Origin of the sequence: Photobacterium sp. GB-56, assembly GCF_003026105.1 — a bacterium.
Classification (GTDB): Bacteria; Pseudomonadota; Gammaproteobacteria; order Enterobacterales; family Vibrionaceae; genus Photobacterium.
Window position 1 is genome coordinate 288,357 of record NZ_PYNW01000002.1, and the last position, 57,671, is coordinate 346,027.

General features: G+C 38.4%; 50 protein-coding genes and 8 tRNA genes (2 of these 58 cut by a window edge). 31 read left to right on the forward strand and 27 right to left on the reverse strand.

What is annotated here, in order from left to right; all coding sequences use genetic code 11:
* The 3 genes from uvrC to C9J42_RS04015 form a co-directional block, all read left to right on the forward strand.
* A protein-coding gene (gene uvrC / locus C9J42_RS04005) for an excinuclease ABC subunit UvrC (RefSeq protein WP_107206335.1) crosses the window boundary here: on the forward strand, nucleotides 1-1,568 show its 3' portion. 283 nt of this gene lie to the left of the window's left edge; only the last 1,568 of its 1,851 coding nucleotides appear in the window; its start codon lies off the left edge, out of view; the stop codon is at nucleotides 1,566-1,568.
* 109 nt (nucleotides 1,569-1,677) lie between these two features.
* Nucleotides 1,678-2,235, forward strand: a complete 558-nt coding sequence (gene pgsA, locus C9J42_RS04010) for a CDP-diacylglycerol--glycerol-3-phosphate 3-phosphatidyltransferase (protein ID WP_005368388.1) — start codon at nucleotides 1,678-1,680, stop codon at nucleotides 2,233-2,235.
* A gap of 125 nt (nucleotides 2,236-2,360) precedes the next feature.
* The gene (locus tag C9J42_RS04015) at nucleotides 2,361-2,834 is read left to right on the forward strand and encodes a hypothetical protein (protein ID WP_107287093.1); all 474 of its coding nucleotides are present in this window, start codon (nucleotides 2,361-2,363) and stop codon (nucleotides 2,832-2,834) included.
* Between the two features lie 78 nt (nucleotides 2,835-2,912).
* Here C9J42_RS04015 and C9J42_RS04020 read toward each other — a convergent pair whose 3' ends face one another.
* Nucleotides 2,913-3,158: a hypothetical protein gene (locus tag C9J42_RS04020; protein WP_107206338.1), complete on the reverse strand. Its 246-nt coding sequence runs from the start codon at nucleotides 3,156-3,158 to the stop codon at nucleotides 2,913-2,915.
* A gap of 96 nt (nucleotides 3,159-3,254) precedes the next feature.
* Nucleotides 3,255-4,010 (reverse strand): siderophore-interacting protein, encoded by a 756-nt coding sequence (locus C9J42_RS04025; protein WP_107301671.1) that lies wholly within the window; start codon nucleotides 4,008-4,010, stop codon nucleotides 3,255-3,257.
* Nucleotides 4,011-4,188: 178 nt separating this feature from the next.
* Between C9J42_RS04025 and C9J42_RS04030 the strand changes: the two genes are divergently transcribed.
* The 4 genes from C9J42_RS04030 to C9J42_RS04045 all read left to right on the forward strand — a co-directional run bounded on the left by C9J42_RS04030 (nucleotide 4,189) and on the right by C9J42_RS04045 (nucleotide 6,297).
* Nucleotides 4,189-4,980, forward strand: coding sequence for an SDR family NAD(P)-dependent oxidoreductase (locus C9J42_RS04030; protein ID WP_107246060.1), 792 nt, complete (start codon nucleotides 4,189-4,191; stop codon nucleotides 4,978-4,980).
* 126 nt (nucleotides 4,981-5,106) lie between these two features.
* Nucleotides 5,107-5,577 carry an NUDIX pyrophosphatase gene (locus tag C9J42_RS04035; protein WP_107301672.1) on the forward strand — a complete coding sequence of 157 codons (471 nt, stop codon included), beginning with the start codon at nucleotides 5,107-5,109 and terminating at the stop codon, nucleotides 5,575-5,577.
* Between the two features lie 13 nt (nucleotides 5,578-5,590).
* A complete protein-coding gene (locus tag C9J42_RS04040; protein ID WP_107294278.1) occupies nucleotides 5,591-5,878 on the forward strand; it encodes a putative quinol monooxygenase in 288 nt (95 codons plus the stop codon).
* A 14-nt stretch (nucleotides 5,879-5,892) separates the two neighbouring features.
* The gene (locus C9J42_RS04045) at nucleotides 5,893-6,297 is read left to right on the forward strand and encodes an MAPEG family protein (RefSeq protein ID WP_107246036.1); all 405 of its coding nucleotides are present in this window, start codon (nucleotides 5,893-5,895) and stop codon (nucleotides 6,295-6,297) included.
* Between the two features lie 89 nt (nucleotides 6,298-6,386).
* On the opposite strand, the gene cobA is transcribed toward C9J42_RS04045, so the two are convergent.
* The 4 genes from cobA to nirB all read right to left on the reverse strand — a co-directional run bounded on the left by cobA (nucleotide 6,387) and on the right by nirB (nucleotide 11,082).
* A complete protein-coding gene (gene cobA / locus C9J42_RS04050) occupies nucleotides 6,387-7,241 on the reverse strand; it encodes a uroporphyrinogen-III C-methyltransferase (protein WP_107301673.1) in 855 nt (284 codons plus the stop codon).
* A 39-nt stretch (nucleotides 7,242-7,280) separates the two neighbouring features.
* On the reverse strand, nucleotides 7,281-8,096 hold the full coding sequence (gene nirC / locus C9J42_RS04055) for a nitrite transporter NirC (protein WP_107301674.1): 816 nt from the start codon (nucleotides 8,094-8,096) through the stop codon (nucleotides 7,281-7,283).
* 113 nt (nucleotides 8,097-8,209) lie between these two features.
* Nucleotides 8,210-8,536 (reverse strand): nitrite reductase small subunit NirD, encoded by a 327-nt coding sequence (nirD, locus tag C9J42_RS04060; protein ID WP_107206345.1) that lies wholly within the window; start codon nucleotides 8,534-8,536, stop codon nucleotides 8,210-8,212.
* A complete protein-coding gene (gene nirB, locus C9J42_RS04065; protein ID WP_107301675.1) occupies nucleotides 8,533-11,082 on the reverse strand; it encodes a nitrite reductase large subunit NirB in 2,550 nt (849 codons plus the stop codon). The genes nirD and nirB overlap by 4 nt, the downstream gene beginning before the upstream one ends.
* 779 nt (nucleotides 11,083-11,861) lie before the next feature.
* Here nirB and C9J42_RS04070 point away from each other — a divergent pair.
* From C9J42_RS04070 to C9J42_RS04120, 11 genes are all read left to right on the forward strand, one after another.
* Nucleotides 11,862-14,771, forward strand: a complete 2,910-nt coding sequence (locus C9J42_RS04070) for a pyridoxal phosphate-dependent class III aminotransferase (RefSeq protein WP_107301676.1) — start codon at nucleotides 11,862-11,864, stop codon at nucleotides 14,769-14,771.
* Between the two features lie 40 nt (nucleotides 14,772-14,811).
* The gene (locus tag C9J42_RS04075) at nucleotides 14,812-16,056 is read left to right on the forward strand and encodes a carboxynorspermidine synthase (RefSeq protein WP_107287087.1); all 1,245 of its coding nucleotides are present in this window, start codon (nucleotides 14,812-14,814) and stop codon (nucleotides 16,054-16,056) included.
* Nucleotides 16,057-16,129: 73 nt separating this feature from the next.
* Nucleotides 16,130-17,248: a carboxynorspermidine decarboxylase gene (gene nspC, locus C9J42_RS04080; RefSeq protein ID WP_255419052.1), complete on the forward strand. Its 1,119-nt coding sequence runs from the start codon at nucleotides 16,130-16,132 to the stop codon at nucleotides 17,246-17,248.
* A gap of 213 nt (nucleotides 17,249-17,461) precedes the next feature.
* Nucleotides 17,462-17,535, forward strand: a tRNA-Cys gene (locus tag C9J42_RS04085).
* A 19-nt stretch (nucleotides 17,536-17,554) separates the two neighbouring features.
* Nucleotides 17,555-17,630: transfer RNA gene (locus C9J42_RS04090), tRNA-Gly, on the forward strand.
* Nucleotides 17,631-17,693: 63 nt separating this feature from the next.
* Nucleotides 17,694-17,780 (forward strand) — tRNA-Leu (locus C9J42_RS04095).
* A 19-nt stretch (nucleotides 17,781-17,799) separates the two neighbouring features.
* Nucleotides 17,800-17,873 (forward strand) — tRNA-Cys (locus C9J42_RS04100).
* A gap of 19 nt (nucleotides 17,874-17,892) precedes the next feature.
* Nucleotides 17,893-17,968, forward strand: a tRNA-Gly gene (locus C9J42_RS04105).
* A 63-nt stretch (nucleotides 17,969-18,031) separates the two neighbouring features.
* Nucleotides 18,032-18,118: transfer RNA gene (locus C9J42_RS04110), tRNA-Leu, on the forward strand.
* A 20-nt stretch (nucleotides 18,119-18,138) separates the two neighbouring features.
* Nucleotides 18,139-18,212 (forward strand) — tRNA-Cys (locus C9J42_RS04115).
* A gap of 15 nt (nucleotides 18,213-18,227) precedes the next feature.
* Nucleotides 18,228-18,312: transfer RNA gene (locus C9J42_RS04120), tRNA-Leu, on the forward strand.
* Between the two features lie 205 nt (nucleotides 18,313-18,517).
* Here the strand turns inward: C9J42_RS04120 and C9J42_RS04125 are convergent.
* Together C9J42_RS04125 and C9J42_RS04135 are read right to left on the reverse strand one after the other, a co-directional pair.
* Nucleotides 18,518-19,738: a metallophosphoesterase gene (locus C9J42_RS04125; RefSeq protein WP_107301678.1), complete on the reverse strand. Its 1,221-nt coding sequence runs from the start codon at nucleotides 19,736-19,738 to the stop codon at nucleotides 18,518-18,520.
* A 267-nt stretch (nucleotides 19,739-20,005) separates the two neighbouring features.
* A complete protein-coding gene (locus C9J42_RS04135) occupies nucleotides 20,006-22,849 on the reverse strand; it encodes a right-handed parallel beta-helix repeat-containing protein (protein WP_107301680.1) in 2,844 nt (947 codons plus the stop codon).
* A 357-nt stretch (nucleotides 22,850-23,206) separates the two neighbouring features.
* On the opposite strand from C9J42_RS04135, the gene C9J42_RS04140 reads away from it, so the two are divergent.
* The 8 genes from C9J42_RS04140 (at nucleotide 23,207) to C9J42_RS04175 (ending at nucleotide 30,694) form a co-directional block, all read left to right on the forward strand.
* The gene (locus C9J42_RS04140; protein ID WP_107206352.1) at nucleotides 23,207-24,064 is read left to right on the forward strand and encodes a PA4780 family RIO1-like protein kinase; all 858 of its coding nucleotides are present in this window, start codon (nucleotides 23,207-23,209) and stop codon (nucleotides 24,062-24,064) included.
* Nucleotides 24,065-24,180: 116 nt separating this feature from the next.
* Entirely contained in the window at nucleotides 24,181-24,693 is a 513-nt protein-coding gene (locus C9J42_RS04145; RefSeq protein WP_107206353.1) for an RNA methyltransferase, read from the forward strand.
* 163 nt (nucleotides 24,694-24,856) lie between these two features.
* Nucleotides 24,857-25,177: a hypothetical protein gene (locus C9J42_RS04150; RefSeq protein WP_107246900.1), complete on the forward strand. Its 321-nt coding sequence runs from the start codon at nucleotides 24,857-24,859 to the stop codon at nucleotides 25,175-25,177.
* Nucleotides 25,178-25,187: 10 nt separating this feature from the next.
* A complete protein-coding gene (locus tag C9J42_RS04155) occupies nucleotides 25,188-25,517 on the forward strand; it encodes a hypothetical protein (RefSeq protein WP_107206355.1) in 330 nt (109 codons plus the stop codon).
* A gap of 135 nt (nucleotides 25,518-25,652) precedes the next feature.
* Nucleotides 25,653-26,261 (forward strand): 2OG-Fe(II) oxygenase, encoded by a 609-nt coding sequence (locus C9J42_RS04160; RefSeq protein ID WP_107206356.1) that lies wholly within the window; start codon nucleotides 25,653-25,655, stop codon nucleotides 26,259-26,261.
* A gap of 396 nt (nucleotides 26,262-26,657) precedes the next feature.
* A complete protein-coding gene (locus C9J42_RS04165; protein WP_107301681.1) occupies nucleotides 26,658-29,618 on the forward strand; it encodes an EAL domain-containing protein in 2,961 nt (986 codons plus the stop codon).
* A gap of 69 nt (nucleotides 29,619-29,687) precedes the next feature.
* A complete protein-coding gene (locus C9J42_RS04170; protein ID WP_107246903.1) occupies nucleotides 29,688-30,341 on the forward strand; it encodes an HAD family phosphatase in 654 nt (217 codons plus the stop codon).
* Nucleotides 30,342-30,427: 86 nt separating this feature from the next.
* Nucleotides 30,428-30,694: a hypothetical protein gene (locus C9J42_RS04175; protein ID WP_107206359.1), complete on the forward strand. Its 267-nt coding sequence runs from the start codon at nucleotides 30,428-30,430 to the stop codon at nucleotides 30,692-30,694.
* A 96-nt stretch (nucleotides 30,695-30,790) separates the two neighbouring features.
* On the opposite strand, the gene C9J42_RS04180 is transcribed toward C9J42_RS04175, so the two are convergent.
* From C9J42_RS04180 to C9J42_RS04205, 6 genes are all read right to left on the reverse strand, one after another.
* Nucleotides 30,791-31,357 carry an isochorismatase family cysteine hydrolase gene (locus C9J42_RS04180; RefSeq protein ID WP_107246904.1) on the reverse strand — a complete coding sequence of 189 codons (567 nt, stop codon included), beginning with the start codon at nucleotides 31,355-31,357 and terminating at the stop codon, nucleotides 30,791-30,793.
* A gap of 165 nt (nucleotides 31,358-31,522) precedes the next feature.
* Nucleotides 31,523-32,158 carry a murein L,D-transpeptidase catalytic domain family protein gene (locus C9J42_RS04185; protein ID WP_199187088.1) on the reverse strand — a complete coding sequence of 212 codons (636 nt, stop codon included), beginning with the start codon at nucleotides 32,156-32,158 and terminating at the stop codon, nucleotides 31,523-31,525.
* 459 nt (nucleotides 32,159-32,617) lie between these two features.
* Nucleotides 32,618-35,818: a glycosyl hydrolase family 18 protein gene (locus tag C9J42_RS04190; protein WP_107206362.1), complete on the reverse strand. Its 3,201-nt coding sequence runs from the start codon at nucleotides 35,816-35,818 to the stop codon at nucleotides 32,618-32,620.
* Between the two features lie 342 nt (nucleotides 35,819-36,160).
* Nucleotides 36,161-36,784 (reverse strand): DUF2057 domain-containing protein, encoded by a 624-nt coding sequence (locus C9J42_RS04195; protein ID WP_107206363.1) that lies wholly within the window; start codon nucleotides 36,782-36,784, stop codon nucleotides 36,161-36,163.
* Nucleotides 36,785-36,975: 191 nt separating this feature from the next.
* The gene (locus tag C9J42_RS04200) at nucleotides 36,976-38,166 is read right to left on the reverse strand and encodes a class I SAM-dependent methyltransferase (protein ID WP_107206476.1); all 1,191 of its coding nucleotides are present in this window, start codon (nucleotides 38,164-38,166) and stop codon (nucleotides 36,976-36,978) included.
* 135 nt (nucleotides 38,167-38,301) lie between these two features.
* Nucleotides 38,302-39,708 carry a methyl-accepting chemotaxis protein gene (locus C9J42_RS04205; protein ID WP_107206364.1) on the reverse strand — a complete coding sequence of 469 codons (1,407 nt, stop codon included), beginning with the start codon at nucleotides 39,706-39,708 and terminating at the stop codon, nucleotides 38,302-38,304.
* A 98-nt stretch (nucleotides 39,709-39,806) separates the two neighbouring features.
* On the opposite strand from C9J42_RS04205, the gene yccX reads away from it, so the two are divergent.
* Complete coding sequence (yccX, locus tag C9J42_RS04210) at nucleotides 39,807-40,079, forward strand: acylphosphatase (RefSeq protein ID WP_107206365.1); 273 nt, start codon at nucleotides 39,807-39,809, stop codon at nucleotides 40,077-40,079.
* Between the two features lie 83 nt (nucleotides 40,080-40,162).
* Here yccX and tusE read toward each other — a convergent pair whose 3' ends face one another.
* The 11 genes from tusE to C9J42_RS04265 all read right to left on the reverse strand — a co-directional run bounded on the left by tusE (nucleotide 40,163) and on the right by C9J42_RS04265 (nucleotide 53,986).
* Entirely contained in the window at nucleotides 40,163-40,492 is a 330-nt protein-coding gene (gene tusE / locus C9J42_RS04215; RefSeq protein ID WP_005368340.1) for a sulfurtransferase TusE, read from the reverse strand.
* A 153-nt stretch (nucleotides 40,493-40,645) separates the two neighbouring features.
* Complete coding sequence (locus tag C9J42_RS04220) at nucleotides 40,646-41,314, reverse strand: Bax inhibitor-1/YccA family protein (protein WP_005368338.1); 669 nt, start codon at nucleotides 41,312-41,314, stop codon at nucleotides 40,646-40,648.
* A gap of 248 nt (nucleotides 41,315-41,562) precedes the next feature.
* On the reverse strand, nucleotides 41,563-42,339 hold the full coding sequence (locus tag C9J42_RS04225; protein ID WP_369917481.1) for an amino acid ABC transporter ATP-binding protein: 777 nt from the start codon (nucleotides 42,337-42,339) through the stop codon (nucleotides 41,563-41,565).
* 13 nt (nucleotides 42,340-42,352) lie between these two features.
* Nucleotides 42,353-43,450 (reverse strand): amino acid ABC transporter permease, encoded by a 1,098-nt coding sequence (locus tag C9J42_RS04230; protein WP_107301682.1) that lies wholly within the window; start codon nucleotides 43,448-43,450, stop codon nucleotides 42,353-42,355.
* Between the two features lie 5 nt (nucleotides 43,451-43,455).
* Complete coding sequence (locus tag C9J42_RS04235) at nucleotides 43,456-44,655, reverse strand: amino acid ABC transporter permease (RefSeq protein WP_107206367.1); 1,200 nt, start codon at nucleotides 44,653-44,655, stop codon at nucleotides 43,456-43,458.
* Between the two features lie 108 nt (nucleotides 44,656-44,763).
* Nucleotides 44,764-45,792, reverse strand: coding sequence for an amino acid ABC transporter substrate-binding protein (locus C9J42_RS04240; protein WP_107206368.1), 1,029 nt, complete (start codon nucleotides 45,790-45,792; stop codon nucleotides 44,764-44,766).
* 583 nt (nucleotides 45,793-46,375) lie between these two features.
* Nucleotides 46,376-47,605, reverse strand: a complete 1,230-nt coding sequence (locus tag C9J42_RS04245; protein WP_107206369.1) for an OFA family MFS transporter — start codon at nucleotides 47,603-47,605, stop codon at nucleotides 46,376-46,378.
* Between the two features lie 313 nt (nucleotides 47,606-47,918).
* A complete protein-coding gene (gene gltS / locus C9J42_RS04250) occupies nucleotides 47,919-49,145 on the reverse strand; it encodes a sodium/glutamate symporter (RefSeq protein ID WP_107246909.1) in 1,227 nt (408 codons plus the stop codon).
* 650 nt (nucleotides 49,146-49,795) lie between these two features.
* Nucleotides 49,796-50,137, reverse strand: a complete 342-nt coding sequence (locus C9J42_RS04255) for a hypothetical protein (RefSeq protein WP_107206371.1) — start codon at nucleotides 50,135-50,137, stop codon at nucleotides 49,796-49,798.
* Between the two features lie 70 nt (nucleotides 50,138-50,207).
* A complete protein-coding gene (locus C9J42_RS04260; protein ID WP_107246911.1) occupies nucleotides 50,208-53,276 on the reverse strand; it encodes an EAL domain-containing protein in 3,069 nt (1,022 codons plus the stop codon).
* A gap of 185 nt (nucleotides 53,277-53,461) precedes the next feature.
* Nucleotides 53,462-53,986: a hypothetical protein gene (locus C9J42_RS04265; protein ID WP_107206373.1), complete on the reverse strand. Its 525-nt coding sequence runs from the start codon at nucleotides 53,984-53,986 to the stop codon at nucleotides 53,462-53,464.
* 315 nt (nucleotides 53,987-54,301) lie between these two features.
* Between C9J42_RS04265 and C9J42_RS04270 the strand changes: the two genes are divergently transcribed.
* The 4 genes from C9J42_RS04270 to C9J42_RS04285 all read left to right on the forward strand — a co-directional run bounded on the left by C9J42_RS04270 (nucleotide 54,302) and on the right by C9J42_RS04285 (nucleotide 56,449).
* A complete protein-coding gene (locus C9J42_RS04270) occupies nucleotides 54,302-54,658 on the forward strand; it encodes a DsrE/DsrF/TusD sulfur relay family protein (protein ID WP_107206374.1) in 357 nt (118 codons plus the stop codon).
* A 179-nt stretch (nucleotides 54,659-54,837) separates the two neighbouring features.
* Complete coding sequence (locus C9J42_RS04275) at nucleotides 54,838-55,179, forward strand: 5-carboxymethyl-2-hydroxymuconate Delta-isomerase (protein WP_006645414.1); 342 nt, start codon at nucleotides 54,838-54,840, stop codon at nucleotides 55,177-55,179.
* A 126-nt stretch (nucleotides 55,180-55,305) separates the two neighbouring features.
* A complete protein-coding gene (locus tag C9J42_RS04280; RefSeq protein ID WP_107246912.1) occupies nucleotides 55,306-55,698 on the forward strand; it encodes a cystatin domain-containing protein in 393 nt (130 codons plus the stop codon).
* Between the two features lie 100 nt (nucleotides 55,699-55,798).
* Nucleotides 55,799-56,449: a Qnr family pentapeptide repeat protein gene (locus C9J42_RS04285; RefSeq protein ID WP_107301683.1), complete on the forward strand. Its 651-nt coding sequence runs from the start codon at nucleotides 55,799-55,801 to the stop codon at nucleotides 56,447-56,449.
* A gap of 60 nt (nucleotides 56,450-56,509) precedes the next feature.
* On the opposite strand, the gene C9J42_RS04290 is transcribed toward C9J42_RS04285, so the two are convergent.
* Together C9J42_RS04290 and C9J42_RS04295 are read right to left on the reverse strand one after the other, a co-directional pair.
* A complete protein-coding gene (locus C9J42_RS04290) occupies nucleotides 56,510-56,950 on the reverse strand; it encodes a VOC family protein (protein ID WP_107287638.1) in 441 nt (146 codons plus the stop codon).
* Between the two features lie 106 nt (nucleotides 56,951-57,056).
* A protein-coding gene (locus C9J42_RS04295) for a Na+/H+ antiporter NhaC family protein (RefSeq protein WP_107246915.1) crosses the window boundary here: on the reverse strand, nucleotides 57,057-57,671 show its end. Its footprint extends 966 nt past the window's final position; 615 of the gene's 1,581 nt are visible here — the last part of the coding sequence; its start codon lies beyond the right edge, outside the window; the stop codon is at nucleotides 57,057-57,059.

The following is a 57,671-nucleotide window of genomic DNA, read 5'->3' on the forward strand; positions in this document are numbered from 1 at the left end:
CTAAATATAATGTATTACTGCGTGATGATAAGTCTTATCCTTATATTCTTCTAAGTGCAAGCAAGCATCCGCGCTTGTCGATTCACCGTGGTGTTAAGCGTCGCAAAGGTGAATACTTTGGCCCATATCCTGATGCAGGTGCAGTACGCGAAAGCTTGCATCTTATGCAAAGAATCTTTCCGGTTCGTCAGTGTGAAGACTCAGTATATGCTAATCGAAGTCGTCCATGTTTGATGTATCAAATTGGGCGTTGCTCTGGGCCATGTGTCGAAGGGTTGATCAGCGATGATGACTATCAACAGCAAGTGCAATTGGTACGATTATTTTTACAGGGTAAAGATCGCCAAGTGATTAGCATTATGGTTGAGAAAATGGAGCAAGCAAGCCAAGCGTTAGAGTTTGAGCAAGCGGCACGATATCGCGATCAAATCCAAGCACTAAGGCGTATTCAAGAGCAGCAGTTTGTAAGCCAAGACAATGAAGATGATATTGATGTCATTGGTATTGCGCACAGTAATGGGCTTGCATGTATCCATGGTTTATATATTCGTCAAGGTAAGATCTTAGGTAGTCGCAGTTATTTTCCTAAAGTGCCAATTGATGCAACGTTAACAGAAATTCTCTCAGGGTTTGTTACTCAATACTATTTCAACCAAGTTGAAGGTCGAGTGATCCCGAGTGTCATTTTATTAAGTGAAACACTGGGAGAAGAAGGTGAAACTATTGCTAAAGCGTTAACGGAAATGGCTGGGCGTACTATCATTTTTAAATACAATCCACGAGGAACTCGTGCTCAGTATTTAAAATTGGCAAAGACGAATGCAGAAACCGCACTGACAAGCAAAATTAATCACCGTTTAACGATACAAGAGCGTTTCTTTGCTCTGCAACAAGCTTTAAACTTAAAGCCGATTTCACGTATGGAATGTTTTGATATTAGCCATACTATGGGTGAAAAAACGGTTGCCTCATGTGTTGTATTCAATCAGGAAGGGCCATTAAAGCAAGAGTATCGTCGTTATAATATAACGGGTATTACGGGTGGTGATGATTACGCAGCAATGGCACAAGTTTTGGAGCGTCGTTACAGCAAAAATATGGAATTAGATAAAATTCCAGACATAATTTTCATAGATGGCGGTAGAGGTCAGTTATCAACAGCGTATGATGTAGTGAAGCCGTATATTGCTGATTGGCCAAAACGACCTTTGTTTGTCGGTGTGGCAAAAGGTACGACACGTAAGCCTGGTTTAGAAACGCTCATCTTTGTTACAGGCGAAGAGTTTTCTATGCCAAGTGATTCACCAGCGTTGCATTTGATCCAGCATATTCGTGATGAAAGCCATAACCATGCTATTAGTGGTCACCGCGCCCAACGTGCAAAAGTTCGTAAGCGTAGTAGCCTTGAAGATGTAGAAGGTATTGGGCCTAAACGACGTCAAGCGTTGCTCAAATATATGGGTGGTATGCAAGAACTGAAGAAAGCAAGTAAAGAAGAAATTGCTAAAGTACCTGGTATTAGTCCAGCTTTAGCAGAAAAAATAGTCGATGCATTGCAACATAATTAGTTCGCTGCACTTTTTTGGTTTAATTTACTGATAAATTCGCACCTAAGCAGACTTTGGAGTAGGCTAGGGAAGTAGATTGAACTCTGATTTTGAACATAAGAATAATATTATGCGTTTATCAATACCTAACATCTTAAGTTTCGTTCGGCTCATGCTTATCCCATTTTTTGTTATTGCCTTTTATGTGCCGTACGAGTGGTCTGCTTTTGCAACAGCGTTAATTTTTTGGGTTGCGGGTGTCACCGATTGGTTCGATGGCTACCTTGCTCGTAAATTAAATCAAACAACTCGGTTTGGTGCTTTTATTGATCCTGTTGCTGATAAACTCATGGTAGCAACGGCCTTAGTACTCGTGGTTGAGCATTATCATTCAGTATGGGTTACGATCCCTGCTGTCACTATGATTGGTCGTGAGATTATTATTTCAGCATTACGCGAATGGATGGCAGAAATTGGTAAACGTGCAAGTGTTGCCGTTTCTTGGGTAGGGAAAGTGAAGACTGCCTCTCAGATGTTTGCTCTATTATTGTTGTTATGGCATCCGCATGAATACGTTGTATGGTTAGGTTATGTATCTTTGTATGTTGCAATGGTATTAACGTACTGGTCAATGGTGCAATATTTAAAAGCAGCCAAAGGTGATTTGCTTAACGCAGAAAATCACTAGTAAGTCCTATTTTTGAAAAAGGCCTGATTAATCAGGCCTTTTTTATATCTCGAGTATTTGTTAATACACCCTCTCTTAGTTATATTGAGTGAAAATCAAACGATTAAGGATGAGGGAGCAGCGCAGTGGAATATGCTCAAGAATACTCAAAGAAAGAAAAAGCGGTTCGGATTTTGGCTGGAGTATTCGTTGGGAGCGTCATTTACTTTCTTCATACAATCTGGCTGATACCTATTATTAACGATGTTCTATCTCGTCCACATTGCTTTGAATGGTTGGGGTTTAATCTCGCTGATTATTTTTGGTATTTAGTGATGGTTGGTGTGCCACTATTTGCTTTTACGATGAGTTGGATATTGATACCGCGAGCTATCGCTGGAATTCGTGAAGGGCGCTTTCCACCTAAAGCCGTAAAAGTCTATCGACCAACGAAAGTAAAAACAGGATTTTTGGCTGGGTTAGTATCAGCTATGCACTTATCAATTCCCTTCGTACTTTTATTACTTGCTGCTTGGGGGTATCTACAAGCTCCTCATTTTCCTACTTTTGATAAGCAAGCGTTAGATCCTAACCTGTGTATAAAAGATAATGCTCATTAATGTTCAACATGCAGATTTATCACTCTTTCTTGTTGAAATTATATAATCTGCATGTTGATTTCTTGTCTTAATGGCAAGCTAATCTTCATCGTTACTATTAATAATGGTGACAGGACCATAATAATGATGGTGGTGGTGAGTGGTATAATGGTGGTGATGTGTACCTTTATGTGCAGCTCCTGTTCCACCGTGAATATGATGTCCATGAGAGGGTTCATGGCCGCGATATTCTTCATGATCTTTATTATGTTTATGCTCTACATCATCATCGTAACGGTGTTCCATTTTTTCATGCGTTGAACTTTTAGTTTTTTGAGTAGCCATAAATGCCTCTGTTATCAGTAGATTTCGTTTATTAGTCTAGTTCATAACTTTAAAAACGTCGGTACATTTGCTGCTTATATAAGTGTTAAATATTTTTCATATGCTCATAGCATCTCGGCGTTTAATGTCTTTGTGACCATCTTCTGACACACCGTTTTTCCAATAACTGCTAATGTAAATGAACTCTCTTTCAACGTTTTTTTCATTGCGAAAATATTGTCGTAGTTCACGCATGGTATCGAATTCACAGGCTGACCAAACAGAAACCTTGCCATCTTTCCAAGGTAATGATGTGGCAGTATCTGCTAGCGATTCAGAGGCTGTTATCCAGATCACTTTAATATATTCAGGCTTAGATAATTCCTGTATATCCTCTTTATCAATAACTTGAATAACGGCGTATCCCTTCGCATCTATTGGCAGCCTTTGTATTTTTGTCGTTAATGATGGTAGCGCGGTCATATCGGCAACCATAAAAAACCAATCTGCATCATGATTGAGGTCTTTAATTTCCCCCGGGCCTAATAGACTAATTTTATCGCCTAATGATGCTTGCTTCGCCCATTTAGCGGCATAGCTGTGATCGCCTTGATCTGTATTATGACGAACAAAATCGACTTCAATACTATTTTCTTCTGGAATATATTTTCTAATCGTATAGGTACGCATCACTGGTCGTTGCCCTTTCGGCACAAGACTAATATCAGTACTGCCATTTTCAGCAAAAAGTAATTTTATATAGTTTCCTGCACTATTCTTAGAAAATGCAGATAAGCACTCTCCTTGTAAAGTGATTCGTTGCATATTGGTTGTGATGGTTTCGCTGTTTATTACTGTTACTTCGTTATTCATGAGCCACCAATTGAGAATGGTTTTTATTTATATTAACAAGGCGCTGTGCAATAAGATATCTTATTTACTATTTTTTTACGCATATGGTTAACAGTAATTATTTGGACGAATATCTATATTTATTCCCTGTAAGTGACAGATATAATGGATAAAAACGTTGTTCGATATCGGGTGGTTTATGTTTAAAAATAAAACAGTGTTAGTACTAGCAGGCGCACAAGGAATTGGTAAGGCATGTAGTAAGTTATTGGCCTCTCAAGGCGCCAATGTCTATGTTGCTGATTGGAATATTGATGAGGCAACAGCGACGGCTAATGAAATTACCAAAAATAACGGTAAAGCAACGGGGATGTTTTTTAATGCGTTCGATAATGATTCTTACGCGCCGTTGATTGATTCTATTCTTGAAAAAGAAGGAAAGATTGATGTGCTGGTTAACAACTTTGGCGGTGTAGATTTACGTAAAGATCGTGACTTAGCCCATACTGAAGTGGTTGATTGGGAACAGAATATGCTTGCTAATATAAATAGCGTATTTATTCCATCAAAAGCAGTTATTCCAACGATGGTTAAACATGGTGGTGGGAGCATTGTAAACATCTCATCACTGTCTTCTTTAAGTGCTGAAATGTCGAGCATCTCTTACGGCACGGCAAAAAATGCCATTAACCATATGACACGTCAAATCGCGATTCAATACGCGAGTTTTGGTATTCGTTGTAATGCAGTACTACCAGGAATGATTGCGACAGATGCTGTGAAAAATAATTTAAACCAAGAGTTTATTGATAATTTCTTAGCGACGCAGCCAATTAAACGTATGGGGGAGCCTGAAGATATTGCTAATGCGGTGAGTTTCTTAGCAAGTGATCTGGCAGGTTTTATTACAGGTGTTTGTTTGCCGGTTACAGGTGGTATGAATATCGCGCCAGCACGCTATTACTTTGATGCAGATAAAGTGAGCTTCTGAGTTTTACTTATTAGTTCATCACGTTAATTTTCTATACTGATCAAACGGCTCAATGTGCAGCCGTTTTTTTATAACTATTCGTGTATAACTAGAAAAGGGTAGTGATCAACAAATTAAGGAGTGATGATGATCCCGATTGATTCTTCGATTGTAGCGGGCGTTGCCTTATCAGGAATTGATGGCGTGATGAAGATGCTACTCATGAAGCGTGTTAAAGGTGGATATTGGTGTCATGTTGGCGGTTCTATCGAAGGTGATGAAACGGGTTGGCAAGCCATTGTCCGTGAGTTTAAAGAGGAGACCCAAATTGAAGTGGTAGATCTTTATAACGCCCAATATCTGCAACAGTTTTTTGAAGCCAACGTTAATGTGCTGCAAATTATTCCTGTTTTTGTGGTGATGTGCCCTCCAAATCAAGCCGTAACACTTAATCACGAACATACAGATTATCAATGGTGCACACTAGAAGAAGCAAAAGCACTAACGCCATTTCCCAATCAGCACCGTGTTTTTGATCATGTATGGGCCTATTTTGTTGATAAGCCGATTGAATCTCTTTTTAAAGTAGATATTAAGCAGTACATTCCAGATTATTGAGGAAATTGAAAATATGGGAAAAGTGATATTAAAAGGATTTATTGTCGTTCCTGAAGAAGAACTTAATCTTGTTAGCAAAGCACTTGAGAAGCACGTCGAATTAACAAAGCAAGAGCCCGGCTGTCTAGTGTTTAATGTTTATCAACGTTCACATTCTCCTTGTTATTTTGATGTTTATGAAGAGTTTTCTAGTAATACTGCGTTCGAACATCACCAAAGGCGAGTCAAAGTATCTGAATGGGGGAGAGTCACTTCAAATGTTGAACGCCATTATGAGGTGTGGCAAACCGAGAACGAATAGAAAAGGATAATTCAATGGAGTTTTTGCTTCCCTATAAAATGACAATTTGGGTTATTGGCTCTTTGGGATTGTTGTTACTATTGCAATTAATCGTATTAGATATTGCTATTCTTAGTCAAAAGCATATCCCTGGTTTTACTATTGAAGCTAACCATGAACACTTTTTATTTCGTGCTAATAGAGCATTAGCTAATAGTAATGAAAGCCTTGGGATCTTTATTGTATTCGTTCTGTTTGCATTATTTTCTCAGCCCATTGCTCACTGGATTAATGGCTTCGCTGTGGTTTATTTATTCGGACGAATAGGGCATATGTTGTGTTATTACTTTAATTTAAAAGTATTACGCAGTATCTTTTTCGCGGTGAGTTTACTGGGGCTTATTGGACTATTTGTTACTGCAGTTATGGCTTGGCTGTAAATTGAGTTATTTTGCTTGTAAAAATGATCGTCACAAACGTATTAAAAAAGGCACTAGTAATAAACTTTAGTGCCTTTTATTTGATTGCGTTAGCTTACCTTACGGTTTACTTGATATTGATAAACTTTTGGATAGCTTTGTGTTTCTATCTCTTGTTTTGCTTTAAACCAATTTAAGCGATGAGTGAGGGTCGTAACACTACCTATCACAATAAGAGCTGGGCTTTCAGCCTCTTTGGCTAATATCTCTAAGTGTGCTAAATCACCAGTATGTACTTGTTGTTGTGAACTGGTACCACGTTCAATAATAGCAATAGGTGTTGCCAGCGACATGCCATACGCACTGAGTTTATGGCGAATAACATGGCTCTGGTTTAACCCCATATAAAAGACTAAAGTGTGGTTAGCGCGAGCCAGTGATGACCAGTCAATTTGATCTTTCCCTTCTTTTAAATGGCCGGTGATAAATTGAACGCTTTGTGCATGATCGCGATGGGTTAATGGAATACCAGAATAAGCGGCGCAACCTGATGCGGCCGTAATACCAGGTACCACTTCAAAGGGAATATTAAATGGCAATAAGGCTTCTAGTTCTTCGCCACCTCGGCCAAAAATAAACGGGTCACCGCCTTTAAGTCTAACCACTAATTTTCCGCTGAGTGCCTGCGTTACCAGAATTTGGTTTATGTCACCTTGTGGTACACAGTGATTACCCGCTTCTTTTCCCACAAAAAGGCGTTCGCAATGTTGAGGGAATAGTTCAACAATGTCGTTAGACACAAGACGATCATAGACAATGACATCAGCCTGTTGAATACAACGTAATGCTTTTACTGTTAACAAATCAGGATCACCAGGACCTGCACCTACAAGTATTACTTTACCGATAGCAGCAGGTTCTTCTTCTGAGGTTGGCAGTGAAAACACAGTTTCATTCGTTGTCATTCTATTAGCTCCAGGCTGATTTTTATTTTAGGTTGTCAATTAAGCGGCTTGCTGTTGCGGTTCTGTTTTCTGCGTAGAGCCTAAATATGGGCGTTGGTTACGCGGTGTGGCGAACCAGTAGCCTAAGCCCATAAATACAACACCTGAAATTGTATTACCTAACGTTACCCAGAATAAGTTATGGCCAATTCCAGCTAGGGTGAATGCTTCTTTGTGTTGACCAAACCATGAAAGAGCAAAGATAGTCATGTTAGCAATAGAGTGCTCATAACCTGATGCTATGAAGGCAAGTAAGCACCACCAAATAGCAATAAATTTAGCCGAGCCTTCAACACGTTGGCACATCCAAATCGCTAAACAAACGAGCCAGTTACATAAAATACCTTTAAATAAAAGCACCGATGCTGAAGCGTCTGTTTTTGCAAGTGCGACGTTATTTAATAAGCTATTTGTATCAGGTAATAGTTTTCCGCCACCTGCGTAGAAAAACAGTAATGCGACGCCAACAGAGCCCAGTAAGTTTCCCATCCATGTTTGTGGTAAAACGCGAAGTGTATCAGCGACAGTGATTTGGCCTGTTTTAACACCAAAAGTTAAAAACATAGTGTGTCCGGTAAATAACTCAGAGCCCGCAATAATTACGAGGGTAAGAGCAATACCAAAGGTCGCTCCCATAACAAGTGGGCGAATAGAGGGATCAACCATATTGCCTAAAGTGAAAATAAGAATAATGCCAAGACCAACATAAGCACCAGCCATAGCTGAGCTTAACCAAAAACCAAATTTTTCTTTATTTGCAAATTCAACAATACGTGCGGCATTGGCTGAGCATTTTTTAATTGTGTCTGCGTACATAGTTTTGTCCCTGTATAAAATTAAACTCTTTGGCATAAATAAGTTCGGTACTGGGCTTGTTACTTATGCCAAAAAGTGGGAAGTAGCACTGAGGCTAGTTCCCATTCTTATCGTTACAGTTGGACTAACACATTGCCGTCTTTGACTGTGACTTTGTAGCTTTCAATGTTCATTGCAGAATTTTCTAAGCAACGACCGTCAAGCAGTGAAAAGCGTTGTTTTTTTAATGGGCTAGCGACCCATAATTCATCTTGGTGCTGGCAAATAAGCCCGCGAGATAACACATTGGACTTTGAAAACGGATCCATATTATTTATCGCAAACAGTTGTTCGCTATGATCGGGACGAAAGATGGCAACTTGCTTGTCTTCAATAAGGGCGCACACGCCAGTACCAGGGATTAAATCGTCTAATTGGCATGCAGTGATCCAAGAACTCATACATTCTCCTCCAATGAAATGGTGTAAGTGTTGGCTTTTTCTTCGTTAGATGCAGGACGATGTTGGTCACGGCTAGGTACAAACACGACATTATCATCACGCTTATCGCTGTTAATAAAGTGACTAAAGCGTTTTAGTTGCTGTTCGTTATCTAACGTATTTGACCATTCACAATGGTAAGAGCTAATCAGCTTTTCAATATCAGCTTCAAGTTGATCGTTAATACCCAGTTTGTCGTTAATGATCACTTCACGAAGGTATTCAACACCACCATCAAGGTTTTCTAACCATGTTGATGTTCGCTGAAGTTTGTCAGCTGTACGTACGTAGAACATGAGGTAGCGGTCAACATATTTGATTAAGGTGTCGTGGTCGAGATCGGCTGCCAGCAAATCACCATGGCGTGGTTTCATACCACCGTTACCACCAACATACATATTCCAACCAGCATCAGTTGCAATAAGACCTAAGTCTTTGCCCTGTGCTTCTGCACATTCACGAGTACAACCTGATACACCAAACTTCATTTTGTGAGGGGTACGAATACCTTTGTAGCGGTTTTCTAATTCAACACCTAAGCCGACACTGTCTTGCACACCAAAACGGCACCATGTGCTTCCGACACAGGTTTTGGCCATACGTAGCGCTTTGGCATAGGCTTGGCCTGTTTCAAATCCTGCTTCAATTAAACGTTGCCAAATGGCAGGTAAATCATCTTTCTGTGCGCCAAATAAACCGATACGTTGTGCGCCTGTGATTTTGGTATATAAATTATAATCATTAGCGACTTGTGCGACGGCGAGCAATCCTGCTGGTGTTACTTCACCGCCAGCCATACGAGGGATCACTGAATAAGTGCCATCTTTTTGCATGTTGCCAAGGAAAATGTCGTTGGTATCTTGCAATGGGGTATTTTGAGGCGTTAGTACATAATCATTCCAGCAAGAAGCCAAAATAGAGCCAACGGTTGGCTTACAGATTTCACAGCCGTAACCTTTACCGTATTTCGCTAATAGTTCATCAAATGACTTGATCTCTTCAATACGGATCAAGTGGAATAACTCTTGGCGAGAATAAGCGAGGTGTTCACAGAGGTGGTTATTTACTGCAATACCGGCTTTTGCGAGTTCGCTGTTTAGCACTTGCGTGATAAGAGGTAAACAACCGCCACAGCCTGTACCCGCTTTGGTAACGGCTTTGATTTCGCCTAATGTCGTATGTCCTTCAGCAACCGCTGCTGCAATCTTACCTTTAGTCACATCAAAACATGAACACATCACGGCGCTTTCTGGTAGGGATTCCACGCCCATGGCTGGTTTTGCTGCACCCGCATGAGCAGGTAAGATTAAACTGTCAGGGTTTTCTGGTAGCTCAATATTATTTAGCGATAACTGCAAAAGGTTACCGTAATCTGATGTATCACCAACAAGTACGGCTCCTAGAAGATATTTCCCATCTTCAGAAACAATAATGCGCTTATACACTTCTTCTTGTTCGTTTAAATAAACATAGCTTTTACAGTTTTTAGTACGGCCATTAGCATCACCAATACTGCCAACTTTTACTCCGAGTAGCTTCAATTTGGCGCTCATGTCAGCACCTTCAAATTGCTGCTTTTCTCCTAATAAGTGACCAACCGCGATTTGTGCCATTTTGTAACCTGGCGCCACTAAACCAAAGAACATGTTATTCCAAGAAGCACATTCACCGATGGCGTAAACATCGGCATCTGATGTTTGGCAAACGTTATTAATGGCAATACCACCACGTTGACCTGTTGTTAGTCCACATTGTGTAGCTAATTTATCTTGTGGGCGAATGCCGGTAGAGAACACGATGAAATCAACTTCAAGAGAAGTGCCATCTGCAAATTGCAGGGTATTACGTGCATTTTCACCGGAAGGGATGATCTCTTGGGTATTTTTACCGGTGTGAACATTTACGCCGAGTTGTTCTATTTTGTTTCGTAGTTGTTGACCACCTTGAGGATCAAGTTGCTCAGCCATAAGGACATTAGCAAACTCAATAACATGAGTTTCAACGCCCAGTGCTTTTAGTGCGCCAGCGGCTTCTAAGCCAAGTAGACCGCCACCGATGACAACGCCACTTTTACTGCGTTTAGCGGTTAATTCAATCGCTTTAAGATCTTCGATCGTGCGGTATACAAAACAGTCTTTGTTTTCGCTACCTTTAATGGGTGGAACCCAAGGGTAAGATCCGGTTGCCATGATGAGTTTATCGTAGCGAAGTTCACGACCCGAATTAGAGAGAATAAGCTTTTGTTCACGGTTAATGTTAATGGCGCGTTCGCCGAGCAAAACATTGATTCCATGTTTTTCGTAAAGTCCTTGCTTAACAAGAGAAAGCTCATCAGCTGTATGGTGAGAGAAATAAGAAGATAAATGTACTCTGTCGTATGCGACACGGGGTTCTTCACAAAACACGGTTACTTCGTAGTTTTCGATATTCGATCTATCTATTAATTCTTCGATGTAACGGTGGCCGACCATACCGTTGCCGATAATTGCCAATTTAATTTTGCTCATAAAACCTACTTCACCATACCTTAAATTGGTTGTAGTGTATTAAGACAAAATGTGAAGAAATATGATTTAAATCAAGTAGCATTCTAAATACTACTTTAGTGGTATTTCAGAAAATCAATACGTTAGATTTACGATTTTATAACAAAGCGTCTTCGATTCTATTAGTTTGTATGTTGTTAATTATTTTACCTTATTGAATTATAATGATATTTATATTTATTGGGCTTTTTGTGGGGTAATGTTAAAGGTTGTTTTAGCTCTAGTAACAGTCGAATTATGGCTAAATTTTCGAACATAATTAATTGTAAAAGTTTGTATCTTTTTATTTTTCAATATTGTTTTTTATTAATGGGTTGTGGTATTTTTGCCCAGTCTTAGCTTGAGTAAGATAATAACGTAGTTCATCTAGCAATTACGCAGTAGGTATTTATGCTTATCAGCATAAATAGAAGGGAATTTATACGATGTTCAGTTTTGTAATAGCTGACACATATTTAAGGGACCCAACAGTGGATCTATTATCACTTTCATTTCATTTTGGTTTTCATTTACCGAAATACCGTATTATTACGGAGCCTTGATCGTTCCTGATCAAAAATCACACTAAACATAGAGTTGCATATTACTGCAGGTGCTTATTGCTTCTGCATATTTGTATTTTGAGTGTGGTTTCATCTTTAAAAAATCTTAACTCGGTATTTATATCGTTATTAATATGGTTTTTGCTTATCTTTTGTTACGTTTTTTGTGCAAAAGCTAAGTGATGACAGGAACGAAATATGTCTACACTTTTTAATTTTGGCGACACTGATCTATCAACAACAGTGCCTGTTGTTAATGGTTTATATGACTTAACGCTTGATGAATTGCTATTAAGCCAAGAGCATTATGAATCGGATGTACGTTCATACCCAAGACGTTTACCTTTAGCAATAGCGAAAGCGGCAGGAGTATTAGTTGAAGATACCCGTGGGCAATTATTTATTGATTGCTTAGCTGGGGCAGGAACACTAGCACTTGGCTATAATCACCCAGAAATTAATAAGTCAATTGTTGACCAATTAGAATCAGGTCTACCATATCAAACTCTCGATATCACAACGGTTGCTAAAGATAAATTCATTAAGCAATTGTTGAACTTCCTCCCCGAATCGTTTGCGAATAATGCCTGTGTGCAATTTTGTGGTCCAACAGGGGCTGATGCGGTAGAAGCTGCGATTAAACTTGCCAAACAAACAACAGGTAGAAATACCATGGCAGCTTTTCATGGTGCTTATCATGGAATGACAAATGGCACGATGGCTATGATGGGAAATTTAAACACGAAATCTCGCCGTCAAGGGTTAATGGCTGATGTACATTTCCTGCCATTCCCCTATTCATTACGCTGTCCGTATGGTTTGTCTGGCGATGAAGGCGCAAAACAAAGCTTACGTTATATCGAACGTATGCTGAGTGACGATGAAAGCGGCATCCAAAAACCTGCAGCCATCATTGTAGAGCCTGTTCAAGGTGAGGGCGGGGTTATTCCCGCGCCTGCTTTTTGGCTGCGAGAATTACGTCGAATAACGCAAGAGCATGGCATTCTACTTATCTTTGATGAGATCCAATGCGGTATTGGTAAAACTGGTCACAATTTTGCGTTTGAAGAATCAGGTATCACGCCAGATATTCTTTGTTTATCAAAAGCGGTGGGCGGTGGTTTGCCAATGTCAGTCCTTGTTTTTAATAAAGAGATTGATAGTTGGAACCCTGGAGAGCATACCGGCACATTTCGTGGCAACCAGTTAGCGATGGCAACAGGCGCTAAAACGTTAGAAATTATCGAACGAGACGGTTTAGTTGAGCATGCCCAAAAAGCAGGTATGTATCTGCGTCGCGGTTTAGAAAAAGTGGCAGCACAAACAAGCTGTATTGCTGAAGTGCGCGGTAAAGGCTTGATGTTGGGCATCGAAATTGTCCAATCTGATGGTAGTAAAAATAAGTTTGGTGAGCCGATCGCCGATCCTGAGTTAACCGCTGCAATTCAACGCTCTGCATTAGAGCGCGGTTTGATTATTGAAAAAGGTGGGCGTCAAGGCTCGGTATTACGCTTTTTACCGCCTCTTATCATTAGCTTTGAACAACTTGATTTTGTGATTAATACGGTTAAAGAGGCTATTGAGGTCCATGTTGAACCGATTGAACAAGGATTGGTGTTAGAGTCGGATAATAAAGCTAATTGGAAAGAGTACTTTATTCAAACGGGTAAAGGCGGATCTGAGAGCTTTGAAACGGCACTGAATCAAACGACTCAAGTGCTGAAAAAAGTCTTTGAACAAACCAATCAGCCTTATTCGGGGATGGATCCTCAATTATTAAAAACGCTAATTAATGGCATTGATTTAAATCAGCCACAATCCTCACTTGATGCCGTGATTGATCAAACAGGCGATCTTATCGCGAAGCACTCAATTATGGTGCAACATCCACACTGTATAGCGCATTTGCATACCCCGCCACTTATCCCTGCTATTGCAGCAGAAGCTTTTATTGCCGCATTGAATCAGTCAATGGATTCATGGGATCAGGCCAGTGCAGCAACGTTTGTTGAACAGAAAATTGTTGACTGGTTGTGCGATGTTTATCAATTAGGCCAACAAGCAGATGGTGTATTCACCAGTGGGGGAACGCAAAGCAACCTGATGGGATTATTGTTAGCACGTGATTGGGCGGCCGACACAATCTCTGGTCATAATATTCAGCAACAAGGTTTGCCATCATACGCGGATAAACTACGTATATTATGCTCGAAAAAATCCCATTTCACGGTGCAAAAATCAGCGTCGTTGATGGGGCTTGGTGAACAATCTGTAGTCTGTGTTGATACCAATCCTGATGGCACTATTCAATTAGCATCATTGATTACCACGATTGAAGCATTAAAAGCCGATGATCTTATTCCATTTGCCGTCGTTGGCACTGCTGGGACAACAGATCACGGTGCAATTGATGATCTTACCGGATTGGCTGATATTTCCGCTCGTCACAATCTTTGGTTCCATGTTGATGGCGCATACGGTGGCGCACTGATTTTAAGTCGTCATCAAAGTCGATTACATGGCATTGAAAAAGCGGATTCTTTAAGCGTTGATTTTCATAAGCTTTTCTTTCAACCGATTAGCTGTGGTGCAGTGTTAGTGAAAGATAAAGCGCACTTTAAATACCTGCTCCACCATGCTGATTATCTTAATCGTGAAGATGATTTACTGCCAAATTTAGTGGATAAATCAATAGCAACAACTAAGCGTTTTGATGCTTTAAAAGTGTTAATGACTATGCAAAGCGTTGGCGCTGATGCATTAGGTGAAATGTACGACCATCTTATTAATCAAACGCAGCATGTCGCCGATTTAGTTAATCAACAACCGCAATTTGAGTTATTGGCCGATCCTGCTTTATCTACCGTGCTTTTACGTTTTGTAGGTGAAGGAGCAAACGTAAGTGAGCAGCAGCTTAACCAATTGAATAAACAATTGCGTATAGATGCATTAGTACAAGGACAAGCTGTACTGGGTGAAACTGTTGTTGACGATAAAGTGGCATTGAAGTTCACAATTTTAAACCCGTGTTTAACTATTAACGATTTTAAAACCTTATTGAATAAAGTCTCTCAATTAGGTCAATCGCTATTGTCTTCAACTCAGTAAGACAACCACACAGATAAATGAATTTAAAAGGAAAGAAATAATGGCTATTTTACAAATTGGTGCTGGTGGTGTGGGCTGGGTTGTCGCACATAAAGCGGCGCAGAATAATGATGTATTGGGTGATATTACATTAGCTTCCCGTACAATCAGCAAATGTGAAAAGATCATTAGCTCGATTGATAAGAAAAATAATTTAAAAGACCCGACAAAAACAATTCAAGCACGTGCCGTCAATGCAGACGATGTTGATGCATTAGTTGCTTTAATTGAAGACGTGAAACCTGATTTGGTTATTAATGCAGGGCCTCCGTGGGTCAATATGTCAATCATGGAAGCGTGCTATCAAGCGAAAGTTTCTTACCTCGATACATCTGTTGCTGTTGATTTATGCTCTGAAGGTCAGCAAGTGCCTCAAGCTTATGATTGGCAATGGGGTTACCGTGAGAAGTTCAAGCAAGCGGGGATCACTGGCATTTTAGGGGCAGGTTTTGATCCGGGTGTTGTTAGTGTGTTTGCAGCCTATGCCGTAAAGCATTTGTTTGATGAAATCGACACCATTGATGTCATGGATGTGAATGCAGGGGATCACGGTAAGAAATTTGCGACTAACTTTGATCCAGAAACCAATATGTTAGAAATTCAAGGTGACTCATTCTATTGGGAAAACGGTGAATGGAAACAAGTTGGTTGTCATAGCCGTATGCTTGAATTTGATTTCCCGTTAGTCGGTAAGCATAAAGTTTATTCCATGGCACATGATGAAGTGCGTTCAATGCAGGAATTTATTCCAGCGAAACGTATTGAATTTTGGATGGGCTTTGGTGATAAATATCTCAATTATTTCAATTGTATGCGTGATATTGGCTTATTAAGCCCAGATCCACTCACGCTGCATGATGGTACTGTTGTACAACCACTGCACGTTCTTAAAGCGTTATTACCGGATCCAACATCGCTTGCTCCTGGCTATACAGGAAAAACCTGTATCGGTACTTGGGTACAAGGAAAAAAAGAGGGCAAAGAGCGCAGTGTGTTTATCTACAACAACGCTGATCATGAAGTGGCGTATGAAGATGTAGAGCATCAAGCAATTTCATACACAACAGGTGTTCCTGCTATTACTGCCGCATTACAGTTCTTTAATGGTAAGTGGGCTGATAAAGGTGTGTTCAATATGGAGCAGCTCGACCCAGATCCATTTTTAGCAACAATGCCAACCATTGGTTTAGATTGGCATGTTCAAGAATTGCCTGTTGGTCAACCTGATATTCACATCTTGAAATAAGACACAGCTATTTAAGCGAGCTTGTATATAGAAGCAGGCTCGCTTTCTTACTTATATAAAAGAGAAAGCCGTATTGAAAACGCCATATTTCATGATTGATGAGCAGAAGCTGATCAACAATTTAGAACAAGCTAAAAAGTTAAAACAATTATCCGGAGTAAAACTCGTCCTTGCATTGAAATGTTTTTCCACGTGGGGCGTGTTTGATGTCATGAAGCCTTATCTTGATGGTACTACCAGCAGTGGGCCGTTTGAGGTTAGATTAGGTGCTGAAAAGTTTGGTGGTGAAACGCATGCTTATAGTGTGGGATATAGTCAAGAAGACGTAGAAGATGTTCTACAGTACTGTAATAAAATCATTTTCAACTCTGTTTCTCAATTGCAAACTCATCGCCATTTGGCTGACGGTAAAGCGTCTGTTGGTCTACGTTTAAATCCGGGGATAAGTTGTGCAGGGCAAGATTTAGCTGATCCTGCTCGTCAATATTCGCGTCTAGGGGTGCAAGAAAACCTATTAACAGATGAACTGTTTGATGAACTCGATGGCGCGATGTTTCATATGAACTGTGAAAATAAAAGTGCAGATGCGTTTATTGCGTTATTAGACTCTATATCAGAACGTTTCGGGCGTTATCTTGAAAAACTTGATTGGGTGAGTTTAGGTGGCGGTGTTTTCTTTACTTGGCCGGATTACGAGCTAGAAAAGTTAGCTATTGCATTAAAAGCATTTTCAGAGCGTTTTAGTGTTCAGTTATATCTTGAGCCGGGTGAAGCTATCATTACCCAAACGACTGACTTAGTGGTGACTGTGGTTGATATTGTCGAGAACGGTATGAAAACTGCCATTGTAGACAGTGCGACAGAAGCACATCGGCTTGATACCTTAATTTATAATGAACCCGCAACGATCAAAGAATCGTCAAAAGAGGGGAGCCATCAATACGTGATTGGCAGCTGTTCTTGTTTAGCAGGCGATCAATTCTGTGTTGCCAGTTTTGAACAGCCATTAACGATTGGGCAGAAATTACATATTGCAGACAGCGCAGGTTATACCATGGTGAAGTTAAATTGGTTTAATGGTTTACGTATGCCAAGTATTTATTGCCGTCGCAGTAATGGCAGTATCGAAAAACTTAATGAATTTAGTTATGAGGATTTTGCTGCATCGTTATCGCGATCTGCAATCTTATAAGCAAACTAAATTCAAATAATAAGATTGTCTGGTTTTTGATCATTTATGGGCTGATTTATGGTTCGATGTTATGGAATTTAACCAGTTAAATAAAAAGTCATAATTTTTCGTTGACTGATTCTGTAAAATCAGTAAATTACACCACGTACCGCAGCGAGGTGACTCGTTGAGGGCAAAAAATTCTGGAGAAGATAACTTCTTTAGGAATTTTGCGGCGCGTTGGCAGAGTGGCTATGCAGCGGATTGCAAATCCGTGGACCTCGGTTCGACTCCGGGACGCGCCTCCATTCTCTTATGAGAATCTATGCGACACTAGCTCAGCTGGTAGAGCGCAACCTTGCCAAGGTTGAGGTCACGAGTTCGAACCTCGTGTGTCGCTCCAAATTAAAGATTATGGCGAAAGCGGTAATCACAGATGGTGTCTAACCATCGCAAGAAATTGCGTGCCCTGGTGGTGGAATTGGTAGACACAAGGGATTTAAAATCCCTCGGCGTTCGCGCTGTGCCGGTTCAAGTCCGGCCCGGGGCACCATCTAATTGAGAAGTAAAATGGCGCGTTGGCAGAGTGGCTATGCAGCGGATTGCAAATCCGTGGACCTCGGTTCGACTCCGGGACGCGCCTCCATTCTCTTATGAGAATCTATGCGACACTAGCTCAGCTGGTAGAGCGCAACCTTGCCAAGGTTGAGGTCACGAGTTCGAACCTCGTGTGTCGCTCCAAATTAAAGATTATGGCGAAAGCGGTAATCACAGATGGTGTCTAATCATCGCAAGAAATTGCGTGCCCTGGTGGTGGAATTGGTAGACACAAGGGATTTAAAATCCCTCGGCGTTCGCGCTGTGCCGGTTCAAGTCCGGCCCGGGGCACCATCTAATTGAGAAGTAAAAATGGCGCGTTGGCAGAGTGGCTATGCAGCGGATTGCAAATCCGTGGACCTCGGTTCGACTCCGGGACGCGCCTCCATTCTCTAAGAATTAAGCCCGAGTGGTGAAATTGGTATACACGACGGATTCAAAATCCGTTTCCTTCGGGAGTGACGGTTCAAGTCCGTCCTCGGGCACCAGTACAAACAATAAAGCCTCAGCTCACGCTGGGGCTTTGTTGTTTCTAGACTAATCAAAAACTTAGCCCTGTCTTTTTCTGGTTGCTTTCCTATTTTGTTTTAAACCGCCGTTATTACGCATACTTGTACTTAAAGCTTATTTGAGAGCATTGGTCACTAAAAGAAGGTAGTACAGTGAGTTGTTCACTGTACTACTCAGTTAATGTTATTTTGATTTATTTAAGATAACGTTGATAATACTATGTTCAGTCGGAACACCTAACCGAAAAGGAAAACCATAATGACCAGTGCCACGATGTACATATAATTTTGTGTTTTCCATTCCCCATAGCCCATGATCAGGGGATTTGGACAATAAACTGATCACCGTCGTTTTAAAACCGAGGCTCACTAACCCTATAAGCCCACCATGGGTATGACCACTTAAAAATAAATCTATAGAGTGGCTCTTTGTCGGAATATCTCGGATATGTGTTGGATCATGTAACATTGCAATACTTGCAATGACTTTGCTTTTATTAGGTAAGTTACCAATTGCTCTAAGAAGTTTTGATGCTCTATCTTTAAAATGAAAATCAAAACCAATAATTTGAACAGGGCCTAGACGAGTTTGTACTATCTGAGCCTCGTCAATTAATAAATGAATATTATTGTTAGCTAATGCTTCTTTTACTATTTCAGGCGCTTCGTAATCATGGTTACCCATACATGCAAATACTTTTCCACTATATTCTTTAAGTGGGCTCAGTGATTGTGACAGTACTTGTGTTGATCCTTTTGATTCCATGGTTAAAAAATCACCCGTTAACAAAATGAGATCCGGCTTTTTCGCTACTGCACTTTTGCAAATACGCTCGAGCCTAGCAACAGACATATATGGACCTAAATGAGGATCTGTTAATTGTATAATATGTAGATTTTCATCACTATTTGAAGTCGGATTTGCTAAATCTAATCGACTCAAATCTGATGGCTGAGCCTTATTATTAAGGTCAATAAATATATTCTCTTCGTTTATGCGAAAATTTTGTAAGACACCTATCAGACCGAGTATATAGGGAACATATAAGAAGTCGGCACTTTTGAAAAAAAGTAACCATATTGCCCAAGGGAAGGCGATTATCGTTGATCCTAAAAACCATTGCCCAGGCCAATTAATTAATATTCTAACCCAAAAAGGTTGCATCTTTGGTCGTAGAAGAAGAAAGGTGTCTATAAATACTAAACTGCATAATAGTAATATAATGAAGGGAGGTATAACACTCACTAACGTACTAAATAAGCTAAGAAAAACTAAACTATAAAAAGTTAAAATAACGCCTCGAATAATGGCAAACGCTTTAGAACGAAATAACCAACTAATAACAAAGTTAAAGAGTAATAAAGATAATGTTATTGCTACAATATTATCCAAAATAAAGTTCAATGAGATAATCCTATTTCTATAACAAATGAAAATATAATTATTTAGTATATTAGCGAAAGATCTAGATAAGAGTATACTTTTAATATGCTATTCATCATCAAATATTTTTACTTATTTTCGGTGATCTTTTGTTTTTTTAAGCTTGTTGATGTTATAAATATGATATATATCAATGTGATAAGTGGTTTATTAGATAATATAAACCGCTGTAATAATAGCGGTGATATTAAGAAGGCCTCAATCAAAGAGACTGAGGCTTTCTTGTGGTTACTTAGTATGAAATGACCAAATATTTCCAGTCGTTACTTTGCTATCATCGGTAACATCGACACGCCAGTAATATTGGGTATTTGGCAAAAGATCATTCAAGCTATACTTATTATCTACTTTATCAATGGGTAATAAGGCGTCGATATTCTTACCTAAGTAGACATCATAACTAAATCGGTTGAGATCCTGTGAGAACATTAATTCAATATTCAGATCAACATTGGCAGCCTTATCAAAAGGGACAGGGTTAGAGGCGATTGAATGCCTATGACCTGGAATCCAAGTGTTAGGGGCTCCATATTCATAAGCGCCAATATCAGGGAAAGAGCCAAGATAATCAATCGCCATTAAACTACTGTTAGTTGTTCCCATATCAATGGTCATTGCGTTATCTTTCGGTCTAAAGTCACCCCAATAAGCGCCCCTTAAGTGGCTTAAGATCTCAGATGTATTACCTGTTATATTATTCGCTACCATACCCGGGACAGTTAATTGCTCGCTAGTACCCGATTTACGCCCTTGAAGTGTCCCTACTAAGTTGTTTAGCGTTTCAGAGCTGTCATTCAATCCACCGGCTGACGCTTTATTAAAGATGATTAGATCTGTGATGATGTTATTAAACATCAAGTTATTGTAGGTACCTTGCGTATCACCTTTAATAATATTGAAGGCGCTATTCCACACAACGTTGTGATGAACTAAGCCATCTTTACCTGTTTTAGCCGCATCTTCGACGCCATCAAAACGAATACCTGCTTTTGGTGTATCGTGTACCCAGTTATAAGCGATCTCTGTGCCTGCTTGTTCATCAATCCCCACATTGATTGCTGCGCCATCATGTTGTAATAGACTGGTGTTGTATACATGGTTACCAATGACTTTAGAGCGAGCGCCAACGCGTACACCTTCAGAGTTACCTGCGGTATGAAAAGTGTTATTGCTAAAAGTGATATTCTGGCTTTGTGAAGCCATGTTAATGGAGCCTTCACCACCTGTACCTAGATTTGAATAGTCAATATCATGGATAAGGTTATTATCTACCACGTTACTGTTTTCTTTGATCATCTCAAACGCAGGTCCATCAGTGTAAGCAAGGTAACTATTGGTGATCTTGTTGTGTGTTTCTGTGATGGCTTTATTGTTATTAATAAACTTAATGGTTTGAGGGCGAGTTAAGTCACCTAACATGCGCTTTGAATACGCGTAATATTTCGCATCAAGATCATTAAAGGTAATAGACTGTGAGCTTATCACTGTAAATGCTGTCGCAAAAAAGTCGACATTATCGAAAATAAGGTGGCTAGAATTTCGGATGGTTAAGCCATAGGTCTGTTGCTTACCACGCACATGAAGCTGGTTAGGATCAGCATTATCGGGTGCCCATAAATAAACGGTTTTCGTTTGCTTATCAAAGAACCACTCATTGGGACTATCTAATAGCGCGAGTTTACCTTCAAGGTAATAGTGGCCTTCTTCATATTTGCCGTTTTTATTTGCCCAAAAATTGCCTTTAGAGAGCATATTAGTAGCGGCTTTTTTCATCGCAGTGCCTGATTGAGAAAAATCGGTACTATAGGTAAAGCGATCACTACCAACCGTGTGACTATCAATCACTTGTGCCCAGTTCAACCAAGAACCAATGTTCATGATGGCAATGGCACCTGTTGCATCAATACCTGAATCAGCTAGTGATTGTGTGTTTACATCACTAGGAAGAGGTTGATATTCATTACCACTGTTTTTAACAATGATCTTTTCATACGGGCGTTCATCAATCATTTCACCGAAACGACTTTCAGGGGCTTGATGACGCCATGTCGACTTCATATCCCACAGTGAGCCATCACTTAATTGAGCATTAGGCCAACGCGCTGACATCACCATTTTATCGTCAATAAACAGTTGCCAAATATCTTGATTGATTTGCGTTTTGTAAATATTACCGTCGTGTTGTTGCCATGGTGTCGTAATATCTATGGTGCCATCAAAGACGCTGTTATTTCCTCTGATCACTATGGGTGCTTCGCTGATCCCGTTAGCCTTATCAATGACTTCTGCTGTTTTATAACGACCTTCTGCCAGTTCAATAATGCTGCCTGCTTTAGCTTGAGATAAAGCTTTCTTTAGGGTTTTGTAAGGCTTAGTGAATGAGCCGTTATTATTATCGTTGCCATTAGGGCTAACAAAAATAGCTTGTGTTGCAGGGCAGCTATCGTAGTTTTCGGCGATAGTGCCGTCAGGGCAAGTAACTTCTGTTGGTGGTTTAGTAGGACATTCTGCAATCGTTGGTGCGGTAGAGCCGTCAGGGCACTCAATCGGTTCTAGGGGCGTATCTGGGCAACTTGTTTCATTCCAAAACCATGATGATGACTTAGGTGTTTCCCATAATCCAGGACCATTTTTAGCTTCAAAGCATTGAGACTGGTAGCTAACAATATCACCGTTATTAACTTTTGTTTCTCCCGCAATCCATAACGTGATATCAGATACCGGAGGTGTTGTTTCATCGACACAGATATTATCAACCAATATTTGACCATTTGGACAGACCACAGGTTCAACAATATCGACACAAATGTCATCGATTAACTCTTGATTATCCTTGCATGTTGGAGGGGGAGAACCACCGCATTCGGTCGGTTGCCAAAACCAATTAGACGATGGTGAAGGTGTTTCCCATGAGCCTGGATTATTTTGTGCGATATAACATTGTTCATTGTATATAACGGTATCGCCATTAACGACCTTGGTTTTACCATTAACCCACTCGATTGAGTTTGCCTGAGCATTAAAGCTAAATAGAGGTAATAAGAAGGGAAGATATTTAATTCTTTTGTTCATATGCATTCCTTGGCTAAAAGCGTTGCTGATCATTAATAGTTGTTATTTTTTTGTTAAAGATTAGCGTGAGGAAGGCAAGTAAGCATAACTTCGGTAAATTTAGTAGAGGTATTGTGATAGCCGAAATACTTCACTATAGATACACGGTATATTACATTTGTCGATTTGATGTTGGTTCAATTATTTAGTAGTACTAGAAGCTCACTTTCACTCACCAAATCGAACGATTTCTTAGTAAATATAAGAGCGATTTGAAGAGAATAAGAATAAATTGATTTCGATGCTTGTTAAAAATTCAAAGCAAGTGATAATGCGATAAATTGAAAGTTTGTTTTGTAATTAATTTATGTAGGTGCAATGAAGATACCCCCACGATTACAACCTCTTGTAGAGGATGGCCTTATTGATGATGTTTTATCACAATTAATGAGTGGCAAAGAAGCTTCCGTATATGTTGTTCGCAGTGGTGGAAAAATCTGTTGCGCTAAAGTTTACAAAGAAATAGATCAACGTAGTTTTAAAAAAGCCGTCTCATATCGAGAGGGGCGAAAGGTGCGCAATAGTCGTCGTGCTCGAGCGATGGAAAAAGGCTCTAAGTTTGGCCGTGATGAACAAGAAAAAGTGTGGCAGCAAGCTGAGGTTGATGCGTTGTCGTTGTTAGCCAAAGCTGATATACGAGCGCCTGTGCCTTATGGCTGTTTTGATGGCGTATTATTGATGGAGTTGATCACCGATGCAGATGGTAATGTTGCACCTCGACTCAACGATATCACGCTAACTAAAGATCAGGCATTACACCACCATGAGCTAATGATTAACTATGTTAAACGTATGCTATGCATCGGCCTTATTCATGGCGATCTATCAGAGTTTAATGTGTTAGTGGATGCTAATGGCCCTGTTATTATTGATTTACCGCAAGCAGTAGATGCCTCAGCCAATAATAATGCCAAATGGATGCTTGAGCGTGATGTTAAAAATATGGCTAACTATTATGGTCAATATGTACCTGAGTTGCTTAATACACAATACGCAAAAGAAATGTGGGCATTATTTGAAGCTGGAACATTAAAGCCAGAGACTGAACTAACCGGTATTTATGTTGAAACTGATGCCGACGCAGATATTGATAGCGTGATGGCGGAAATAAATGCTGTGATGGAAGAAGCTGCACTTCGTCGTGCTCGCATCGCAGAACACGAAGAAATAGACTAACTCCTCATTAATTCCGTTGATTGTTGAGCACAACGATCAATATCGTCATTATTAGAGCTTTGGTAAAATAAAGCTCTAATCTTCGTTTTTATTACAATGAAAAGGTACATCTAGCAATGAAAGAGGCGTCAGTCATTATTGGGTTAACTAACCCTAAAAGCCCTACAAATGTTGGAGCAGTACTAAGAGCTGCAGGGTGTTATCAGGCGGATGCGGTTTTATATACAGGAACCCGATATGATAAAGCGGCAAAGTTTCAAACTGACACGAAACAAATGCAACAGACAATTCCTTTGACTGGGGTAGCATCAATGATTGATGATCTACCCGTAGATATGAAGATTGTGTGTGTCGATTTTGCAGAAGGCGCAACATTACTTCCTCATTTTACGCATCCAGAAAAAGCGATTTACATCTTTGGCCCTGAAGATGGTTCAATCGCACAAGATGTTGCAGACAAAGCCGATCATGTTGTTTATGTTCCTACTGTCGGGTGCATGAATTTAGCTGCCTCCGTCAATGTTGTGTTATATGATCGCCTAGCAAAGCAGGAGAATATTGTTCAAAGTGATGAACATATTCGCCAAAATAGAGATAATAAAAATAATCTGCGTGTAACGGCTAAATAACGTATAGCAAAAATAAAAACTTAATGGTACGCCCTATCTTAAGGGCTATCATTTAGCTTCTAGAGATTAACTATCACTTAACCCTCCCTTAAAAATATTTATATTTCTAACTATTAGTCTGCAGCGTATGCTTTTTAAAATTCTTATATGAAAAGAAAAAAGCATGAATATTTGTATAGATAACAATCGACATTTACGTAAGTTTTTCCATCAACATGCCTGTTACGAAGAAGCAATCATGTGTGACCTTCGTGAACGATTACCGCTCTTATTAACGTTACATAATGGTAAAATTAAATCGGTACCTCATGCTTTTTCTTCTAAATTGAGAGTCTTAGAATATAAGATTATTGTGAAACCTGATGTTGCATTTAGGGTTGCGTTTACAGTGAAAGATGAAGTACTGACAGTGATTTTTATTAGTGAAGTACTCATAAAAGCACATTTTTGTAAATTGATAGCGAAAACAGATTTACTTGATTAAGAGGTTGCTAATGTCAAAGTTACATATTTCTCAGGTTGAATCCGGTTGTGAACGTTTTTTAAAGTCGATGCAGGTTGGTGATGCATTTGAAGTACTGACTTTTAAAAAAGATCGTGGTTTTAAAGTATTGAAACAGTCATCAACAGATTATGTGTTTAAGCAGTTTGGCTACATTGAGCAGAATATTGTATCTGAGTCTAGTGCGTTGAAAAAACACATTAAAAAAGCTATTAAAATAGAGTTTCCGAGAAGTAATATTGCATGGATTGAGCATTTCCATGGGGTAAAGTCGATTGATGAATTAAGTAAAAACCAGCAAACACAATATCATTTATTTTAATCATAATGTGGTTTTTATTAATGGTGTAACAAAACATCTCAGCAGTAGAAAAATTGCATTTGAGTATAAATTTTCTGATTTGCTCTCAACCCCAACAGGCGATATAAATCTTTTTTTATCTCGATTGGAACGAATATGAATTACGACAAACTTATTGATGCTTTATTCACGCAAGGTTGGTTTGTCTGGGATGACTTTTTAGCTCAGGATGAGGTTAAAGCACTTAAAGCTTGCATTCCCGATGATTGGAGCCAAGCGGGAATTGGCCGAAAAGATGAATATACCACCCAAAAATCTATTCGAAGCGATAAAATTCAATGGCTCTCGGCTGAGATGGGAGAGCCTGTTGCCAATTTTTTAAAACAAATGAATGAAATTCGCCTAGAGGTGAATCGTCACTTTTTTCTTGGCTTATTTGAATATGAAGCACATTTTGCCAAATATGAGCACGGTGATTTCTATCAAAAGCATTTAGATTGTTTTCGTGGTCAAGAAAATCGTAAATTAACAACGGTATTTTACCTTAATGATGATTGGCTACCCGAACACGGTGGTCGTTTAAAAATGTATGATTTAGATGATAATGAATTAGCAACATTAGACCCAAAAGCGGGGCGTTTAGTTGTATTCTTATCTGAATTCTTCCCTCATGAAGTGTTGCCAGCAACACAACGTCGTTTTAGTATCGCTGGTTGGTTCCGAACTAATGGGGTTACAGGTAATCAATTAGATATCTCTCGTTAATTAATGATAAAAAAGGAGCTTTTTGCTCCTTTTTATCTTTTTAATATGTAATATATTTGAATTAAATATTAAATTAAACACGATGCTATTAATATTGATTATATCAATTATTGAAAATAGTAAGATATTTCAATCAGTAAGATAGTATTTCTTATATGATAAAAGCCTTAAAGGCTAAAGTTTTATAGAATAAGTTTCATATATTTATTTTCAAAATGCAATAAAACATAGAATTATTGCTTAAAAGCTAATACGTAATCTGATTTAAATCAAAATAGGCATGACAAATCTAGGCATCTATGTCTAGAAACTTTTTTTCAATTAAATGATACTGTATATTCAAATCATAAACTTTATAAATAAATCAAATTCAGAACAGCTAGGTTAGAGCATTTAATGGTTACTGAACTAAAAGCTTTAAAACGAAACCAATATGGTAAAGATTTTATCTGTAAAACCATGCAATCGGTATATGATAAATTAAAGCCAGATCATTTTTATATAGCCTATTTTAATAAAACTGGTACAAAAGCAACGTCATTAGCTTATTACGTCAATGGTAACAAAAAAGTCAGTAATATTAGCTATATGCTAGATGATATACCTTGTCGTAAAGTGTTAGAAAGCGGTGCAATATACTTGCTGAGCTCGCAAGCGTATCTTGTTTATCCTAAAGATAAATTACTGGTTGAGTATGGTTTTGAAGCATATTTAGGTATTCCTATTTTTTCAAAATATGATGATGTGATAGGTATCCTCGTTTGCTTGTTTGAACAACCCACTACTTTAACACCTTTACAATTTAATTGGTGTGAGGGTATTGGTCAACAATTAGGTTCAGAGCTTCATTACTTAGCATTACTAGCTGAGCAAAAGCTGTTGTTAAGTGAGATGGAGTCATCTCAACGTGTTGCTAAGTTGGGTAATTGGCAATGGGATGTACAGACAAACACATTTACTTGGAGTCAAGAAGTATACCATATTTATGAAGTCGATAAGCAGCTAACGCCAAATTTGAAATTAGTTCAGGAATACATCCATCCTGAAGATAGAGATCGTGTTATTCATTTTATGAATAATATAATAATATCATCACATTCAAGCTATAATATTATATATCGTTTATTATTGCCGAGTGGGAAAATTAAATATGTTAGAAATGAATCGAATATATTTAAAGATGATAATGGAAATACAAACCTAGTACGTGGCATTGTTCAAGATATAACTGAGTTTTATCATTTATCATCAGAGCTCTCTATAACATCAAATAAATTACATGTTACTTATAATGCAATTATAGAAGGTGTATGGGAGTATGATTTTTCAAATAATCAGACAATAACATCACCTAAAATATGGGAGCTTTTGCAAGTTGAAAGTGGTAAAGTTAATTCGCTTCATGATTGGATATCAATCATTCATAAAGATGAGCGAAGAGCTGCAATTAATGCTTTCAAAAAAATTAAAAAAAATAAGTGTCAGTTATTTAGTTTTGAATTTAGAACAAATCCTTCTTCAGTTAATAATGATAGCAATTTAACTGATCGTTGGTTTAAGTGTGAAGGTCGTGTTGTTGAAGTTGATGCTTTTGGTAAAAATGAAAAAATAGCTGGTGTGTTAACTGATATCACAGAATCAATATCAACTGTTCAGCAATTGAATTTAGCAAAAACTGTCTTTGATAATACTTCAGAGTGTATTGTTATTACTGATCACTGCAATAATATTGTTACGGTAAATAAGTCATTTGAGCAAGTGACAGGATATAAAAAAGAGGATGTGATCGGAAAAAATCCAAGCATATTAGCGTCTGGCATGCATGATAAACGGTTCTATGAAAACATGTGGCATAGTGTGGAAACGACAGGCCAATGGAAAGGACTGCTCTATAATCGCCGGGAAAATGGTCATGTTTATCCTGAAGAAATGACAATAAATAAAATTGAAGATGATAATCATGAAGTCGTTAACTATCTTGGTGTTTTTCATGACGTTAGCGTACGCCAACAAACAGAAAAAAAATTACGTTTTTATGCGAATAATGATGCGCTAACCACACTTATGAATCGCCGTTGTTTTAGTGAAATGGTAGAAAAAGAACTCGTATTTGTTAAAGACAACAAAGCAGACGATCGTTGTTATCAGGCGTTTTCCATTCTATTTATTGATCTTGATGACTTTAAAGCAATCAATGATTTATACGGTCACGCTGTAGGTGACAAACTTCTAAAATATATTGCTGAAACGTTATTAAAACATTGTAGTGATGACAGTTTAGTCTGTAGATATGGTGGTGATGAATTTGCTATTTTACTCAAAGGCTACTCATCTTCTGAAGCTAAAAAATATGCTGAAGATTTAATAGGCGTATTGCTTCAACCTATTTATATCGACACTATTAAATTGGATATTACAATTAGTATTGGTATTTCTTCATATCCAGAAAGTGGTTTTACACATCTAGATTTATTAAAGAATGCTGATTATGCAATGTATGAACAAAAGCGTAATGGGTGCAATGGTATTTCTATTTATGATGGAAAATTACAAGCGGAATATATACGTCAATTAAGATTGAAAGATCGTCTAATTAAAGCTATTTCAGAATATAAAATACAAGTTTATTATCAGCCAATTATTGACATTGAAACAGGTAAAATATGTAAGTTTGAAGCTCTTACGCGTTGGTTTGATGAAGAAGAAGGGTATATATCACCTGTTATTTTCGTTGAGATGGCAGAGAAATATGGCCTGATTGGTGATCTTGGGAAAATAGTTTTTGATAAAGCGTGTTGTGATCTTGCAGATATTCGTCAGCAGGGTTTTACTGATATTTGTATATCTATAAATCGTTCTGTTCGTGAGTTCTCAAGCTGTGATCAAAAATATATCTACGATGTTATTGAACGATATAACTTACCGTTTGATAAAATCATGATTGAAATAACCGAATCTGCAGCATTAGATGAAGGTAATAATATTTTGGAATTATTATCTGAATTTTCTCAAAAAGGGATATCTATTGCGATTGATGATTTTGGCACAGGTTATTCCTCAATGTCAGCTATTATCGCCAATAAACCAAATGTCATTAAAATTGATAGAAGTTTCATTATTGATATAGAACATAGTGTTGAAAGCCAAATTTTAGTTTCTCTCGTGATGGATATGAGCCGAAAGCTAAACCTAGATGTTGTTGCTGAAGGTGTTGAATCTGAAGCTCAAGTGCGTATTTTATCTAAAATGGGCTGCCACTATATTCAAGGTTTCTATTTTAGCCCTGCCGTTGAAATCAAACAGGTAATGAGATTACTTGAACAGAATGCAGCTTGTACGATCCCTACAGATGTTTAACTAACAAGCTACATGGATAATCATAGTCGTGCTATAAAGTAAGAATTATTCGTATTTTTCAGGTAGTACATGCAAACGATATTTTTTGATTTTGATGGCACACTCGTTGACTCTGAGCGCTTTCATGCTGTGAATTGGAGTCAGTATTTAGCTAGCTATGGCGTTGAACTAAATTTTGAGACGTTCATGTCTCAGTACGCTGGCGTAACTTGGCCTCAGATCGCAGAGCACTTTATCTATCAATACAATATACCGCTAACGGAAACGGTAATGATTGAAGAGATGGAAGCATTAACAGAGAAGATGATCGTTGAAAAAGGCATACCACCGATGCCTGGTGTGGATGAATTGCTCAAAACCTTATCGGGTAAAGTGCCGATGGCTGTCGTCACCGGAGCTCCAAAAGATTACGTGCAAGGTGTTTTAGCGCAACATGGCTGGTTAGCACTCTTTGAGCATGTATTCAGTGGATATGAAGTGGCAAATAATAAACCTGCGCCAGATGTATATTTACAGGCCTGTAAAACAATGCGTGTGCTGCCTGAAAAGGCGGTTGCAGTAGAAGATAGCCGTACTGGATTAATGTCAGCACTGAGTGCTAATACCTATGCGGTTTTTGTAAATAGTCATAATATAGAATTAACTGCTCAGGCTCAGCATTCGTTTACATCAATGAAAGAGGCAACACCTGCGTTGTTATCATTGCTTAAGGTTAATGATTAAACATATTGTTTAGCTTATTGGTCTAGGTTAGCTATTACCTAACGAGTTAAGTTAGAATATGTCAAATTTTAGATAGGCTGTTATAAATGGAAAACGAAGATATCATGACAGGCGATATGCTTGTTGAGACGGTTGAAAATCAACTTGCTGACGGTGAGCCGTTAGTTGTTAAAGAAACGCTAATGCGTCTTGTAATGACAGGTACACCACGAGATGAAGCAATTCAAATGATAGCGTGCGCATTATCCATTGAAGTTTTTGATGTTATGAAAAATGATGGTAAATTTGATCTCAAGCGTTATAGCGAAAACTTAGCAGCGCTTCCTGATATGCCTTGGGAAGATGATATTTAAATCATAATAAAACCGCATAATATCTTGTTGCTATAAAAAAGATTATGCGGTTTATTTATTTCAACCATTCATACCAGTATGAAACTCACATCGCTTTTATTTAATATCCGTTGATTGGTGTATTGTTGCTATGCGAGCCAAGGTTGCAAGTGAAATATTGTGTTCTTCTTCTGTTGCCGCTGTACAAGCATCTGCAATAATATGCACCTGATAATCTCTATCATGAGCATCTCTAGCCGCAGATTGAATCGCCCATGTTGTGCTTACCCCACAAAAATAAATATCAGTGATCTTATTTGCACTTAATACGCTATCTAACTGTGTGTTATGGAAAGGATTAACTCTTGGTTTAGTGATCACAATATCGTCTTTACTTATCAGTAAATTTTGATGAAATTGTGTTCCCCAATCGTTCAAGTTTAATGCATTGATAGATTGCGCTTTACCAAACATTGGCGAGTGTAGGGGGAGATCGAGATAATGATTATGAAAACCTACTTTGACATAAATACAAGGAATATGTTGGCTTTGTGCCCATAGAATTGAGCGGTTTGCATTTTCAATTGTATTATTATCAATAACTTGTTGAGCACAACTAGGTATTTTCCCGTTTAAATCAACGATATCATTTATAAAATCAATAACAACAAGTGCTTTATTCATACTAAACCTCGAAAAATTAAAACCATTCTAACATTACACAGTAAATCACAACTTAACGGATGAGTTATAGGGAGTAAAAGGCTTGATTGAAAATAGAGGTACAAAAAAGCTGTTATCATTTAACTTATTTTAGCTAAATACTAACAGCCCGTTTCAATGAATAAATTAAGCGTAAGCAAAAATAACACTACCGCCTTTGATAGTATCAATAATTTTCTTTGCAATTGCTTCAGGTAGGGCTGGACAACCCCAACTACGACCTAAATAGCCATTACGTTTAATAAACTTTTCAGAAACATATTTTGCACCATGAATAACAATATAGCGTTTTAGTGCGTTGTCATTTTTACCACGGGTTAAGCCATTTAGTTTAAGAGAATAACCATTACCACCTATATAAGTCGATTCGGTTAAAAATGTACCCAGTGACGTTTTGTGCGAATTTACTTGATTCGAAAACTTATCGGCTTTAAGCAAACCGCTATTCATGCCATGCGATACGTATGTTTTGTAAAGTAATTTGTTTTGTTTTAAATCAATCACATAAAATCTTTTTTGTGTTGATGGTTTACTATAATCAATGATTGTCAGTAATGACTTTTTTTTGCCTTTGGTTTTGTTATACGCAATAAAGGCTTGTTTAAATACGTCGTAGTTAATTTTGTTTTTAAGATGTGCTTTTTGGTAAACATAATCTACTACGATATCAGTATTCTTTCTTTCAGTATGAAGAGCATGTGCTGATGTTTGGAATGACAAAGAACACATGATCAAAATTATTAGACATATTGCTTTTTTCATTAAGTCAGTACTACCATCGAACAATGCTTACGTGGATGTTTTGCGGGCTAAACTTTAGCATAAAAATAACGAATTAATAGGTAGTGTGAATGTAATGCCATGCCTTAAGGGAATGCATTGAGCGATGTTTATTTCATAGAGGATTAAAGATAAACATTAAATAACAGTGAGTTATAAAAAAGAACAGCATTTAATTATATTTATAGATATCAATTTATCTGGGATGTGTAAATCACACGTTTAGTCGTTGATAGGCTACTAAGTAATTGTTTTAAGATATAAAAATATAATGGTGCTCACTAAAGTAAAAATAATTCTTTTTATTGGAAAAAATGAAATTGCGTTGAAAAATAACCACGTAAACGATCTTATTTATATAAAAGCCTATTTTCTAGATTTCAGTGACTAAAAAAGCAGGTAGCGAACTACCTGCTTGTAGGACTTTACTTAGACGTTGATTTAGATGTTACAAACTTTCGTCCAACTACCGTCACTTCCTGGTACTGATGATGTCCACCAGTTAGCTTTGTATACAGCACCATCATGGATGATTTCATCGCCGCTACCAGCATGAGTTGGCGTACCTTGCCAATCAGTCTGAGGCCAGTTAGGGTAAGTATTTAGGCCATCTGAATCACAGTTGCCATTATTACCACCCGTATCGCCGCCACCATTATTACCACCACCGGCATTTAAATCACCGATAGGTAGGTTTGGTTGCTCAAACTTAAACGCATACTCATTACCATCTACATTCACTGAGTAGTTAGCAGGGCCTGAGATTGGTAGGTAGTAAATAAAGTCTAGCTCGTAGCTTTCACCCGCTGGTAATGTTTTCCACTTAGGCAGAGTAAAGGCAACACGGTGCATTGTTCCGTCTAAGCCACCAATGTTATCACCACGAGTATGACCAGAAGAGATGACTTTCAGACCACCACCAGATTGATCTTTCGCGTTATCGGGTGCAGATACTGGAATATCAAACTGGAATTCAGTTCCACCCGGTAAATCAGTACCTGTGTTATTGGTAAAGGTTACGGTTGGGTTGATAGGGTAGTTTTGGTCACCAACTTTGAAGCCGCTAACGTTAACTGCAATATCAATTGCTTGAGTTGGGATTGCACCTGTTGCGATTGTATTACCATATGGAGTTGCTGACTTAAACTTATCGTAGATAGCTTTTGTCATCGCATTACCCATGTGGTACTCACCGTTACCAGAAGCACATGCCTTTTCAGTTGCGTCAATAGTGTTAGTACGCTTACCGTTTGCATCAAATAAGTAACAGTTGTAGTCGCCTGCAAGCTCCCAGAACATGATACCACCGATTTCTTTATCAATTACGTAGTCAGCTTTCACGCCAACCGATGCTTTATCCTCTGTAGAGATAAATACGCTCTTCTCTGCATTCCATAGCCATGGTGCAACAGCGACATCATCGTAATTACGGGTATACGAACCAACAAGTTTATCTTGTGGATCATTAACAGGATCTAAGCCATAAGCGGCTGTGTACGAACCGAAGATACCTTGCTCAAGGTTTTTCGCGTGCCACATTGGGTTAGAACCGGCACCCATTTCTTTACCATTTGGATCAAGATCGTGCCACATGTTGTCGATACCGATAGCACCGTAACCACAGTTGTTCTTCTCGCCTTCACCAGTACCAGCCTGACACTCAGACTGGTTAGGTAGTGCTGCACGACCCCATAGACCGTTATCCCCACCTTTAACATCTTGCCAACCACGGGTGTAGTATGGAACACCGATATTGATACGACCAGCAGGCATTGAACCACGGAAGTAGTGGTAAGCCCAGTCAGTATTAAGGTAACCAATACCACCGTATGCTGCAGTGCCGTATACGTTCCACTGTGCTAACTCTGAATCTTTACCTGTATCAAATAGCGCAGCATTATGACCAACGTGGTCGTTCCAAGCACCGTGTAAGTCGTAAGACATGATGTTTACATAATCTAAGTATTTCGTTACATCAAATGTTTCCATACCACGTAGTAGGTAACCAGATGATGGTGCTGCAATCGTTAGCATGTAGTGAATGCCATCTTCTGCTGAAGCAACATCCAGTTTTTCACGAAGTACTTTCATCAGTTCTTGGTAAGAAGCCCATAGGTATGGACGACGCGGTTCCATGAACTCTTTATCGTATGGATTACCTGCACCCGCCATAGACGTTGGGTATTCGTAATCAATATCAAGGCCATCGAACTTGTACTTACGTAACATTTCAACAGCAGATGTGGCGAATTTCTCAATGCCTGCATGGTTAATAGAACCATCAGCATTTGTTGTCATCGTGTAGAATCCACCATCAGCTGCACGACCACCATCTGTGCCGAAGTGGCCGCCTGTTTCAGCCCAGCCACCGATAGAGATTAATGTTTTAACATCGTGTTTCGCTTTTGCTGTTGCAAGTGCACCGAAGTGACCTTTAAAGCCAAGTGCTGGGTCGATTTCAACGCCATCCCATTCCATACCTACAGCGGCATTACTTGGATCTGATGTGTCACCGATATTAACTTTACCGTCTTCACCAATACTAACGAATGCGTAGTTAATGTGAGTTAGTTGTTCCCATGGAATATCGTTAACTAAGTAGCTACTTTGAGGATCATCGCCTGCACGCCAGCTAGTGAAGTAACCAATAACACGACGAGGGTGATCAACCCCCATCATTTCACGGCCATCTTCATCATAGATAGAACAGTAAGGCACATTTACGCCTTCAGTTTGGTATAAACCGTCAGGACGACAACCATTTGATACAACAGCGCCATTAACTGCAACAGAACTTACGGCAGAATCAGAAGTTTTGTTTTGGTCATCAGTTGCACGAGCAAAGATTTTTGCATTGCCAGCTTGAACCGTTGTGTATTCAAGAGCATAAGGGGCTGTAGCTGCGGTGCCAACCAGTGCGCCATTTACGTAGAAATCAACTTTTTCTACCGTGCCATCAGTATCTGCAGCATCAGCAGTAATGGTAATAACTTCACCTAATTCCACACTTGTCGCTGAAACAGCAACAGAAACGGTAGGCGCTTCGTTAACAGGTCCTTCAGGTGCAACATCGACGCTAACACTTGCTTGGCTACTTGCTGCATTTTTATCATCAAAAGCCATAACTGAAAGGCTATGTACGCCTTCTGTTGCGGTCCATGCAAACTCGTATGGTGCTGTTGTTGTTGAACCAACAACTTGTCCGTCGACTAGGAAGTCAACCTTAGCAATAGTACCGTCAGTGTCGGTTGCATTTGCTTTGATGAGAACAGTTTCACCGGTTGTGATAGCCGTTGTTGCTGTTGGTGCTGTAAGGCTTGCTGTAGGTGCTGCATTTTCTACTGGATCAACTGGTGGGTCGATAGGTGGCTCGCCACCAGAACAAAGATCGAGTTGAACCCATTGTGAATACGGACCGTTGTTGTCTTTCGGAGAATTATTCTGTGTCCAGTAATTTGCTTTATAAGCAACACCCGCTTGTTTAACTTGATCGCCGCCAGTATAAACGCTGTCACTTTTCCATTCTGTAAGGTCAGTACAATCAACAGCAGCTTGTGCGTTGAATGCAAATAAGCATGACATAGTTAGAGTACTAAGAGTGAAAATCCCTTTCCTCATCGTTCCATGTTTACCATTATCCATTAGGTATCCTTTTAGTTTCAGTAAAATAAGCAACACTCAGTTTGTCCGTTATTCTTTTGTGAATCTTTTTGAGTGCCGTAAAAAAACTATAATGCTGATAGCTAAATTTGCACGATGCGATGTACTGATCTTCAGACATGCTCTCGGAAAGGTGTAAAAAAAATGTAAATAAACTTGCTGTTATTGAATTAAAAGCAAGTCTTCAACAGTATTTAGGGCTTTTTTGTGGTCGGAGGAGTGCTGGTTAAATGCTTTTTTTGCGCAGTGTTTTTATAATGCAATATGTAGGATAGCCACAAGTTGTAAGCTATCCTATTGATTAGAAAAAGTTTTATAAATTACTTATTTGTTAATAGCAGATTTGAATTGTTCTTGCGTAGCCTTGTCTGCTTTTTTGTACCAGTAATTTAGCATCTTGGTTACGTAGGCTTGATCGACTTTTCCACTTTTTTCAACAGCTATTTGTTGTACTTGAGGTACAGAAACAGAAATTGCAGTGGTTAGAGCTGCTGGTGCGTTACTTAAATTATACTTAGCGATTTCTTGCTGAAAATTTCGTCCAATTTGCACGCCATTTTTGATTAATACATCCTGCTTAATGGCGATATCATTATTTTGTTTGTCTGTAATTACAACATTTGGCTGCTTGTTAAATGCTCTAGCTTCATATTGGCTATGAATTTTAGGTAGATTCAATGTGTAGTGTGCGTCTGTACCATCAAATGTGACGATCACAACTTCAGATTTGAATAGGTGAGTATCGCCGTTTTCACGGTAATTAGTTTCATAGCGAAAAGCGATTTGATTATCACCATCTTTTAATGACAGTGGGCCGTTACCTTGCGCTTTTGTACCATTAACAAGCACAAGATCAGCTGAGTCGGGTAGTGTAAGCGAAACGTTAGCAAAAGAAGAGAAGCTCACACCACAAACGGCTAAGGTTAAAAGTGCTGTACGTAATTTCATGTTAATTCCTTGTATTTGTTGATAGCTAAATGCGCTATTGGTATTTTCTTATTGTATTCTTTTATTAATACCAATGACAAATAATGTCTATTTGTAATTAAGCATATAGAAAGTGAGAAAATAAAAAGCCCAATGAGTTATGCTCATTGGGCTTTCATGACATTAGGCACTAATTAAAACTAACTTGATGATTACTTAACGTAACATGCAAAGCCTTTTAGGTAGAAACCTTCAGGATAGGCGCTATCTAATGGATGATCCGCCGCTTGGCTAAAACGCTCAATAAATTGAACATCACGCTTCGCATCAAGAGCGGCATCGGCAATGATTTTTTGGAATAAGCCGTTATCCATTAAACCTGAGCAAGAGTAAGTCAGTAACGTACCACCAGGTTTAAGAATTTGCATTGCTAACATATTGATATCTTTGTAACCACGGCATGCACCAACAAGCTGAGACTTAGATTCAGCAAACTTTGGTGGATCCATAATCACAACATCAAATAACTCGCCACGATCACGGTACTCACGTAGCAGTTTAAATACATCAGCATTTAAGAATTGCGCATTTTCAACAGGAAAGCCGTTGTCTTGTGCATTTTGTAATGCAGTATCAAGCGCGTGCTGAGAGACATCAACGTTAACCACTTCTTTAGCGCCGCCTTTCAGTGCATAAAGACCGAAACCACCGGTGTAGCAGAAACAGTTAAGGACACGTTTGCCGTTAACGTATTTAACCGAAGCTTCACGGCTGTCACGTTGGTCAAGATAGAAACCTGTTTTATGGCCACCGACGATATCAACGTTAATTTTAACGCCGTTTTCTTCAATCATTACAAATTTAGGTGGCTCTTCACCATGAAGAACGCCTGTACGTTGTTTCAAGCCTTCTTTTTTACGCACAGAAACATCAGAACGTTCGTAGATGCTGCATTCTGGGTAGCAGTGTTGAAGCGCTTCAATCAGCACATCACGTTGTGCTTCAGCACCAGCACTGAGTAACTGACAAACTAAAAAGTTTTGGTAACGGTCAATCGTAATGCCCGGTAGGCCATCAGATTCTGCTGCAATTAAACGATAACCTGTTAAGCCATCACGCTGAGCTAAAATATCGCGCAAACCTTGTGCTTGGTTTAGACGTTTAATAAAGAAGTTAACGTCGATATTTTCGTTTTTCTCAAAACTCCATACGCGAACGCGAATTTGTGATTGTGGTGAATAAGCGCCTTTTGCTAACCATTCGCCTTTGTTGTCGTAAATATCGACGGTTTCGCCTAAGCCTGGTTTACCTTCAATGCGATCAATACCGCGAGAGAAAACCCAAGGGTGGCGACGACGTAGTGATTTTTCGCGGCCTTTTACCAAATAAATAGAAGCTGTCATGAACATGCCCAGTATGGAATTCGAGTGGGGGCGTATTATCTTTCTCTAGGCATATAAAATCAAATGAAAAAGCCGCTATCTTATCGGATACAAACAAGATAGCGGCATAAAAGAGGACTTAAGCAATGGAACTGGTTATGAGGCTTTTAAACCACTCATTAAGTGTTCAAGGGTTTGTGCTTGCTGGCTCAGTTGTTCAATCTCATTACTAGATTCACTGATCATCTGTGCTATCTGACTGGATTGGGTGCGAACCTGTTCAACGCTGCTTGCGATATTTTCAGCAACAGCACCTTGTTGTTCTGCAGCTGCTGCAATCTCGGAACTACGATCAGATATCCCTTGGTTTCGTTCGTTAATTTGGCCAATTTCGCTATCAACAGAATCCATTAATTGTTCACTGTTAATGGCGTTATCAACGGTATTTTTCATAACAGCAATGAGCTGTTGGCTATTTTGTTGCAGTGATTCAATCATTTGCTGAATTTCAACAGTAGCACTTTGGGTACGCCCAGCAAGGGTACGTACTTCATCTGCAACAACGGCAAACCCACGCCCTTGTTCACCCGCACGTGCCGCTTCAATTGCTGCGTTTAGTGCAAGTAGGTTAGTTTGTTCTGAAATACCATTAATGGTTGTGACAACGTCATCAATTTTTGCCGCATTGCTATCTAACGCAGATACTGCTTGAGCGGCGGAATTAATTTCATTAGAAAGAATCGAAATGGCATTTTTTGTTTCGCTTACTTTTACACGACCATTTTCACTCACCGATTGTGCTTCTTGAGTTTGCAGTGATGTTTCGTGGGCGTGAGTAGCAACTTCACGAATTGAGCTTGCCATTTCTTCAGTCGCACTTGCGAGTGAATCTAAATGGCTTTGTTGAGATTGTGATAAATCACCACTGTTATCACTGCGACGATGTAAATCCACACTTATTTGTTGCATAAGCGCGACAGCTTGTTGCGTTGCGAGTACTAACTGTTGTTCACGTTCTGCGACTTTATCAATTGTGATAGCAATCAGGCTAAATTCATCTCGAACAGGAAAGAAATTTAATCGGTGGGTGAGATCCCCATCGGCTAAACTTTGTAGCGCTTTTTGCATATTAAACATCGCACCGCCAATGAAGGTCATGATGTAGTACACAGAAGCAAGAATAATAACCAATAAAATGCCAGTGACTATAAACTGAGTTGTTGATAAATAATCAAATAATCCAGTCTGTGTGACAGCTTGTAAACTATAATTTTGACCATTCACTAATACAGAATCTGATGATGAATTTGTCACTTTTATTGCGCTATTTTGCAGTAAAATGGCAGCATCAGTAGAAGAAATATTTTGTTGTTGGAGGATGTTAGCGGTCAGCTTTAGTTGTTGCTGTGTTATTTCTAAGCGTTGTTGAGAGGCGGCATCAACTAAAATAGCACTAACAAAGATAATAGCGGCAAACGGAAGAAGAAAAAGTAAGTAAAATTTTTCTGTAATTTTTAAATGTATAAGGTATTTATCGATCCATCGAAAAGCGACTTCTTTCATACTTACATCCTAATGAGCATAGATAAGTGGTTGCGAGATAACATTGATGGTGTAACTACATATACATCGACAAAATTACTTAGAACTTGAGGTGATGAATGTCACAGTTATGTATAAGAGCGAATATTACAGGTCGTGTGCAAGGGGTGGGTTTTCGTTTTCACACTGCTCATGAAGGGTTGAAATACAGTTTAAAAGGCTATGCGAAAAACCTACCTGATGGCAGTGTGGAAATTTTAGCTTGTGGTGAAAAAGAAAATATAGATGCGTTATTACTTTGGTTAGGGAGCGGGGTAAAGCTAGCTGATGTTAAGTCAATAACAACGGAAGAGTTGGAATGGCGGCATGTTGATGGATTTACGATTAAGTAGACATTGTTGTCAATAACAGAGGGTCACAAAATAGCAAGTCAATGCGTATCCTGTGACCACAGAGGGTTAGTAACAGTAGTGAATTAAATGCATTTTACTGGTTTCGGTAATCCGGCTAATTTTGTTGCTTGTTTTGCTGGTCCTTTAGGGAATAGGCGATAAAGATAACGAGAATTTCCTTTTTCTTCGCCGTATTTTTTCGCCATTGCTTTAACCAACATACGGACAGCCGGTGATGTATTAAATTCTAAATAAAATTCGCGTACAAAATGGATCACTTCCCAGTGCGCAGCAGAAAGATCAATCCCTTCTTCTTCTGCAAGTAAAGGGACAAGTTCTTCACACCAGTCACTAACATTTTTCAGATAGCCTTGTGCATCTGTTTCGATTTCTTTTTTATTAAATTCAAGCATGGTGAGCCTCGGTATTCATTACGGCTCAAAGCATAGTGAGTGTGGTACGGCGCTGCAAGTAAAACTGTTCACTATGTTCATGTATTTGACTATTTCTGATATAAAAATGCCCGCAAGATAGCGGGCATTTAGTATTAAGAATAGCGGTTGCTATTAGTTATTATCGCTGTTGATAACACCAAGAATTTGCAACAAACTTAGGAACAGGTTGTAGATAGAAACGTACAACGTTACTGTCGCTGAAATGTAGTTTGTTTCACCACCACGAACAATTGACTGTGTAGTCAATAGAATTGCAGCTGATGAGAACAGAACAAACATACCGCTAATAGCAAGTGACAGCATTGGCATCTTCAAGAAGATATTAGCAACCACTGCAACAAGAATTGCGATAAAGCCTGCCATTAACATACCGTTTAAGAACGATAGGTCACGTTTAGTTGTTAGTGCGTAAGCTGAACAGCCAAGGAAAGTTACTGCTGTACCACCTAGGGCAGTCATTACAACATCGCCCATACCCGCGCCAACATACATGTTTAGAATTGGACCTAAGGTATAACCCATAAATCCAGTCAGTGCGAAGACGAAAACTAAGCCTAAGCTGCTATCTCGGTTACGTTCGGTTAAGAAAATTAAACCATAGAAACCTACAAGTAATACAATCCAGTGTACAGGCGGTACATTCATTGCCATCGCTACACCTGCAATACCTGCAGAAAATAACAAAGTTAACGAAAGTAGGAAGTAGGTGTTACGTAGAACCTTGTTGGTAGATAGTAAGCCTTCGTAACCGCCGTCACGATTAACTATACGATCGTTCATAAAAATCCCCTTAGGGTAGTTATATTGAGACTATTAATTTATATATGAGGCTAAATTACCATAAAAGCAAGTTTAACTAAGCACTCAACATTAAAATATTTGTACTGAAGCACGTTATCATCACTTAGCTCGTATATTACTTAACCGCGGCGATGAAAATCAGACAAATGTGTAAGTAAATGTTTCAAGGTAACTATGGTTAGCGCTACTAATCACTTGTTTTCTTTGAAACATTTAAATTATACGAATTAATGTAATATTTGGCTTAAGAACAGTTGAGTACGATCAGATTTTGGATTATCAAAGAAATCATGTGGATTATTTTCTTCAATGATTTCACCTTGATCCATGAATATAACCCGATCAGCAACTTGTCGTGCAAACCCCATTTCGTGAGTCACACAAAGCATCGTCATGCCTTCATTTGCCAATTCAACCATAACATCAAGCACTTCTCTAACCATTTCAGGATCGAGTGCTGATGTAGGCTCATCAAAAAGCATAACTTGCGGATTCATACAAAGTGAACGGGCGATAGCAACACGTTGTTGCTGGCCACCAGAAAGTTGTCCTGGGAATTTATTTGCTTGATCGGTAATTTGAACGCGCTCAAGGTACTTCATCGCTAGGGCTTCTGCTTCTTTCTTTGGCATTTTCTTCACCCAAATAGGAGCAAGGGTACAATTTTCTAATACCGTTAGGTGAGGGAAGAGGTTGAAGTGCTGGAAACACATGCCGACTTCTTTACGTACTAATTCGATATTTTTCAAATCATCAGTTAGCTCTGTACCGCCAACAATAATTTGTCCTTTTTGGTGTTCTTCTAAGCTGTTAATACATCTGATCATGGTTGATTTACCTGATCCTGAAGGACCACAAATCACGATCTTCTCGCCTTTCTTTACTTGTAAGTTAATATTTTTCAGAACATGGAATTGACCATACCACTTATTCACATCAGTTAGCTGGATCATAAGATCAGAGCTGGTGTTATCCGTGTTAGGTTTTGAAGTACTACTCGTCATAATGCTGTCCTTGCTAACGTTTGTGCCCAGTGTGTAATTTGTTTTCTAAATAAATACTGTAACGTGACATCCCAAAACAGAAAATCCAGAAGACTAAAGCAACGAAGACATAGCTTTCAGTTGCAAAGCCTAACCATTCAGGATCGCTGGTGGCTGCTTGCCCTATACCTAATACATCAAACATACCGATAATGAGGACTAAGCTGGTATCTTTAAACAAGCCGATAAACGTATTTACGATAGAGGGAATGGTAATCTTTAACGCTTGAGGTAAAACGATAAGGTACATCTTCTTCCAATACGTTAAACCTAATGCATCCGCTGCTTCATATTGCCCTTTAGGGATTGCTTGTAAGCCTCCACGAATAACCTCTGCCATATAAGCGGCACTAAACATCACCACACCAATAAGTGCGCGGAATAATTTATTGGTTTCCATTTCGGCGGAAAGGAAAAGAGGGAGCATCACCGATGCCATAAAGAGTACGGTGATCAGTGGAACACCACGCCATAACTCAATATAAACCGTACAGATACTACGAATTATAGGCATTTCTGAACGTCGCCCTAAGGCGAGTACGACGCCGATGGGTAAAGAAACCACAATACCAACAATCGCAATTACTAAGGTAATTAATAGACCGCCCCATAAGTGCGTTTCAACAATCGGTAAACCAAATACGCCACCATAAAGCAGGAAGCCGGCAAGGAATGGATAAATGTTGACGAAAAATAGCCATATCCATCCACGATAAGGTGTTTTTTCGTAAGCTAATAGTCCAATGAACAGGGCTAATGTTGCGTAAAAAAGTTTAGGTCGCCACAGCTCCTCTGTTGGATAAAAGCCAAACATAAACTGATCAAAACGGACGTTAATAAATGTCCAGCATGCACCACTACTGGTACATGCATCACGGCTATCACCTGCCCAGTCAGCATTAATAAATGCCCATTCAACGATGTACCAAATGCCTAAAATAGCAAAATAGCCTAAGAGAAATGTCGCGATACTATTGGTCAAAGAGGAAAATAAGTTGGTACGTAACCAGCCTATAATCCCGACGGTATTAGCTGGTGGCGGTAGATCGGGTTGAAATTGATGTTTATTCATAGTGATTACCTCTCTACCAACGCGACTTTCTTGTTATAGATATTCATCACCAAAGAGGTGAATAGGCTTAATGTGAGATAGACAGCCATAGTCATTGCTATGATTTCAATAGCTTGACCTGTTTGGTTTAAGGTTGTTCCTGCAAAGACAGAAATAAGATCGGGATAGCCAATGGCCATCGCAAGCGATGAGTTTTTGGTTAAATTTAAATATTGGCTGGTGAGCGGCGGAATAATAATACGCAGTGCTTGCGGTACAACGACAAGGCGTAAGGTTTTATTTCTCGATAACCCTAATGCTTCAGCAGCTTCGGTTTGACCATGACTAACAGCATTGATACCTGAACGAACAATTTCAGCAATAAATGAAGCGGTATAGATGCTTAGTGCCAGTAAAAGGGCTGCAAGTTCAGGAAGGATGGTTATTCCACCTTTAAAGTTAAAACCTTTAAGTTCTGGATATTCCAAATCAATGGGCATACCTGTGACAAAAAAGGCGATTAACGGCAAGCCTAAAACTAATCCTGTTACGGTTAATAGTACGGGAAGTTGTTGACCTGTTTGTTGTTGTTTTTTCTTAGCATATTGATAAAAGAACAAAGAAATAACAACAGCAATGGCTAAACACCATCCAACAATTTCAGAGCCCGAGCCATAGATAGGGCTAGGAATAGATAGTCCGCGAATATTTAAAAATATAGCTTCGCCTAAGCTGATACTTTGTCGAGGAGAGGGAAGTGCCTGGAGTACTGCAAAGTACCAAAAAAAGATTTGCAGTAATAAAGGAATATTACGAAAGACTTCAATATAAACAGCAGCTAAACGGCTGATTAACCAATTTGAAGAGAGTCGAGCAATGCCCATGATAAAGCCAATAATTGTGGCAAGGATAATACCTAATCCTGCAACTAACGCAGTATTTAGTAATCCAATAACAAAGGTTCGCCCATAAGTGTAAGTTTCATCGTAATCAATCAGTGTTAAGCCAATACCAAATCCTGCTTCTTGGTTAAGAAAGTCAAATCCTGTCGAGATACCTCGTGATTCTAAATTGGTAAGGGCATTATTTACGATGGAGTAAAAAAAGAACACTAGCCCAATAACAGCAATAAGTTGAAAAATAACCGCTCTGAAAGTTGGGTTATAAAAAATGTTCTGTTTGGACTTTGGATTCGATACATCCGATGTATGTGGTGTAGGAGCCATACAACAACCTCAGTTCCTATTGAGATGTAAAAGTAGGGACCCGTTGCCGAATCCCTATATAGTGCTACGTTGTACTATGTTTCTTTCAATAAATATCTATGCGTGTGATTAACGAATTGGTGGTGCGTATTGGATACCACCGTTCGTCCAAAGCGCGTTTAAACCACGTTTAATTTTAAGTGGTGAGCCTTCACCGACAGTACGCTCAAAGCTCTCACCGTAGTTACCTACTTGTTTGATAATCTGGTAGCCCCAATCATCTTTAAGTCCTAAGCCTTTACCTTTTGGTCCATCTAAACCAATAAGACGACGGATATTTGGATCTTTTGATTCTTTCGCTAATTTATCAATGTTAGCAGAAGTTACATTGAATTCTTCAGCATTGATCATAGTGAAGAGCGTCCAGCGAACGACGTTGAACCATTGGTCATCACCTTGACGGACTACAGGGCCTAAAGGCTCTTTAGAAATAATTTCTGGTAGTACAACAGCTGAATTAGGATCTTTTAAGTTTAAACGCAGAGCATATAGACCAGATTGATCCGTTGTTAATACGTCACAACGACCAGAATCAAAGCCTTTAGATGTTTGAGGTGCTGTATCAAATACAACTGGCTTATAAGTCATACCATTAACACGGAAGTAATCAGCAAGGTTTAGCTCCGTAGTCGTTCCTGATTGGACACAAACTGCCGCACCATCTAATTCTTTAGCGCTTTTTATGCCCATGTCTTTTTTAACCATAAAGCCTTGACCGTCGTAATAGTTAATACCGGTAAAGTTGAGGCCTAAAGAGGTATCACGGTGGAGTGTCCATGTAGTATTTCGCGATAAAACATCAATTTCACCAGACTGTAGTGCAGTGAAACGCTCTTTTGCTGTCAGTGGGATGTATTTAACTTTCGATTTATCGCCAATAGTTGCTGCCGCAATAGCTTGACAGAATTCTACATCAAGGCCTTCCCATTGACCTTTTGCATTAGGGTTTGAAAAGCCAGGTAGACCAGCACTTACGCCACATTGGACATAACCTTGTTTCATCACTTTGTCTAACGTAGTTTCAGCATTGGCGTTTGCAGCAAAAAGGGCAGTTGAAGAGGCTAACGCCGCAAATACCACTGATAATTTATTAGCCATTTGTACCTTCCTTTGTTGGTCTTGATGTGAAATTAAAAATAGATCGTTAATAATTTTAACAACATGTTAACAGTTGTTAATTATAGGAAGAGAAAATAAAAGGTCTAGTGAACGAAAAGATATAGATCACGAAAAGCTAACAAGATGAAAATTAGAATAAAATAATAATCATTACCATATGTGACTAATTATTCATGCTGGGTGCTTTGAATAGTGTGAGGTTAGGGATTGAAAATAATGAGTATATTGGCGTGATTATTGCGCCGTGGCCTTATTTAAACGGGTGTTTTAAGTTGGTGAACGCAGAGGTTAAGTTGTATCTTGATATCTTCAAAGATGTTCAATTTGCATAATTATGATTTTTTATGCGGTTTGGTGGGAGTGCTGCTTTGTAGTTAAATTGTTTGGTATTTTGTCGTAGATTAAACTTAAATATCATATTTAGTCGATGTATTAAGTATTTAAGTCTGATTTTTTTCTATTATTCGAATTAGTGTTTTGAATTTTTTGCGAATTGGGGAATATTGTCTTATAAAGAAAGACTCAATAAAAATTGAGTCTTTCTTACTTATATTTTAGTTCGTTATGCGTTTGTCGCTTTTGCTGCCAGTGCGACTGAATCTACTTTTTTAGTCACAAAAGAAAGCACAACCGCGACACCAAGCATGATAGAACACACGGTATATGCCAGTGTGTAAGTACCTGTAGTATCAACAGCGAACGCCGCTACGACAGGGCCAATGAAACCACTCACACCCCAAGCGGTATAAAGTACACCATAGTTTGCACCATAGTTTTTCAAACCATAGAAATCAGCAATGATTGATGGGAATACTGCAAGCAGTGTTCCGTAACCAATACCTGCAACGGCTGCACCAATAATTAACGTAAAATCAGACTTAAACGTTGCGAACATTACCATGTTGATTGCTTGCATAATAAAGGCAATCATGAGGGTTTTAATGCCACCGATCTTGTCAGATAGGATACCTGCAACTACACGGCCACCAGAGTTGAATATTGCTAAAATTACAACTAAATATGCAGCATCTGCGATATTTGCTTGTGTTGCTGCAATAGAGGTGATGTTACCAATGATCATCAAACCTGATGCAGAAGCAAATGCATACATTACCCAAAGAGAGTAAAACTGTGGTGTTTTTAGCATTGCACGCCAGTTTAGATCTGCAGCATTACCTGATTTATTATTTACATCGTAGCCAGAAGGGACTTCTGGTGTATAGCCTGCTGGTGGATTGTTAATGGTACAAGCAAGAGGCACTGCAATAATAAGTACAGCAATACCTAATACTAAGAAACTTGTATTTATTCCAACTTCTTTAATCAGGAAAGATGTTAGCGGGGCTAAGTATACAGCTGCTAAACCAAAGCCTGCTGCAATTAAGCCATTAACTAGACCTTTCTTCGAAGGGTGGAACCATTTCATTGCAGATGGGCTAAGACACGCGTAGCCAAAACCGATACCACTACCTGTTAAGATACCGAATGTTACGATCAGTAACGTAGGCGTGGTAGCAAAGCTTGAAATGATCATACCTAGACCAACCATCACTGTACCTAGGATGAGTACTCGACGTGGACCCATACGGTCTTGCAGAATACCTGCCACCAATAATGATAATGAGAAGGTAATAATGGCAACCGTATAAGGTAGCGAAGCGTCGGCATTTGACCAGCCTAAATCAACAACAAGTGCTTTTTTGAAAACACTCCATGCGTAAAGAATACCCATACACAAATTAATGCAGAATCCAGCAAGTAAGATCTGCATTGCTCTATCAAATTTTTTCATACTTTTCTCAATTAAGGCGATGTCAGCAGATCACTTTGCCAACAAAGATAATGTTATATCTAAATGGGTTTTTTAAAGTGCGCGAATCTTATCAAGATTATTTAAATTTAAAATTGGCTAGAAATTGTTTGTTACAAATGAGCTGAAAGTATGAAAGTTAGAGTGTAACTGAATTTGAATAGCGTTTTAATTGAGAGGTGAATGTAATGGGGGTGTTATTTATTTGTGGCGTTATTGAGTATTTCAAAAGGAATAACAAAAGGGGAAAGAGTGCATCTCTTTCCCCTTTATGAACTATGAAGTGTGATTACTATTAGTGACCAAGGAAACTTATATAGCCCTGTAGTACAAGTAGGTTAGTAATATCAATAAAGAAAGCACCAACAATAGGTACAACCATAAATGCCTGTGGTGATGGCCCATTTCGAGATACAAGTGCCCCCATGTTCATTACAGCTGTTGGTGTTGCACCCATACCAAAGCCACAGTGGCCGCCAGCAATAATTGCGGCATCGTAATTTTTACCCATTACGCGGAAAGTTACGAAGTAAGCAAATAGCGCGAGCACGATGGTCTGTACGATAAGAATCACCAACATAGGTAATGCGAGATCCATTAATTCCCATAAATGCAGGCTCATCAAGGCCATTGCAAGGAATAGGGATAACGAGATAGTACCTAAAGCATCAACGGTTTCCTTATTGATTTTGTAGCACTTAGTGCCTTCACAAAAGTTAGTAATGAAGACACCAATGAAAAGTGCGTAAACAAATTCAGGAATCCGAAGTGCGCTAATACCAAAGCTATCAACAAACTCTTTAGCATGTGATGCACCAGCAACACAGACAAGAAGAATAAATAACACTTCAATTGTATTCTTTGAGGTAATACGATCTTCTTCTTTGTCGCTGTATGTTACAAGATCAGGGTGATCAATATGGTGATTACCACTTTCACCAAAATCTGATTTTAGGTTGTATTTATTAATAAGACGCTGTGCGACAGGTCCGCCAATAATACCACCCATGACTAACCCAAATGTTGCACATGCCATCGATAATTCAAGCGTATTTAAGCCATAGTCAGTCGAGAAGGTTTGTGCCCAAGCGGCGCCTGTACCATGACCGCCTGATAATGTAATCGAGCCAACAACAAGACCCAGTAATGGATCTAGACCAAGTAGCTTACTTAAGCCAACGCCAACAGCATTTTGAATAACAATAAATACCGTTGCTAAGGCTAGGAATAAGAAGACACGTGATCCACCTTTCGCTAAGAGTTTATAGCTAGCAGCAAGGCCAACTGTTGCGAAGAACATTTCCATTAATGCATTTTTCATACTTAGCTTGAAGCTAATATCAAACCCTTGGAAATGAAAAATTGTTATAATAACAGCAACAACCAAGCCACCAACAATCGGCTCTGGAATGTTATACTTTCTTAAAATCGCAACTTTACTATTAATAAAGTAACCTAGAAAAAGCACGATTATTGCTATGAGCAATGATTCGAGCTCATTAATTTGAATAGTTGTGTTCATCGATAATCTTCTATTGTACTTCTTTGACGCTAATTTTAACGTTTAAAAGGTATTCTTACCATATTGCTATTCAAATTATAATGTAGTAGTCAATTAAGCTTTAAGTGGTGATATTGTATAAAATATCGAATATACCTACTTTAAAAAGTAAATGAAGTTACTTTCTGGTGCTCTTGATGTTATTGAATTGTTTTATTTTTATGCGTTGACGGTTGTTATTTTTCGAAGGTTAAAACTGCAAATAAAAATTACATAAATGTCATCTTTTAAATTTAATTTTTATTATAAAACATATGCTTATCTTATTGTTTTTGCCTAAATCAGTAAGTTGAGTCATATTTATAACGAAATGTGCACTGTAATACGAAGGTTAAAATGAAATTTTAGTTATTATGAATGCAATTGAAAAAAAACGGAAATTTCTCACAATATAAGATTGGTTGTTTTTTGCACAGATATTTTTTGATTTATTTGGATAAAAAATTAAAAAAATTGAGCGATTTACACTTTAAGAGTATTCAATGCTGTAATTTGTGCTTGTTTTTTGTGTTCTATTTATTGTGATTAAAACTTATTGTAATTTTATTTGGTTATTTATAATAAAAAAGGAAGCTATTGCGATAGCTTCCTTTTGATGAATGAAGATAAAATCAGTTACTGTATTTTTTGAGTTTTAGATCTTTTTTAAGCTGCTGTATATATGCGATACGACTAGGATCTGCCGGTCTTGCTTGTAATTTATTGTTTTCCAATGTTTGTGCTTCATCTGGTAAAACACAACGCCCACTCACGCGTTCATGGTGTTGTTTGGTTTCAAATTCAGCACGTTTTGCAGCTAATTCTTGTTCACGAGCCATCGACTCACGGGCTTTACTTTGATCCGTTGCATCGACAACGACATAGCTATTACGTTTCTGCTGCCGTTGTTGGGCTGTGCCACCAAATTGATCGCGCTGCTTGATAAAGTTATTTAAGTGGTCATCAAAGCTCATCAAAGCATCCTACATAACAATTTCATTACCATAATAATAAGACACATTAAGAATGATGAGAACCTTGTTTTCAACTTAAAGTTGACCTTATTTCATTTGTGTTTAAATATTTCCTCTCAAAATCGGATAATGGTAATGGTTTATCAAAATAAAAGCCTTGTAATTCTTCCACGCCGAGAGATTCTAAGAACTTAAGTTGAACTTCTGTTTCAACACCTTCAGCGACAATTGTTAAATTTAAATTATGAGCAAGTTCTATGATAGAACGACAAATCGTAATACTGTCTTTGTTAAAAGGCAGATCTTTGATGAATTCTCTATCGACTTTTAGAATGTTTATAGGAAAGCGCGAAAGATAAGCGAGGGAAGAGTAACCAGTTCCGAAATCATCAATAGCGATTTTAATGCCTAGTTTACGTAAAGATTTAAGCTGTTTTAAAGCAAAATTAACATCACACATGAGCACGCTTTCTGTTAATTCAAGTTCGAGAAAATGAGGGTTACAACCCGTATTGTTAATCGCTTGTGTTATTGTTTCTACTAAGTCGGCTTCTAATAACTGTCTTGCAGAAATATTGATTGCAATATCAAAGTAATACTCTTTGTCTTGCCAAGATTTTAATTGAAGGCATGCTTGATTTATCAGGTAACGCCCAGCATCGATAATAAGCTCGGATGATTCTAAAACAGGGATAACATCAATAGGTGAACGGTATTCTCCTTTGCTGTTTTTCCAACGTAGTAGGGCTTCAACACCGCACAGTGTGTGTGTATTGGCATTCACCTTAGGTTGATAGAAGTATTCATATTGTTCACTACCAACGGATTTTCGAAGGTCAGACTCAAGTATTAAACGCTGAATGTTTTCCGCTTCCATCGATTCAGTGAAATAGCAGTAGTTGCTACCGGATAATCCTTTAGCGCGATATAAGGCCATGTGAGCGTATTTTTGTATCAGCTTTGGGTCTGATTCGGTGTCTGAGCTTAATGCAATACCAATGTTAGTTGAGATAGAAAGTACTTGGCTATCGATAGATAACGGCGCATTAGTATTTTGTAGTAATCGTTCAGCCACTTGCGTGATTGTTTGTAAATCGTGAAATGATCTGATTAAAATGCCAAATTCATTAGTATCAATACGGGCTAAAACATCTGTCTCACGTAAATTAGATTTTATCCGTTTTGAGACAATTAAAAGGATTTTTTCAATGTCTTCATTACTCATGGATTCATGAAGCTGTTTTGTTAATTCTAAATCGATCACGATGATAGCAATTTGAGCCTTATGTCGAATTGCTTCTTGCATGCTGTGTGCAATATCTTGAGTAAACATTGTTCTATTAGGTAACTGGGTTAATGCATCATAGTGTGCAAGACGGTGTAATCTATTTTCATAACTGACTCTGTCTGTTATGTCTTTGCTTGTTGCTATGTAGTTACAAATATTGCCATCATCACCGCGAATAGGTGAAATGGTATAATCCATATAAATTATATCGTTATCCGTTTTTTTGGTAATAACATGGCGAATGGATTGTCCTGAGACTAATTTGCTAATGAGTTCATCTTGTTCATGCTTATTATCGATATAGTCATTAATACAAATTGAGCTGTGGCTACCAATAAGCTGATTTAAAGGCTTGTTACTCATTTTTACATAAGCCGTATTTACATACTGAATAAAGCCATTTTTATCGGTAATGATAACGGATTCTGCGCTTTGTTCTGCTGCGCGAGATAAGGCTTGTAATTTCTTCTCACGATTAACCCAATAAGTTATATCAGCAATATGAAGTAAAATGTTATCTTCAACATTATCAACTTGCTTAGTTGCAATAACTTCAAGGTGTTTTGAACGTTTATATTTAAGTTTTATATGAGTCTTTAAATGCTCTGTGTTAGGTAATTGATCAATAGTATTAAGTAAGGTTGTGAGTTCATCTTGAATTTGTTTTGAATAGAAGAGACCTATTAATGGTTTTTGTAAAGCGCGAGAATGAATATTAAGTATTTTAAAAGCAGCGTCATTAATCGCTGTAATTTCTCTATTTTTATTGAGTGCTACAATACCATCTTCGCTATTTTTAATAACCGCCGTATATCTTTTTATATTTTGATCTCGTTGCTTACGTAATATCTGTTCATTTTTACGATTCTTAATTAATCGTCGTATCAACATTGCTGAGCTAATAATTAAAATAAAAAACGTAATATAAATGGCGGTTAAACGTATTCGTGTAAAATTAGAAAAATACAGATTGTTCAGTTCTTTATCAAAATTTAGTGAGGAAATTAACACCCACTCAGATGTGTTTTTATCTATATTTTTATTTAATTTTTTATCTTTAAATATCAGTGGGGTATAGGTGTAGAGATAGTCACCAATGATCGTTTGTCCTTTGTTTAATCGTTTTACAGCGTTCCATAAATAAGGATAGGTAACAGAGAAAAGTACGTCATCAGAACTTGTATTATCATCTCTTGATGGGGTCAGTGATTTGTTTAAGTATGGCTGTGTGATCCATTTTGCATCATTGTTAATAATAAAATTTGTACGCTCTTTATTGCTTGCAATATTACTAACAGGGATTTGGTGGTAACTTAGCTGCACAACCCAATTGCTGTGTTCTAATTTTAAATGTTGATAAAATGATACTTTATTTTGATGTTTATAAATGTAACTTATTTTATTATTAAGAGAAAATGTATGATCTATATTTTTTAATTCTTGTGGTTCTTCAATGACTTTACTGTAATCAATATGAAAGCCATCTTTCACCTTGTCCAGGAGAAGAACTTGGCTGTTTTTATAGTCAATTAATCGAATGGAGTCATAGAGCTCTGAGGTAATAAGGATGCTCTTAAATTGTTTTAGTACATTTGCCTTTTCCAAGACCCGTAATGGTTCATGAAGAGGTTCTTGCTGTAATTGATAAGTGAGACGGTTTAAATCTTCAGTGATAGTGTTTAGATGTAAGTAACTAATTTGTATAAGAGAATCTAACTGGCGCAGTTCATTTTCTTTGATATGTTCTGCAAGCTGAACACTGTCTTTCTGGTAAAAATAGAGACTTAAAATAGTCACCATAGCAACTAATGGTACTAAAATGGCAAGAAGATACTGTTTTAACCCATTCACACAGACACCTTAATATGAATCCATAGACATACAATGTATAAGTCTATGCTAAAGTGTTCATATAGTTAAGGGGAAATAATGAGAAACGTGACGGGTAAATATTTCAAGGAAGTTATAAAAGTAACAAGGTAGCATCAAGGTTAAATTTATAAACATAAAATTTAATGATCTTATCTATCATGTTTTTATTGCATATTGTTATAAAAACGGTTTAATTGCGCAATGATAGAAGCCTTGCCTTCACAATTAAAAATTGTTTTTACAGTATCATCAGGTGTTTCAAAAATATGCTTTATAGCGTCTGCACTTTCGTTAGAAATACCATTGATACGATACTCTAAACGTTGGTGAATTAACGAGTCCGTTGCAGTGACATAAATCATATCTATGTCTGTGATACTTTGACGTAGGAAATCACGGTGTTGTTTTTTATAAGCACCTTGTGTAACCACTACACGGGGATAAAGAGTCCGGAAGTGATTAACTTTTTGACTGATACGAATAAAAAAATCATCTCTCATTTCATCCGTAAAAGGCTTGTTCGCAGCAATAACTTCACGCATTTCATCAGTTAAATCGTCATCTGCATGGTAAACAAACCAATCGTCATGAGCACCAATGACATCACCGACAAAAGATTTACCGGCACCAGAAAGACCAAATAAAAATAGGACCGATGGTGCATCGGTTAGTTGAAGACGATGACTCATTTTATGTTCTCATTCTAGAGGTTAAGTACACTTCAGCTGCTATGAATAAACGTGTTAAATCAACTGAGGCGGTAATGTGCCAAATTATTCGAGTTGAGAATAGTAGAATATGCATATAACGTGAATTTGAGATAATAATGTGTACTAACTGAATGTTTTGTAGACGTACAGTGACGTAAAGACATTAGAAATGTGAACTGTGATATTAATTGACTATTGCTATTATTGATCAGTAGTGTTTGGGGTTTTTATATATTTAATCTCATTTTGTGTGACAATAAAGGCAATTGATTTTATTTTTTAGATGGGTATTAAATGCAAACTATTTTAATCGTTATCAATGACGCTCCTTATGGCTCTGAGCGTCCTTTTAATGCATTACGCTTAGCCATTAAACTTAATGAACAGGAAGAACAACCTGTAAGTCTCAAATTGTTTTTAATGTCTGATGCTGTGATGTGCGCGATGAAACAGCAAAATCCGGTAGAAGGCTATGATATTCAACAAATGCTTGAAATCCTTATTGCACAAGGAAGCAAGGTCAAATTGTGTAAAACCTGTTGTTGTGCGCGAGGGCTGTCTGAGTCATTGCTCATTGAAGATTGTGAAATAGGCTCGTTAGATGATTTAGCAAGTTGGACACTAAAGGCGGAAAAAGTACTAACATTTTAATTGTTATGCTCAGTGATTTAACGTAACAGAAAAGAGCTATTTTTGTACAGGAATCACAGAAAGCAAAAGAACTCAGATATTAAATGTATTTATTATCAAAAAGCTGATCAAACTAAGAGTTCTCTTATTTATATATGCTAGTGTCATTAAATAAGCTATTCATATACAGGAGATAAGCTGTGCCGCATTGCATTATTGAATATGCCAAAGATCTTGAAACAGAGATTAATTTAAATGAATTAATGGCAACAACGCATTACGCGACGTTTAGTTCAGGGCTTTTTGATGAAGAAGATATAAAAACCCGTGCCATACCTTATGAGTTATATCGTACAGGGACAACCGAAAAGCCTTTCGTTCATATTACCGTAAGGGTACTTCCAGGTAGAGATCCAAAGCAAAAAGATAATCTATCGGAAGTCATCTTGCACCAAGTGGCAGCAATGTTTCAGAATGATATTTGCGTCACAGTCGAGATTGAAGATATTAATCAGCAATCTTATCGCAAGTATGTCATATAAAAATGCAAATATAATTGCTTTATATCATTACTTATAGCAATAAATCACCGTTCGAATAAAGTATATTTGCACTTAATCATGTTTTCTGTTGATATATATGCAGAAAATGTGAATTAGGATTTGATGATGAATAAGAAAGTTTTACTCATTGCTTTAAGCTCAGTTACATTAGTTGCATGTAATTCTGCAAAAGACGTAACTTCGAATGAGGCGAATATGCAAGAAAGTTGTAATTTTTCTCACGCAATCGTTGGTGGTTGGGCACAAGGTGACATAACACCTGAAGTGGAACAAGCAGCAAAAGACGCCGTTAAAGCAATCCCTGGTGAGCATCAGCTCGGTGAAATCTATCATGTAACACAGCAAGTGGTTGCAGGTATGAACTACTCAATTACATTTAGTATTGAAAATGGTGATTACTACAATGCGACTGTTTTCCATAGCCTACAGAATACTTATGATGTTAAAGATGTAAAACAAGTATCATCAGTAGCTTCGAATTGTGATGTTCATAAGTAATTAAATAATAAGTTCTAATAGATTGAGAAAGCGCTATTATTGAGCAATCAGTAATTGCGCTTTTTTTTGATCAGTCGCAGAGTAATAGAAGAGATAATGTATGCATGTTGTAGGTCAGTGCTATCAAGATGAAAGCTTTTCTAAACAAGAATTGTCCGAAGCTATTTTTGAAAATTGTCAGTTTTATCGTTGTGATTTCTCACGTGCAAATTTAGTTGAAGCGAGTTTTATCAACTGTAATTTTATTGATGTGGGGGATGACAAAGGCTGTGATTTTTCCTATTCAAAGCTCAAAGATGCGAGTTTTAAGCAGTGTAATTTGTCAATGGCTAGTTTTCGTAATGCGCAGTGTTTTGGCATAGAAATGCGACAATCTAATCTCCAAGGCGTTGATTTTCAATATGCTTCTTTTGCAAATTATATTACCCATAACACTTTCTTTTGCTCGGCATTTATCACTGGCTGCAATTTACGTTATAGCAATTTCGAAGACATAAAATTAGAGCAGTGCGAACTGTTTGAAAACCGATGGAATGGGGCTAATTTGTTGGCAACATCGTTTAAAGGATCTGACTTAAGTCGCGGTGAGTTTTCCTCTGAACAGTGGGGTCAATGCGTTGTAGAAGACACAGATCTTTGTCATGTGGATTTAGAGGGAGTTGATATTCGACGTGTGAATTTGAACGGTGTAAAAATTTGCGACTGGCAACAAGAGCAATTACTAAGTCAACTTGGCATTATTGTGCTTTAAAGGCTCTATAACTGTCGGTATTATTGAATAAAATAATACCGACAAACAAAAAGCTATTTCTTACCATTCACCTTGGTTTTGCATCGAAGCCCAAGGTTCAGCGGGTTCTAGTGCGTCACCTTTTTGTAGCAGTTCAATCGAAATGCCATCAGGTGAACGAACAAATGCCATATGTCCATCACGGGGTGGGCGATTAATGACAACACCATTATTTTGTAAATGAGCACATAAATCGTAAATATTATCGACGGCAAAAGCGAGGTGACCAAAATTACGGCCACCAGTGTACGATTCTGGATCCCAGTTATAAGTTAGTTCTAATAAAGGCGATTGTGTTTCTTTTGCCGCTTCTGCCTGATTAGGTGCAGCTAAAAATACGAGAGTAAAACGTCCACGTTCGCTTTCTTTTCGTCGAATTTCTACCAAACCAAGCTTGTTACAGTAAAAATCCAGTGAAGCATCTAAGTTGCTCACTCGTACCATGGTATGTAAGTATTCCATTCTATTTCCTAGCTTTTATACAAAAAAATCCCCGTTGTCTAATACTTAGCATAAAGCAAATGCGTATTAAAACGAACGGGGATTATTAGATTTTATGATCTAATGTTTATGCTGTTACCGCTTGCAGTTGTTTCTTATGACGACGTAGGTGAATCGTACAACATGCAAGGAACCAAACAGAGCTTACTGCAATACCCGCAATTGTTGAAGATAAGATACCCATTGCCAAATAACCTAATAGTGCGCCAAAAGCGACAGTAATAGCATAAGGAAGCTGAGTCATAACGTGATCCATATGGTGACTACCTGCACCTGTTGCAGACAAGATACTTGTGCTTGAAATAGGTGAGCTGTGATCACCAAATACCGAACCTGCAAGTACTGCAGATAACATCGGCATTAATAGGTGAGCATCACTTGCTACCGCCATATCACCAGCAAGTGGCAACATGATCCCGAACGTGCCCCAGCTTGTACCTGTCGCAAATGACATTGCACATGAAAGGATGAAGACTAATGCTGGTAGTAATTCCGTTGGGAACCCCCCTTTTGTTAAAGAGGCTAGGTATTGGCCTGTAGACATATCACTCACAACAGTACCGATCGTCCATGCAAAAAGTAGAATAATGATTGCAGGGATCATCGCTTGTACACCTTGAGGTGCCGCAGTTAACCAAGTCTTACGTGGCAGCTTTAAACGTAAAGCTAGAAGAATAGAAAC

Bases quoted from the DNA above. Each gene is read 5' to 3' on its own strand.
- C9J42_RS04290 (WP_107287638.1), bottom strand. From the start codon at position 56,950: ATGGAATACTTACATACCATGGTACGAGTGAGCAACTTAGATGCTTCA.
- C9J42_RS04070 (WP_107301676.1), top strand. From the start codon at position 11,862: ATGTCTACACTTTTTAATTTTGGCGACACTGATCTATCAACAACAGTG.
- C9J42_RS04240 (WP_107206368.1), bottom strand. From the start codon at position 45,792: ATGGCTAATAAATTATCAGTGGTATTTGCGGCGTTAGCCTCTTCAACT.
- C9J42_RS04035 (WP_107301672.1), top strand. From the start codon at position 5,107: ATGATCCCGATTGATTCTTCGATTGTAGCGGGCGTTGCCTTATCAGGA.
- C9J42_RS04045 (WP_107246036.1), top strand. From the start codon at position 5,893: ATGGAGTTTTTGCTTCCCTATAAAATGACAATTTGGGTTATTGGCTCT.
- C9J42_RS04200 (WP_107206476.1), bottom strand. From the start codon at position 38,166: ATGACAGCTTCTATTTATTTGGTAAAAGGCCGCGAAAAATCACTACGT.
- C9J42_RS04220 (WP_005368338.1), bottom strand. From the start codon at position 41,314: ATGAACGATCGTATAGTTAATCGTGACGGCGGTTACGAAGGCTTACTA.
- nirB (WP_107301675.1), bottom strand. From the start codon at position 11,082: ATGAGCAAAATTAAATTGGCAATTATCGGCAACGGTATGGTCGGCCAC.
- C9J42_RS04245 (WP_107206369.1), bottom strand. From the start codon at position 47,605: ATGAAAAAATTTGATAGAGCAATGCAGATCTTACTTGCTGGATTCTGC.
- yccX (WP_107206365.1), top strand. From the start codon at position 39,807: ATGTCACAGTTATGTATAAGAGCGAATATTACAGGTCGTGTGCAAGGG.
- C9J42_RS04180 (WP_107246904.1), bottom strand. From the start codon at position 31,357: ATGAATAAAGCACTTGTTGTTATTGATTTTATAAATGATATCGTTGAT.
- C9J42_RS04225 (WP_369917481.1), bottom strand. From the start codon at position 42,339: ATGACGAGTAGTACTTCAAAACCTAACACGGATAACACCAGCTCTGAT.
- C9J42_RS04140 (WP_107206352.1), top strand. From the start codon at position 23,207: ATGAAGATACCCCCACGATTACAACCTCTTGTAGAGGATGGCCTTATT.
- C9J42_RS04075 (WP_107287087.1), top strand. From the start codon at position 14,812: ATGGCTATTTTACAAATTGGTGCTGGTGGTGTGGGCTGGGTTGTCGCA.
- pgsA (WP_005368388.1), top strand. From the start codon at position 1,678: ATGCGTTTATCAATACCTAACATCTTAAGTTTCGTTCGGCTCATGCTT.
- C9J42_RS04190 (WP_107206362.1), bottom strand. From the start codon at position 35,818: ATGGATAATGGTAAACATGGAACGATGAGGAAAGGGATTTTCACTCTT.
- C9J42_RS04165 (WP_107301681.1), top strand. From the start codon at position 26,658: ATGGTTACTGAACTAAAAGCTTTAAAACGAAACCAATATGGTAAAGAT.
- C9J42_RS04025 (WP_107301671.1), bottom strand. From the start codon at position 4,010: ATGAATAACGAAGTAACAGTAATAAACAGCGAAACCATCACAACCAAT.
- C9J42_RS04280 (WP_107246912.1), top strand. From the start codon at position 55,306: ATGAATAAGAAAGTTTTACTCATTGCTTTAAGCTCAGTTACATTAGTT.
- C9J42_RS04135 (WP_107301680.1), bottom strand. From the start codon at position 22,849: ATGAACAAAAGAATTAAATATCTTCCCTTCTTATTACCTCTATTTAGC.
- C9J42_RS04265 (WP_107206373.1), bottom strand. From the start codon at position 53,986: ATGAGTCATCGTCTTCAACTAACCGATGCACCATCGGTCCTATTTTTA.
- tusE (WP_005368340.1), bottom strand. From the start codon at position 40,492: ATGCTTGAATTTAATAAAAAAGAAATCGAAACAGATGCACAAGGCTAT.
- C9J42_RS04185 (WP_199187088.1), bottom strand. From the start codon at position 32,158: ATGAAAAAAGCAATATGTCTAATAATTTTGATCATGTGTTCTTTGTCA.
- C9J42_RS04030 (WP_107246060.1), top strand. From the start codon at position 4,189: ATGTTTAAAAATAAAACAGTGTTAGTACTAGCAGGCGCACAAGGAATT.
- C9J42_RS04235 (WP_107206367.1), bottom strand. From the start codon at position 44,655: ATGGCTCCTACACCACATACATCGGATGTATCGAATCCAAAGTCCAAA.
- C9J42_RS04040 (WP_107294278.1), top strand. From the start codon at position 5,591: ATGGGAAAAGTGATATTAAAAGGATTTATTGTCGTTCCTGAAGAAGAA.
- C9J42_RS04170 (WP_107246903.1), top strand. From the start codon at position 29,688: ATGCAAACGATATTTTTTGATTTTGATGGCACACTCGTTGACTCTGAG.
- C9J42_RS04255 (WP_107206371.1), bottom strand. From the start codon at position 50,137: ATGAGCTTTGATGACCACTTAAATAACTTTATCAAGCAGCGCGATCAA.
- C9J42_RS04205 (WP_107206364.1), bottom strand. From the start codon at position 39,708: ATGAAAGAAGTCGCTTTTCGATGGATCGATAAATACCTTATACATTTA.
- C9J42_RS04160 (WP_107206356.1), top strand. From the start codon at position 25,653: ATGAATTACGACAAACTTATTGATGCTTTATTCACGCAAGGTTGGTTT.
- C9J42_RS04175 (WP_107206359.1), top strand. From the start codon at position 30,428: ATGGAAAACGAAGATATCATGACAGGCGATATGCTTGTTGAGACGGTT.
- C9J42_RS04285 (WP_107301683.1), top strand. From the start codon at position 55,799: ATGCATGTTGTAGGTCAGTGCTATCAAGATGAAAGCTTTTCTAAACAA.
- cobA (WP_107301673.1), bottom strand. From the start codon at position 7,241: ATGACAACGAATGAAACTGTGTTTTCACTGCCAACCTCAGAAGAAGAA.
- C9J42_RS04020 (WP_107206338.1), bottom strand. From the start codon at position 3,158: ATGGCTACTCAAAAAACTAAAAGTTCAACGCATGAAAAAATGGAACAC.
- C9J42_RS04230 (WP_107301682.1), bottom strand. From the start codon at position 43,450: ATGAATAAACATCAATTTCAACCCGATCTACCGCCACCAGCTAATACC.
- C9J42_RS04145 (WP_107206353.1), top strand. From the start codon at position 24,181: ATGAAAGAGGCGTCAGTCATTATTGGGTTAACTAACCCTAAAAGCCCT.
- nirD (WP_107206345.1), bottom strand. From the start codon at position 8,536: ATGAGTTCTTGGATCACTGCATGCCAATTAGACGATTTAATCCCTGGT.
- C9J42_RS04195 (WP_107206363.1), bottom strand. From the start codon at position 36,784: ATGAAATTACGTACAGCACTTTTAACCTTAGCCGTTTGTGGTGTGAGC.
- gltS (WP_107246909.1), bottom strand. From the start codon at position 49,145: ATGAACACAACTATTCAAATTAATGAGCTCGAATCATTGCTCATAGCA.
- nirC (WP_107301674.1), bottom strand. From the start codon at position 8,096: ATGTACGCAGACACAATTAAAAAATGCTCAGCCAATGCCGCACGTATT.
- C9J42_RS04150 (WP_107246900.1), top strand. From the start codon at position 24,857: ATGAATATTTGTATAGATAACAATCGACATTTACGTAAGTTTTTCCAT.
- C9J42_RS04155 (WP_107206355.1), top strand. From the start codon at position 25,188: ATGTCAAAGTTACATATTTCTCAGGTTGAATCCGGTTGTGAACGTTTT.
- C9J42_RS04270 (WP_107206374.1), top strand. From the start codon at position 54,302: ATGCAAACTATTTTAATCGTTATCAATGACGCTCCTTATGGCTCTGAG.